Below are 56,159 nucleotides of genomic sequence, written 5' to 3'. Positions count from 1 at the left end.
GCACGTCGGCAAGAGCGGCGCCTATGATGCGGCGGAAATGTCGTTCAGCCGCTATACGCAGCTTCGCATCGATGGCGACGAAAGCGTCGTGGGCATCCCGAATTTCATCATGCGCGGCTTTCGCCACCGCTGCATCATCACGACCAAGGACAGCCCCATCACCGAGCTGGGGCATCTGGCGGGCAAGCGCATCGGCGTCACCGGCTGGCGCGATTCCGGCAATACCTGGACCCGGGCTGCGCTCCGCCGCGAGGGCGTCGGCGTCGAGGATGCCATGTGGTATGCGGGACGCCTGACCGAGGTGCATCCGATCGTCGATCGTTTGGATGGCTTCGGCCGCCCCGGCCGCATCGAGGCCGCTCCTGGCGAGCGACCCATGGTCGACCTTCTGAGGGATGGCGGACTAGACGCGATCTTTACGCCGTTCATGCCGGACGGCTATTTCGCGGAGGGTTCGCCCTTCCGGCAGGTTCTTTCCGATTTTCGTGGTGCCGAGCGCCGATATTTCGATGAGGTCGGCTATGTCCCTGGCATGCATCTGATCGGCCTGAAGGCCGATTTCGTTGCCGAGCATCCCTGGGTGATCGCCGAACTCAGTGCGCTGATCGACGAATCCCAGCGTATGTGGCTGAGCAAACGGCGTAAATATGCCGAGACCACGCCCTGGATGTTCGATGAACTTCTAAAGTCATCGATCGAGCTGCCGCAGGGCTGGGATGCGAGTGGCTTTGCGGTCAATCGCACCATGATCCATGATTTCGCCAATGAGCTGCATGTGCAGGGTATCCTGCCTCGGCTGTTGACGCCGGAGGAGCTCTTTCAGTTCGACACCGATGGCAGCCGCATCGACGCCAAGGTTGCCGGCTGACGCTTAAGGAATACAAACCAAAAAGGGGAACGAGCATGTCGTTGAAGAAAGTAACCTACCTTGCCCTGGCAAGCCTGATGATCTCGGGTTCCGCATTCGCGCAGGACGCCGGCCTTCCAAAGCTGTCGGTGAACGAGGAGCTGCGGGCCAAGCTGCCCGAGAATATCCGCACGGCCGGCAAGATGATTTCCGTCAACAATGGTTCGTTTCCTCCCTATGAGATCGTCACCGGCACCGAACTGACCGGCGCAAGCGCCGATCTGACCGATGCTATCGGCGAAGTGCTCGGCGTGAAGATCGCGCATGAGACGGTCGGCGGCCTTCCCGCGCTGCTCGCCGGTGTCAATTCCGGCCGCTATCAGTTCGCCTTCGGCCCGGTGGGCGATTTCAAGAGCCGCGAAGAGGCGAATGATTTCGTCGACTGGGTTCAGGAATTCGTCGTCTTCTCCGTCCAGAAGGGCAATCCGAAAGGTATCACATCGCTTGACACGGCCTGCGGCAAGCGCATCGCCGTCATGGCCGGCGGTTCCGCCGAGAAGGTGATCCAGGTCCAGGCCGAGAAGTGTAAGACCGACGGCAAGGGCGCAATCGAGGTTCAGTCCTTTACCGATCAGCCGAGCTCCATCCTTGCCGTGCGTTCCAAGCGATCGGATGCCTTCTTCTCCTCCCAGGCGCCGCTCACCTATTTCGTTACGCAGGCAAACGGTCAGCTTGAACTGACGGGCGTCGGCCAGAAGAATGGTTTCGAGGATCTCTATCAGGGTGCCGTGGTGCCGAAGGGATCGCCGCTCGGTCCGGTGCTGCGGGATGCCGTAAAGATCCTGATGGATAACGGCGCCTATGCCGCGATCATGAAGAAGTGGGGCCTTGAGAACAACATGGTCAAGGAGCCAGGCATCAACCTCGGCGGGACGTTGCCGAAATGAGTACCGCGACCGACAAGATCGCATCGCCGGACGGCGATGCGAATACCCGGGATGTGGCCAACGCCCACAGTCCTTTTCCTGCGGGCCGCCTGGCGGCCTGGGTCGTCACGCTGGCGATTGCGGCCTATTTCGCCTGGTCAGTTGCCGGCAACGAGAATTTCGGCTGGCCGGTCGTGGCGCATTATTTCTTCGACCCGACCGTCATCAGCGGCCTCTATGTGTCGCTCGGCCTGACGGTCGTTGCCATGGCGTTCGGCATCGTGCTCGGCCTGCTGCTGGCAGTCGCCAGACTGTCGAAGGATCGGCTGGCGAATTCGCTGGCGTCCCTGTTCATCTGGTTCTTTCGGGGTACGCCGCTGCTAGTGCAGCTGATCTTCTGGTACAATCTTTCGACCCTGTTTCCGACGCTTTCGATCGGCATTCCCTTCGGCCCGACCTTCGTGAGCTGGGATACGAATTCGGTCATCAGCCCGATGACAGCGGCAATCGCCGGCCTGGCGCTGAACGAGGCCGCCTATATGGCGGAAATCATCCGCGGCGGCCTGCTATCCGTCGACAAGGGCCAATTCGAGACGGCCGAGGCCTTCGGCATGACGCGCGCCCGGGCGCTCAGCCGCATCATCATTCCGCAGGCCATGCGCTCGATCGTGCCGCCGACCGGCAATCAGTTGATCAGCATGATCAAGGCGACCTCGCTCGTGAGCGTCATCGCCATGGCGGACCTGCTCTATTCGGTCCAGTCGATCTATAATCGCACCTTCGAAGTCGTACCGATGCTGCTGGTGGCAGTCATCTGGTACCTGTTGATCACCTCGGTGCTGAATGTCGGCCAGAGCTATATCGAGCGTTATTACGGTCGCGGCGACCGCCGCTCCGGCGGGGCCAAGCCTGTAAAGGAAATCGCAATGGCTGCGGCGACTCCGTCCCAGATCGTAGCGCAGGAGGCAGGCCAATGAACGCGATCGCGACCGTGGCGCCGCTTGTTCGCGCCCGCAACGTCCACAAGTCCTTCGACCATCTCGAAGTCCTGAAAGGCATCGATCTCGATGTCGCGCCGGGGGAAGTGGTCGTTATTCTCGGACCATCCGGATCCGGAAAATCGACCTTTCTGCGTTGCATCAATCACCTGGAAGCCATCGACCGTGGATCGATCGAGGTGGATGGGGAGCAGATCGGCTATCGTTTTCGCAAGGGCCGGCTGGAGCGCCTGTCCAACCATGCGATTACCCTGCAGCGGCGCAAGATCGGCATGGTGTTCCAGCAGTTCAATCTCTATCCGCACATGACGGCACTGCAGAACATCATCGAAGCGCCGGTCGGTATCCACGGCGAAAGCCGCGCCAAGGCGATCGAGAATGCGCGCATCCTTCTGGACCGTGTCGGGCTTTCGGCAAAGGCCGACAATTATCCGCAGCAGCTCTCCGGCGGCCAACAGCAGCGCGTGGCGATTGCCCGGGCACTGGCGATTAAGCCGACGCTGATGCTCTTCGACGAGCCGACATCCGCGCTCGATCCGGAACTCGTCGGCGAAGTGCTCGCCACCATGAAGGATCTGGCCAAGCAGGGCCTGACGATGATCGTCGTCACCCATGAGATCGGCTTTGCCCGCGAAGCGGCCGATCGCGTCGTCTTCATGGATGGCGGCAAGGTGGTCGAGCAGGGCAAGCCGGAAGATGTGCTCGGCAATCCTCAGCATCCCCGAACCAGAAGCTTCCTGTCGCGCTTCATCTAGCGCGACGGCCCCCGTCAGATGCGGGACCGCCGGCCTCATGCGGGCCTGGCGTCGCTCATGCCAACCACTGGAACAGCCATGACCCTCGACAACGACTTCGCCCGCCTCTCGGATTTCGAACCGATGAAAGCCGAGCTCACCGGCATCCGGCAGCACCTTCACGCCAATCCGGAGCTATCCTTCGAGGAGGCCGGGACCGCGCGTTTCGTTGCCGAAAAGCTGGAAGCCTGGGGCTATGATGTTCACCGCAATGTTGGCGGACATGGTGTCGTCGCTCGCCTGAAGGCCGGTGCCGGGACGAAGAGCATCGCCATTCGCGCCGACATGGATGCGCTGCCGATCAACGAGCAGACCGGCAAGCCTTATGCGAGCCGGGTTCCGGGAAAGATGCATGCCTGTGGTCATGATGGCCACACGACGATGTTGCTTGGTGCCGCCGAATATCTGGCTCGCACCCGTCGCTTCAACGGCACCGTGAACCTGATCTTCCAGCCGGCCGAAGAGGCTGGTGCGAAGAGCGGCGCCCAGGCGATGATCGATGACGGCCTTTTCGAACGTTTTCCGTTTGACGCGATCTTCGGTCTGCACAATCATCCCGGCGCGCCCGAGGGTACCTGGCTGATGCGCTCCGGCCCGCTGATGGCCGCGGCCGACACGGCGGAAATTATCATCACCGGCAAGGGCGGCCATGCCTCGCGTCCGCATCTGACCATCGATCCGGTCGTCGTCGCCTGCAATCTTGTCGTTGCCTTGCAGTCGGTCGTCTCCCGCAGCATCGACCCGACGCAGACCGCCGTGATTACAGTTGGCTCGATCCATGCGGGCGAAGCGGCAAACGTCATTCCAGAAAGCGCGAAGATGCTGCTCAGCATCCGCTCCTTCGATCCGAAGGTGCGTGAGCTCCTTGAGGTGCGGATCAGGAAGTTGTCGGAAGCAGTCGCCGAAGGATATGGAGCGCAGGTTGTTATCGACTACGCGCACGGCCATCCCGTCGTCGTGAACTCCGAAAAGGAAACGGAATTTGCCCGTACTGTTGCTGAGGAGCTGGTCGGCATCGACAAGGTTGGCACCTGCGCGCTCATTCCCGGCAGCGAGGATTTCTCCCACTATCTCGAACACAGACCGGGCAGCTTTCTCCGCCTCGGCAATGGCGTCAATTCGGAAATCCTGCACAGCGCCAAATATGATTTTGCCGATGAAAGCCTGACGGTTGGAGCCGCCATGTGGGCTCGTCTGACGGAGCGGTATCTCGACCAATGAGACCCGCCGACAGACGAGCCTCAGTCGGTGGCTGGCGTTAGCGCCAGCCGAGGGCCGGGGCGACGTGGGTGAGGATCGCCTCGATCACATGCGCGTTGTACTCCACGCCGAGCTGGTTCGGGACGGTGAGAAGCAGGGTATCGGCTTCCGCTATGGCTTCGTCCTGGGCCAGCTCCTTGATCAGAGCGTTGGGCTCGGCAGCATAACTACGGCCGAAGATCGCCCGGGTCTTGTCGTCGATGAAGCCGATCTTGTCTTCACCCTGATTGCCGTTTCCGAAGTAGGCGCGGTCTCGATCAGTCATCAGCGCGAAGATGCTGCGGCTGACCGATACGCGCGGCTCGCGTTTGTGGCCAGCCGCCTTCCACGCCTCGCGGTAGACCCTGATCTGATCGGCCTGCTGGACGTGGAACGGAAGCCCGCTCTCGTCGTCCTTGAGCGTGGAGCTTTGCAGGTTCATCCCAAGCTTGGCCGCCCAGAGCGCCGTGGCATTCGAGCTTGCGCCCCACCAGATTCTTTCGCGCAGGCCTTCTGAATGCGGCTCGAGACGCAGCAGACCCGGAGGATTGGGGAACATCGGCCTTGGATTCGGTTGGGCAAAGCCTTCGCCTTGCAGCACATCAAGCAGGACTTCCGCATGGCGCCGCGCCATGTCGGCTTCGCTCTCGCCTTCGGGCGGTGCATAGCCGAAGTGACGCCATCCATCGATGACCTGTTCGGGTGAACCACGGCTGATGCCGAGCTGCAGACGCCCGCCGGCGATGAGATCGGCCGCGCCTGCATCTTCTACCATGTAGAGCGGGTTTTCATAGCGCATGTCGATGACGGCCGTGCCGATCTCGATACGACTGGTCTTGGCGCCGACAGCCGCCAGCAGCGGGAAAGGCGAGGCGAGCTGCCGCGCGAAATGATGGACGCGAAAATAGGCCCCATCCGCACCCAGCTCCTCAGCCGCGACGGCAAGGTCGATGGATTGCAGAAGCGCGTCGGAGGCCGAGCGGGTCTGTGATTGCGGCGAGGGCGTCCAGTGCCCGAACGACAGGAAACCGATTTTCTTCATGACCGTACCACTCAGAGATGTTGCATGTATGGTTTGCGTTTCATGGCATAGTTCCGGCGCGGGATACAGCCGGCACCGTGTCGCTGCCAAAGAAGTGATACATTCCCGCCAAGTGATTACCTGCGCGGCAAGGTCGACACGAGATCGCTGAAGCGCTCGCCCTGGATGCTGACATGCTGGCGCAGAAGCGTGCGCGCACGCTCCGCATCACCGGCAAAGAGCGCTTCCACAACGGCGTCGTGCTCGGAAAAGGACGTGGCGACACGATTGCGGACCCGCAGTTGAAGACGCCGATAGGGTTGCAGGCGGCGGTGCAGCGCCACGCATTGCTCCGAGAGGAAATCGTTGTGGCTGGCGGCATAGATCGCCCTGTGAAAACGCTCATTGTCGTAATAGTAGGCGTCGCTGTCGCCGGCGGAGGACGAGCGCTTGCAGTCGGCGTGAGCGGCCAGGATTGCCGTGCGATCGTCGTCCGTCAGCCGCCGCGCTGCCAGCGAACCGGCCATGCCTTCGATTTCGGCCATCACCTCGAACATCTCGAAAATGCGATGCGGTCCCGGATCGATGACGATTGCGCCGCGGCGCGGACGAATCTCCACCAGTCCGATCGCATTCAGCTGCATCAGAGCCTCGCGTATCGGCGTTCTCGACACACCGAAGCGCGTGGCCAATTGCACTTCGTCCAACCGTTCGCCTGGGGCGAAATCGTTTGAAATGATGCCGTTTTCGATCTCGTCGCGCAGGCGTTGAACGACATTCTCGGACATGTTTGCCACGTTCCCCAATGCAAAAATCAAATTCTTGTATGCAAGATTATTTACTTTGCGCACAAGATAACTTAAGAACGATACCACAATAGATATGTCGCACACAAATGAGCGTGCTCGTCGGAGCCGCTATGACGTACCGGAAACGCTTGGGAGGGCTGTTTCCAACCAATCCCGCTTCGCCAGGAGGATACTGACATGGCAGGCATCTCCTTCTTCAGCGACATGATGCAAAGCATCACGGATCGCGGCCGCAGACTGCTCGCGGTGGGCACGCGCGCCGAGCCGGTTCAAGCCGAGACGACGCTCGAAACCCTGTGCAACATGCTTCTGTCGAGCCGGGGTGAAGCCTCGGGCATGGCCTTGGCCGCCGAGATCCTTCAGCGCTGGGCTGAACTCGATCCAGCCGGTCAGCGAGATTTCATGCTGATGCTGCACGATCAATTCGGCCCCGATGTCGGCAAACTGGACAAGGCGATCGACCGCTACCGCAGCGACAGGAATTCGAGCACGCTCATTGAGCTACATCAGGCGGCCGAGCCGCGCCGGCAGGAGTTGGTGCGCAGGCTCAATCTCGCGCCCAAGGGCACGGCGAAACTGGTGGAGATGCGCGAGCGCCTGCTGGGCATGAAGGACGCAATGGAGCAGTTCCGCGCTGTCGACGCCGATTTCGCCCATCTCTTCGGCTCCTGGTTCAATCGCGGCTTCCTGACGCTGCGCCCGATCGATTGGTCGACGCCGGCCGATCTTCTGGAGAAGATCATCAGATACGAGGCCGTGCACGAGATTGCCGGCTGGGATGAATTGCGGCGAAGGCTGGTTCCGCCAGACCGTCGCTGCTTCGCCTTCTTCCATCCCCGTCTCGCCGATGATCCGTTGATTTTTGTCGAGGTAGCGCTGACCACGGCGATCCCAGCCGCCATCACGGATGTTCTGGATGAAAGCCGGTCTCCGATCGCCGCCCAGAACGCGACGACGGCGGTCTTTTATTCCATTTCCAATTGCCAAGAGGGGCTGCGCGGCATCTCGTTCGGCAATTTCCTGATCAAGCAGGTCGTGGAAGATCTGCGTCGAGATCTGCCCGGCCTGAAGACCTTCGTGACTTTATCGCCTGTTCCGGGCTTTGCCGGCTGGCTGGCGAGATTGCGCAAGGCAGCCGATGCGGGCCTTAGCGAGCAGACGCTGAAAACCCTTGCCCTGCTTGATGAGCCGGACTGGGCGGATGACCCCGAGCGGTCGCAGGCGGTCGAGGCTGTGCTGTTGCCGCTTGCCGCACGCTATTTTGTCAAGGAACAGGGCAACGGCCGACGGCCGATCGATCCGGTCGCCCGTTTTCATCTCGGCAACGGCGCGCGTTTGGAGCGGCTGAATTTCCTCGCCGACCGGTCCCAGAAGGCGATGCGCCAGTCTCATGGACTGATGGTCAACTATCTTTACAAGCTGGATGATATCGAGAAAAACCACGAAGCTCTTGCGCAACACGGTGAAGTCGCGGCCTCGCCGGAGGTCAAGAAGCTGGCGGAGGCCGGTGGACGGATGCTGGTCTCGGCAGTCCGATCCGTCGACGCCATGGCGAAATGCAAAAGACCTGAGCAGCAGATTTAGGAGGGGAGTTATGGGCAATCATCTGTTCGACGCCATCAGGGCGTCCGCAACGTCTGACGATGCCATTTTCATCGAAACCGTCAGCGGCGAGCGTTGGACCTATGGGGATGCGCTGCGCATTTCGGGGCAGCTTGCCAGCGCCATTGACGCACTCGGCGTCCGGCCCGGTGACCGTGTCGCGGTGCAGGTGGAAAAGAGCCCGACAGCTTTGATGCTTTATCTCGCCTGCGTGCGCTGCGGGGCAGTGTATCTGCCGCTAAACACGGCCTATACGCTTGCCGAACTCGACTATTTCATCGGCGATGCAGAGCCAAGGCTCGTCGTCGTCTCCCCGAAGGCTCGGGCCGAGGTCCAGAAGCTGGCGCAGCGTTATGGCGCGATCGTCGAGACGCTGGATGCGGATGGCGTGGGATCGCTGACGGATCTCGCTCGGGAGGAGCCTGCCGACTTCATCGATGCCGCCCGTGCTCCCGATGATCTCGCCGCGATCCTCTACACATCCGGCACCACCGGCCGCTCCAAGGGCGCCATGCTCACGCATGACAATCTGCTCTCCAATGCACTTGCTTTGCGGGAATACTGGCGCGTCACCGCAGCCGACCGGCTGATCCACGCACTGCCGATCTTTCACACGCACGGCCTCTTCGTCGCCACCAATGTGACGCTGGTTGCCGGCGCATCGATGTTTCTGCTGCCGAAGTTTGAGCCGAGTGAAATCCTGTCGCTGATGCCGAAGGCTACGCTGATGATGGGCGTGCCGACATTCTATGTGAGATTGCTTCAGCATGAAGGATTGAACCGGGACACTGTCGCCAACATGCGGCTGTTTATCTCCGGCTCGGCGCCGCTTTTGACGGAAACGCATATCTCATTCCAGCAGCGCACCGGTCACGCCATTCTCGAACGCTACGGCATGACCGAGACCAATATGAACACCTCCAATCCCTATGATGGCGAGCGTAGGGCCGGGACGGTTGGCTTTCCGCTGCCGGGTGTCACCGTGCGGATCACTGATCCGGCCACAGGCGCGACGCTGTCGCCTAGCAAGACCGGCATGATCGAGATCAAGGGTCCGAATGTTTTCAAGGGCTATTGGCGCATGCCGGAAAAGACGGCGGCTGAATTCACAGAGGACGGCTATTTCATCAGCGGCGACCTCGGCAAGATCGACGAGGACGGCTATGTCCATATCGTCGGTCGTGGCAAGGATCTGGTGATTTCCGGCGGCTATAACATCTATCCGAAAGAGGTCGAGAACGAGATCGACCAGCTCGACGGCGTCGTCGAAAGCGCGGTGATCGGTGTCGCCCATCCGGATTTCGGCGAGGGTGTGACGGCGGTCGTGGTGCTTCAGCGCGGCGTGATACTGGACGAAAAGGCGGTGCTTGCGGCGCTACAGGATCGCCTTGCGCGCTACAAGCAGCCGAAGCGGGTCATCTTTACCGAGGAATTGCCGCGCAACACCATGGGCAAGGTCCAGAAGAACCTGCTGCGCGACCAATTCAAGGATCTTTACGAGAAGGCCTCCTGAGAGGCGCTTGCGCCTGCCTTGGTGCTTGGGAGTAGCACCGGCGCGGAGTTGATCATGCATTCATCAAAATGGGGACCGGCACCTGAGGAGGTTGCCGGAGGGAGGAAGTTATGAATATCCAGATCCTGTCGATCGTGCTGCTAGCCGGCATGTTCGTCATTGCCACGATCCAGCCGATCAATATGGGTGCGCTCGCCTTTGCTTGCGCCTTTCTGATCGGTTCTCTCGTCATGAGCATGAAGGCCGCCGATATCTTCGCGGGCTTTCCGAGCGACTTGTTCCTGACGCTGGTCGGGGTCACCTATCTCTTCGCGATCGCGCAGATCAATGGCACCATCGATTGGCTGATCGAGGGCGCGGTCAAGCTGGTGCGCGGACATGTTGCCTGGATTCCATGGGTCATGTTCCTCGTTGCCGCGATCATCACCGGCTTTGGCGCGCTTGGCCCGGCGGCCGTCGCGATCCTTGCGCCGGTGGCGCTTGGGTTCGCATTCCAATATCGCATCAGTCCTGTGATGATGGGGCTGATGGTGATCCACGGCGCGCAGGCGGGCGGCTTCTCGCCCATCAGCGTCTATGGCGGCATCACCAACCAGATCGTTCAGAAGGCGGGGCTGCCTTTCGCGCCGACATCGCTGTTCCTGTCGAGCTTCTTCTTCAACCTCGCGATTGCGGTTCTGGTCTTCTTTATCTTCGGTGGCCCGAAGATTTTGCGCAAGCAGCCGGCGGCGTCCGGTCCGCTGCCGGACCTCCACCCTCAAGGCGTCACGCGAGCCATTGTCGGCCATGGCGGCACGCGCGCAGCACCCATCAGTCATCATGTCTTTGAGGTGGAAACGAAAGAAGAGGCGGCGCTTGCCGGTCTGACGGCGGAGCGGCTGACGACGCTGGTCGGCCTGACGGCACTGGCGCTCGGTGCGCTGGTCTTCAAATTCAATGTCGGTCTGGTGGCGATCACCGTCGCCGTTGTGCTCGCTCTCTTGTCGCCGAAGACCCAGAAGGCGGCAATCGACAAGGTCAGCTGGTCGACTGTGCTCCTCATCGCCGGCATCATCACCTATGTCGGCGTCATGGAGAAGATCGGTACGATCGACTATGTGGCGCATGGCATTTCCAGCCTGGGGATGCCGTTGCTGGTGGCGTTGCTTCTGTGCTTCACGGGAGCCATCGTCTCCGCTTTCGCCTCCTCGACCGCTCTCCTTGGCGCGATCATCCCGCTTGCCGTGCCTTTCCTGCTGCAAGGGCATATCAGCGCCGTGGGTGTGGTTGCGGCCATTGCGATCTCGACCACCATCGTCGATACCAGCCCGTTCTCGACGAATGGCGCACTGGTCGTCGCCAATGCGCAGGAGAGCGAGCGGGAGAGCGTGCTGAAAACCTTGCTGATCTACAGCGCCCTGATCGCCATTATCGGCCCGATCGTCGCCTGGCTTGTCCTGATTGTGCCGGGCCTCGTGTAAGGCGAGGGTCTTTCTGAGGTGTCTGCTGGTCGCGTGCGATGCGCGGCCAGCTAGAATTCCAGCAAAGCATTGTCGACGACTTCCTTCATGACGAAGAAGGTGCGGGTCTGGCGCACGCCGGGCAGGGCGATCAACTGCGTGCCGTGAATGCGGTTGAAATCCGCCATGTCGCCGACGCGGATCTTCAGGAAATAATCGAAATCGCCGGCGACGAGATTGCAGTCGAGAACGAAGCTCAGCTTGGCGACGGCCTTTTCGAATGCGCCGAAGCTCTCGGGCGTCGACCGGTCAAGAACGACGCCGACCATCACCAGGGCGCCGCGGCCGACCTTCTGCGGTTCGATCATCGCCCGCACGGTCTTGATGTAGCCTTCTTCGAACAGACGCTGGGTGCGGCGATGGCAGGTCGCCGGACTGACATCGACCAATTGCGCCAGTTCGGCATTGCTGAGCCGCCCGTTCTTCTGCAGCAGACGGAGTATCTTCAGGTCGATGCGGTCCAGTTCAGAGGTCATGAAAGAATCTTCCGAAAACTATGGATATTTTGGATGATTTAAGATCACCTAGAAAGCTCTGCATCTCATAGAAGAAATATTAAGCCTATCTTCGAGAGCACCTTTCATTGAAGTGATGCTAGCGTCTTCCCCGTATCACGACAAGCTGAAGGGGAATTCATGCTGGAGAAATTCGAGCGCTATCCGCTCACATTCGGTCCGACCCATATCGAGAAGCTGGAACGGCTCTCTGAACATCTCGGCGGCAAGGTGCAGCTCTACGCCAAGCGGGAAGACTGCAATTCCGGGCTGGCATTCGGGGGCAACAAGCTGCGCAAGCTGGAATATATCATTCCCGATGCGATTGCCTCGAACGCGGATACGCTGGTGTCGATCGGCGGGGTTCAGTCCAACCACACGCGCATGATCGCCGCCGTCGCCGCCAAGATCGGCTTCAAGTGCCGGCTCGTGCAGGAAAGCTGGGTCCCGCATGAAGATGCCGTCTATGACCGCGTCGGCAATATTCTCTTGAGCCGCATCATGGGCGCAGATGTGCAGATGGTCGATGAAGGCTTCGATATCGGCATTCGGCAGAGCTGGGAAGAGGCGATCGAGGACGTCAAGGCCAAGGGCGGCAAGCCCTATCCGATCCCGGCCGGTGCCTCCGTGCACAAATATGGTGGGCTTGGCTATGTCGGCTTTGCCGAGGAGGTTCGAGTCCAGGAAGAGGAACTCGGCTTCAAGTTCGACTACATCGTCGTCTGCACGGTGACGGGCTCCACCCATGCCGGCATGACCGTCGGCTTTGCCAAGGATGGTCGCGAGCGCCAGGTCATCGGCATCGACGCCTCCTTCACGCCTGCGCAGACCAAGACACAGGTGCTGGAAATTGCACGGCGCACCGCCGAACTCGTTGAGCTCGGCCGCGAACTCTCGTCGGACGATATCGTTTTGATCGAGGACTATGCCTATCCGGTCTACGGCGTGCCGTCGGACGAGACCAAGGAGGCCATTCGGCTCTGCGCGCGGCTGGAGGGCATGATCACCGACCCGGTCTACGAAGGCAAATCCATGCAGGGCATGATCGACCTCGTGAAGAAGGGTTATTTCCCGGAGGGCTCGAAGGTTCTCTACGCCCATCTCGGTGGAGCCCCGGCGATCAACGGCTACGCCTATACGTTCCGTAACGGCTGATTGTTGAGACAGGCGATCTGGCCGGGAAGATACCGGCCGGATCACGCAACCGGGCAAGGATGGTTCAGGACCCGTATGGGCATCATGGGATCAACAGAACGAGCATCGTCAGAACGGCTCTTGGCCTCGCGAGAGGGCGGTGATGTCCGAGCTACTGCTTTCTTCGCGTTGGTTCTCGTTTATCTAGGAGGCGGAACGCTCGGTCATCGACAGGCGGTATTCCTCGTAGGTGCTGCTTTGCACCCGAATATGCTCGCGCATCACTGTTTCGGCGCGCGCGACATCACCGGCCTCGAGGGCGATCAGGATCTCACGGTGTTCGCTCATCGATTGAGAAAGCCGATCGCCAAAAGAAAGCTGGGCTCTGCGAAATGGCTTCAGACGCCTTTGCAGATTGCGCGCCTCCTCGGCGAGAAAGCCGTTGCCGGAGGCCTCGTAGATCATGTTGTGAAACGCGGCATTTTCGGCGTAGTAGCGATGATAGTCCTGTACCTGCAAGGCTGCTTCGCAGGCGGATGCCGTCTGGCGCAGCAGCAGCACCTGCGCCTTGGTGATGCGGCCGGCCGCAAGCCGCGCGCACCAGGCCTCGACTTCCGCCATCACCTCGAACATCTCCACGAGACGCGTGAAGCTCGGCTGCCGCACGAAGGCGCCGCGGTTGGGAATGAGTTCAACCAGTCCGGTCGAGGAGAGCAGACGCAAGGCCTCGCGAAGCGGCGTGCGCGACACGCCGAAATCGCCGGCGAGGCGCACCTCGTCCAGGCGTTCTCCATCCTTGAAAACCCCTTCGGCAATCAGGGTCTCGATGCGCTCGTAGAGCGCGTCCGACGCTGGCGGTCTGTTTTGAGCCACGATGATCTCTCCTGCCGAAGTTGTGCTGCCTAAAGCCTACGATAACAAGACGTTGTACGCAAAATAGAAATTATGCGTTCAATCTTTAATTTTTGTATACAGAAAATGGGAATTGGGTATAGTATAGGCATCAAATAAAAATGCTCATATAATGGGCATTAAAGGGGACTTCAATGAGACTAGCTGTTATTGCCGCCGCCCTGCTTTTGCCGCTCCTGCTGGCGCCGGTTGCCAATGCAGGGAAAGCGAACGACACCATTTCGATCGCCTTTGCGAAGGAACTCGAGCATATCGATCCCTATTTCAATACGGCGCGCGAGGGCGTTCTGCTCGGAAATGCGGTCTGGGACGGCCTTCTCTATCGCGATCCGAAGTCGGGCCAGTATGTCGGCAATCTTGCCACCAGCTGGTCGTGGGTGGATCCGACAACGCTGGAACTGACGCTGCGCCAAGGGGTCAAGTTTCACAATGGCGCGTCCTTCGATGCGGATGATGTCGTTTTTACGCTAAACTATATGGTCGATCCCAAGAATGGCGCCAAGAACACAGTGGCGACCAGCTGGATCAAGCGGGCCGAGAAGATCGATCAGTTCAAGGTCCGCATCATCACCAACGGGCCTTTTCCGGCGGCGCTCGAATATCTCGCCGGGCCGGTGATCATCCATCCGCATGAATATTACGCCGCCGTCGGGCCGGCCGGGGTGGCAACCAAGCCGATCGGAACCGGCCCGTACAAGGTCGTGAGCGTCGAGCCCGGCAAGCATTATGTGCTGAAGCGCAATGATGTTTATTTCGCTGCCGCCAAGCCGAAGGCCAAGGTCGAAACGATCGATATCCGCACCATCCCCGACATCAACACGCAGATGGCGGAGCTTTTCAACGGGACGATCGATCTCGTCTGGCAGGTGCCTTCCGACCAGGCCGACAAGATGGCCGGTCGCGGCAATTTCCAAGTCCTCAACGCGCCGACGATGCGAGTCGGTTATCTCTCCCTCGATGCGGCCGGCCGAAGCGGCGCGAAGAATCCGATGACGGACGTGCGGGTCCGCGAGGCGGTCTACCACGCGATCAACCGCGACGGCATCGTCAAGGCGCTGATGAAGGGCACGACGGAGGTGATCAACAGTGCTTGCTCGCCCAGCCAGTTCGGTTGCGCCACCGATGTCGCGTCCTATTCCTACGATCCGGACAAGGCCAAGGCGCTGCTGGCGGAGGCCGGCTATCCCAATGGCTTCGAGATCGATTTCTACGCCTATCGCGACCGTCCGCTGGCGGAAGCCATGATCGGCATGCTGGCCGAAGTCGGGATCAAGGCAAATCTGAAATATCTGCAATATGCGGCGCTACGCGAAAAGCGGATCAAGGAAGGCGTACCCATGTCCTTTCTGACATGGGGCTCCAACTCGATCGCCGATGCCTCGGCCATCACCAGCGAGTTCTTCACCATGGGCGGCGAAGACGATGCGCGCGACAAGAGCCTGTCGGATCTTCTGGAAAAAGCCGATTCCTCCGTCGATCCGGCCGAGCGCAAGACACTCTACAAACAGGCGCTCTCGACGATTGCCGACAAGGCCTATTGGGTGCCGCTGTGGAACTATTCGACCAACTACATCATGAGCAAGGACGTCTCTTTCACGCCGACGCCCGATGAACTGGTCCGTTTCAATGAGATCGGCTGGAAATGACATTTGCATCCGTCGTTCGGCGCGTCCATGGGGGCGCCGAACGACGTGTTTCAGAGTGACAGGAGCGACGAGCCCAGTCGCGCCTCCCGTTTAAGGGTACACGATGCTGAAATTTGTCCTGACCAAACTCGGTATGGCGGCGCTGGTGGCGCTGACTGTGTCCTTCATCAGCTTTATTCTTCTGTTTATGGCGGGCGATCCGGCCATCGCCATTGCCGGCGAGGGTGCTCCAGCGGAGGTGATCACCGCAATCCGCAGCCAGTACGGCTTCGATCAGCCTTTGATGCTCCAATATGTCGAGTGGCTGATGCGGGCGCTCTCCGGCGATTTCGGCATGAGCTACTATTTCAAGCAGCCGGTTTCCGGAATGATTGCCGATCGGCTGCCGGTGACCATGATGATCGGTTTTCTCGGCATGAGTTTCGCGCTGCTCTTGGCGATCCCGATGGGTGTTCTCGCGGCCGCCTTTCCGAACACCATCATAGACCGGTTGGCACTTGGCATCGCCGTCGTTGGACAGGCAATCCCGAGCTTCTGGTTCGGCCTGATCCTGATCGTGATCTTCTCGGTCAATCTCGGTCTGGTGCCGGCGTCCGGAACCGGGAGCTGGACGGGCTATATTCTGCCCACGATCGTTCTTGGCTATTACGCGACGCCAGCCATCATGCGGCTCACTCGCGCCGGCATGCTGGAAGTCCTGTCGTCCGATTATATTCGTACCGCCCGAGCCAAGGGCCTGAAGCCACGCCAGGTGCTGTTCAAGCACGCTTTGCGCAACGCGATTATCCCGGTCGTCAGCCTGAGCGCCGTGCAGCTGGGTTTCATGTTCAGCGGCTCGGTCGTGGTGGAAACGATTTTCGCGCTACACGGCGCCGGCTTCCTCGCCTGGGAATCGATCTCGCGCAACGACCTGCCGACCATGCAGGCGCTGATTCTCATCTTTGCGATGTTCTACATCGTCTTCACCTTTCTGGCCGACGTCTTGAACGCCTGGCTCGATCCCCGTTTGAGGGCCGCATGAGATGAACGACATGTCCCAAACCGCAACCGTGATCCAGACCACAACCATGCGGGCACCGTCTCGGCCGCTGACGCGCAGGGCGCTGAAGCATCGCGGTTTCATGGCGGGATTTGTCATCCTGCTGGTGATCGCTCTGATCGCGCTTTTCGCACCGCTGATCGCGCCGCATAATCCATACAAGCAGGATCTGCTGGCACGGCTCGCCCCACCTGTCTTCCTCGGCGGCGACTGGAAACATGTGCTCGGAACGGATGCGCTTGGTCGAGATTACCTCTCGCGACTGATCTACGGCGCCCGCGTCTCCCTGATGATCGGTTTTACCGCGGCGATGATCTCCGCCGTGATCGGCACCACGCTCGGTATTCTCGGCGGCTATTTCGGCGGCAAGGTGGATGCGGTCGTGATGTTCATCGTTTCGGTGCGGCTTGCCTTGCCAGCGACGCTGGTCTCGCTCGCCGTCGTTGCGCTTTTCGGCGGCTCGCTGACGGTTGTGGTGTCGATATTGGGCCTGCTGCTCTGGGATCGGTTCGCGGTGGTGCTGCGAAGCGCCACCATGCAGGTGCGCCAGACGGATTATATCGCGGCTGCGGAAGTGCTCGGGGCAAGCCTGCCGCGCATCCTCTTCAAGGATGTGTTGCCAAACGTCATGAACGCGCTGATCGTTATCGTCACGCTGGAAATGGCGCATGCGATCATTCTGGAGGCCGCACTCTCCTTCCTCGGCCTTGGCGTGCAGCCGCCGACCCCGTCCTGGGGCCTGATGATTTCCGAGGGCAAGGAAATGCTGCTGTTCGAGAGCTGGCTGATCACCATTCCAGGCATCGCGCTGTTCGTACTGGTCTTTGCGATCAACATGCTGGGCGACGGCATTCGCGACATCACCGCGCCGGAGGGCAGAAACTGATGACGAACGTTGCCGAACCCGTCCTTTCGATCCGCAACCTTACCATCGATCTCCCACGCGGCGGCGATCGTCCGCACGCCGTCAGCAATCTGTCGCTCGAGATCCGCGAGAAGGAAATCCTTTGCATCGTAGGGGAGTCCGGCTCCGGCAAGTCGATCACCTCCTTTGCCGCGATGGGTCTCCTGCCGAAAGTGCTGAAGCCTTCCGCCGGCGAGATCCTGTTCGAGGGGCGTGATGTGCTCAAGCTCTCCGAGGCCGAACATTCAGGCCTGCGCGGCAACCGCATGGGCATGATCTTCCAGGAGCCGATGAGCGCGCTCAACCCGTGCTACACGGTCGGCGATCAGATCGAAGAGGTTTTCAAGGCTCACACTACGCTCTCGAAGACCGAGCGGCGCGAGCGGACGATGGCGCTCCTCAAGGAGGTGCGGCTTCCGGAACCGGAGCGGCTCTACCACGCCTATCCGCACCAACTGTCCGGCGGCCAGCGCCAGCGGATCGTCATCGCCATCGCGCTTGCCATGGAGCCACGTCTGCTGATCGCCGATGAACCGACCACGGCGCTCGACGTGACGACACAGGCGCAGATCCTCGACATGTTCAAGGCGCTGAAGGAAAGCCGCAAGGCCGGCATCCTGTTCGTCACCCACGACTTCGACGTGGTGGCGGAGATCGCCGACCGCGTCGTGGTCATGCAGAAGGGCGTGGTGGTCGAGCAGGGATCTGTGGAACAGGTGCTCAACAATCCCCGCCATCCCTATACGCGCATGCTGATCGATGCTGTCCCCAAGCGGCATGCCGGCAAGGGGGATCCGAAGATGTCCGCGCCGATCGCGCTGCGTGTCGCCGGCATCGAGAAGACCTTCTCGACCGCCCGCACCTTCTTCAAGCCGGCCCGCAAGGTTCAAGCCGTCAAGCCGACGGATTTCACCGTACTTGAAGGTCAGACGCTCGGCATCGTCGGGGAATCGGGGTCCGGCAAGACGACGCTCGTGCGCTGTCTCATGGGTCTGGTCGAGCCGGATGAGGGCTCCATCTGGATCGGCAATGACCGGCTGGACACGAGAACGGCGGCCGGACGGCGCAATTTCCGCAAGCATATCCAGATCGTCTTCCAGGACCCCTACGGCTCGCTCAATCCGCGCCGGACCATCGGCGATCTTCTTGTCGAGGGGCCTGTCAATTTCGGCGTGCCGCGCAAGCAGGCTATGGAAAAGGCACGCGAACTGATGCGGATCGTCCGCCTTGAGGAGGATGTGCTTGATCGTTATCCGGTGCAGTTTTCCGGAGGGCAGCGCCAGCGCATCTCGATTGCCCGTGCGCTCATGGTCGAGCCGAAGATCCTGATCGCCGACGAGGCGGTCTCGGCCCTCGATGTTTCAGTGCAGAAAGATGTGTTGAAACTCCTCGACGACATAAGGAAGAGTGTCGGCCTGACGGTGATTTTCATCACCCATGATCTTAGGGTTGCCGCCGAGATTTCGGACCATATTCTTGTCATGTCGAAAGGGGAGGTGGTCGAGTACGGCGCCGTTGACGACATCTTCGGTAATCCCCAACATTCCTATACGCGCCAACTGCTTGCCGCCATGCCCGGCCGCGGCTGGGAAGCGCCCAATATGGCAGCGTTGTCGGCTGCCGACGCAACGAGGTAGGCAGTTCCATGGACAGAGTGCAAGTGATCGAGGCCGCCCGCGATTATGTCGACAGCGGCGGGCTCGAAGTGGACCTCGCAAGGCTTGTGGCGCGACGCTCCGTCAGCCAGTCCGAGGGCCGGTGGGAGGAGCTTCAGGCCTATCTGGAGAAGGAGATGCAGCCGCTTCTGCTCTCCATGGGTTTTTCCGTCGAGATCTTCGATAATCCACGAGAGGGAGGAGCGCCGCTCCTGATTGCTGACCGCATCGAAGGGGATGAGTTGCCGACCGTGCTGGTCTATGGCCATGGCGATGTCTGCAACGGCGAAGCGCATCGCTGGCGCGAGGGTCTTGAGCCCTTCAGGCTCATTCGCGAGGATGACAGGCTGTACGGCCGCGGCACGGCCGACAACAAGATTCAGCACCTCATCAACATCAAGGCGCTCGAACTGCTGATCCGCAAGAACGGTCGCCTCGGCTTCAATGCGAAGATCATTCTGGAGATGGCCGAGGAAACCGGCTCCTTCGGCCTGCGGGAATTCTTCACCGCCAACCGCGACCGGCTTTCGGCGGATGTGCTGATCGCCTCTGACGGCCCACGTCTGGCCATCGATACGCCGACCATGTTCATGGGGTCGCGTGGCGGCATGTCCTTCAATCTCATCGTCAACCTGCGCGACGGGGATCATCATTCCGGCAATTTCGGCGGCCTGCTTGCCGATCCGGCCATTATTCTCGCCCAAGCAATCGCCACGATCACCGATGCGCGCGGCCAGATCAAGATCGCCGAATGGCGCCCGACGAGCCTCACGCCCGATATCCGCGCCGTTCTGCGTGACCTGCCGCCACGACAGCATGATGCCGATTGGGGCGAGAGTGATCTGACGCCGAGCGAACGGGTCTTCGGCTGGAATTCCTTCGCCGTTCTCGCCCTGTCCTCCGGCAATATCGATGCGCCGCAGAACGCCATATCGGGTTCGGCCCGGGCCGCCTGTCAGCTGCGCTTCGTGGTCGGCACGGACATCGACAATATCATCCCGGCCCTGCGCCGCCATCTCGACGCCAATGGTTTTCCAATGGTCGACGTCCGCGCCTCGCGCGGCGAAGCCTTTCAGGCGACGCGCTTTTCATCGGACCACCCATGGGTGCGGTTCGTTGAGCAGTCGCTGACGCGCAGCGCCGGTCGCCGTCCGCATGTCCTGCCCAATCTCGCTGGGTCGCTGCCGAACGATGCCTTCACCGAGATTCTCGGGCTGCCGACGATCTGGATTCCGCATTCCTATGCCGAATGTGGCCAGCACGGACCGAATGAGCACGTTCTGATCCCGATCGCGCGCGAAGGCATGCAGGTGATGACGGCTCTGTTCCTCGATATCGCCGAGAACGCAGCCCGCCTGAAGGCAAACGCCTAACGGCTTGCTGACATTCCATCCTATCCTTCAGAAAGGTGTCGCCATGAGCAAATCCAATCCCGCGGATCTCGGTGCGCTGGAGGCGCGCCAGCTGATCGGACGCAAGAGCCTTTCGCCGGTTGAACTGGCAGAGGCTTGTATCAAGCGGGTCGAGATGCTCAACCCGGCGGTGAACGCCCTGGTGGCCTATAATTTCGACAGGGTTCTGGACGAGGCGCGGTTGGCCGAAGAGAAGGTGTCGCGCAACGAAGCGCTCGGTCCGCTGCATGGCCTGCCTTTCGGCGTCAAGGATATGATCGACGTTGCCGGCCTGCCGACCACCTTCGGTTCGGAAATCTATCGCGACAATATCGCCGTCAAGGACGATGCAATCGTTGCTGCCATGCGCGGGGCAGGGGCGATCCCGTTCGGCAAGACCAATAATCCGGAATGGAGCGCCGGCGGCAATACCCGCAATGCCGTCTATGGCGCCACCGCCAATCCGCATGACACGACGAAGAGTGCTGCCGGCTCTTCCGGCGGTTCGGCTGTGCTCCTCGCGTCCCAAATGGCGCCGCTGGCCACGGGGTCGGATACGGGGGGCAGCCTTCGCAATCCGGCCGCTTTTTGTGGCGTTGTCGGCTTTCGCCCCTCGCCGGGCGTCGTGCCCGGCGATACGCGCGCCATGGCGCTGATGCCTCTGCCGACGAGCGGGCCGATGGGCCGCGATGTCGCCGACGTGGCGCTGATGCTGTCCGTGATGGCGCGGCCGGACAGGCTCGATCCCTATACGGTCGTCGTCGAAGGCAAGACCCCTTGGGGGATGGACGGGTTTGGAGCCGGTCGCCGCCCCGCCCTCGCCTCCCTGCGCATTGCCGTTACCGAGGATTTCGGCTTTGCGCCGACTGAACGGGTCATTCGCGATAGTTTCCGACGGGTGACGAAGCGGCTGTCGAGCCATCTTGGCGTGGTCGCGGAAACGCACCCGGATTGCGCCGATGCCGATCGCATCTTTTCGGTCCTGCGCGGCGTGATGTTCTTGGGCACGCATCACAAGCTGATGCTGTCCCATCCGGATAAGGTCGGCGCTCTCGTCCGCGCCAATGTCGAAGAGGGTTTGAGCTATGGTCCGCTCGACATCGCCGATGCGCTCGTCAAGCAGGGTCGCTATTACCGCGACTGGCAGACATTCTTCGAAACGCATGACTACGTGCTTTGCCCAGCGGTAACGATCAGCCCGCGCGACTGGCACGAACTCTATCCGGAAGAGATCGACGGCAAGCCGACCAAAAGCTACTACCACTGGCTGGCCATGGCCTATGCCTCGACCCTTGCCGGCCATCCCTCGATCACCATTCCGGTCGGCCGCGACACGCTCGGCATGCCCTTCGGTCTGCAGATCGTCGGCCGGCGCCATGATGACGCCGGCGTCTTGCAGGTGGCAGCGGAAATCGAGGAAATTCTCGCCGGGGACGCCGAGTTCGGTGTCCCGAAGGTTGATTTGACCGCGTTGGAAAAGGCCCCGGCGCTCGCCAAGCAACCGGGCTTCATGGGCTTCTAGATCGGCAACTTCCCCGGCAGCGTCAGGAAAGAATGATCGGGGAGCGGGCCAACGATAGTCAACCCCACTTCATCTCGCCCTTGGCGACCTTGGCGCCGAGCTGGAGTGAGCTGACGTCCTTGAGGTCGGGATAGCGCTTGGTCATTGCAGCGATCAGTTCGGCGCTGTCCTTCGTTCGTCCCATTTCTTCCTCGAAGGCGAGAAGATAGTCGCGCGTGAAGGTGATTGCCGCGATCCCCTGTTCGGCTCCCTCTGCCTGATGGCCTGGAATGACGATCTTCGGTTTACGCGCAATGATCGTATCGAGCGCCTTAACCCATGTGGCACGCAGCTCCGGTGTTGCCGTGTCGGCGACCCAGACGTGGATGCCGGAACTGATGAGAACGCCGCCGAAGACGGCTTTGAGCGATGGGACCCAGATGTAGCGCCGGTCGTGCATTCCGGGCACTTCGATAATCTCGATGCGAGCCCCTTCGAGATCGAGAGAGGTCACGTCGGACGGTTCGGGAATAACGACGTCGGCCAGTTTCTGCGGGCCGTTTTCCTTGAGTTGAGGCCCCCAGGCCTCCAGCTTGGCTTGAACATTGGCCTTGATCGCCTCGACGGTGACCGGCTTGGCGATAACCTTCGCGTTCGGGAAGGTCTCTACAATGGGTCTAAGGCCGAAGTAGTAGTCGGGATCGTTGCAGCTCACGAAAATGGTCGTCAGCCGCTTGCCCGTAGCCTTGATGGCATCCGCAACGGCGCGTCCGTCGGAGAGCGTAAAGCCGCCGTCGAGCAGGATGGCGTTCCTTTTGCCCGTCAGGAGGACCGGCGTGCGGCGAAAGCCCGTTTCACCCGCCTGAAAATATGTCCATTCGAGCTTGCTGTTCGCGGCACGCGCCAGGGTGAGCGGAGAAACGACTAGGCCGGCAGCGATTGCAAGCTTGAAGGTGTCGCGTCGTGTGATCATGTCAATTTTCCCGATCTGGTGGAGTGCGAGGTAGCCAAAGATTGAGCAAATTCTATCACAGGCATTGATTAGGAGATAAATATCGCTCAATCATACAGACTGTATGATTTAATTTGACAAAGTACCGTGAGCGATCTTCTCAATCTGAATCGGCTGATCTTCTACACAACGGTCGTCGACACCGGTTCCTTTACGCTGGCGGCCGAACGGCTTGGTGTGGCAAAGGCTGTCGTCAGCCATCAGGTCGCGCGGCTGGAGCAGGAATTGGGCGTCACGCTGCTGACTCGCACTACGCGGCGACTTCACGCGACGGATGAAGGCCGTCTTTTCTATAGCCGCTGTGTCATCATTCTGCGCGAGGCGGAGGCGGCTTATGCCGAGATGTCGCAAAAGGCGAGCGAGCCTTCGGGCATGCTGACGCTGACCGCATCGCTCGATTATGGCGCAGCCGTCGTGGCGCCGACAATCGCGGCCTATCGCCAGCGTTTTCCCCAGATGCAGGTCAACGTCATCTTCGATGACGATGTCATGGACTTGGCTGCCGGTCAGGTAGACCTCGCCATTCGCGTTGGCTGGCTTGCGGATTCCAGCAATCAGGCGCGGCGTCTTGGCACCTTTGATCAATATCTCGTCGCCGCGCCCTCCCTGATCGGCGCGATGCCTTCCATGTCATCGCCGGCCGATGCGATCAATCTGCCATGGGTCGCCAACGCTGCACTGCGAAACCCGCTTCGCTGGATTTTTTCGCATGCCGAGCGGGAGACAGTCACAATTGACGTCAATTGCCCGGTGACCGCCGACAAGACACCTGCGGCCTATGCCTGCGTTCTTGCCGGGGTAGGGGTCTCGGTGTTCCCGGACTACATGGCGGCGAAGGACATCGAGGCGGGAAGGCTGGTTCGCATCCTGCCCGACTGGAGCCTGCCTGCCGGCGGCATCCATGCCGTCTTTCCGTCGGCGCGGTTTCGGCCTGCCAGGGTTCGTGCCTTCGTGGATATGCTAAAGGCGGCCGAACGCCAGAGAGTGGCCCAAACGAGGGCCGGTTCCGATTTGGCTGCAGACGCTGTTTGAGTATCCCAAGTGAGTGAGCAGAAATCGCTGGCAGGATACAAGCTCCGTGCCGTCAGGTACTCCAACGTTCCTGGCCTGCCACAACCAGCCAGTCTCGAAACGTTCTGGCCTCATGAGAAAGGCTCTTTGCCTCGATCAGCCAATAGGCCTTGTCCATATCCGAAGCTGTGTCGAACAGCGTCACCAACGACCCTTGCGCCAATTCATCGGCAATCAGCGCCGTGGGACAAAGGCCGACACCCTGGCCGCCGATGACCGAGCCGATCATCAGGTTGAAATCGGCAAAGATCGGGCCGGCCCTGGGTGTGTCGCGAAGGCCGGCGATAGCGAACCAGCGTGCCCACGCATCGATGGTCTCGTCATGAAGGAGTTCGGCGCTGGCCATATCGTGGAGTGCTTCAAGCTTGCCGTAACGGGCGCGAAATTCCGCCGAACAGGTCGGGCGCGTTTCGGCGCTTAGAAGCTCGATCGCGCTTGGGCCAGGCCGTAGCCCGTGACGTATCAACAGATCGACACCAGCCGCTTCCGGCGTCTTCGCGTCCAGCGCATAGACGATGTTGATCCGAAGATCCGGATAAGCCGCCCTAAATCTCGGCAATTGCGGAATGAGCCATCGCGTTGCCATCGATGCGATGCAGGCAATGCTGATCGGGCGGCTGTGAATTTCGAGCCGCAATTGCTGGGCGGCGATTTCGATATGTCCGAGCCCGTGTGTCACCGCTGCCCCGAACTCGCGGCCGGCAGCGGTGAGCGTGACACCACGCGTCTGCCGCACGAAAAGCGGGACGTTCAACCAGTTTTCCACCGTTCGCACATGTTGGCTGACGCCGGCCGCCGTCAGATTGAGCTCGGCGGCTGCCTTGACGAAACTCTCGTGACGCGCAGCTGCCTCGAAGGCGCGCAGGGAGGCGAGGGGAAGGTTGCTCATGGATAATGACTAAGTCAGGCTTGGTCAAAGGGCAAGAACAAACTGTGTTGTTTGGCGGTGCTATTTCGCTAGAGTGCCGCCGAATCTGGTGCTTCTGACAGGCGTTCGGCAAGCGCTAGGCTATCATCACGCAAGCATATAAGGGATAGTGATCGTAATGCAGAATTTATCCATGCCGCTGATCCCTTCCGATGCAAACGACCGTCGCAGCAAACCGCCGGTCGTCGTCTATCCGGTCGAGACGCTTCCATCTGCCGATCTTGGCCTTCTGAATACAGCGCGGCAGAAGCTGACGAAGGTGAGCGAGACCATCGTCCCGCCGAGGGAGGCGCGCAGCTTTCACGTTCCCAAAGGACATTTTTTCCGTATCGTCAGCGTAGAGGGCTCGCAGGTCGGCGATCTCAATCTCTGGAATGCGAATGACCTCTCCGAACGATTCTTCAGCGGCAAGACCCGCGCCCTGCATGCCACGCATGTCGGCGTCGGCGATCGATTGTGGAGCAGCTTGCCGTCTCTGCGGCCAATGGCGACGATCACCCACGATACGCTCGGCTGGTATGGCTGGGACGATGACGGCGCCGGCGTCCATGACGTCATTGGCACCCGCTGCGACCCCTATACCAACCGGCTGCTGAAGGGGAACGACTATCATCACTGCTGCCATTCGAACCTGACGCGGGCGCTTGCTGCTGAGCGGAACATATCGCTCGAGGAGGCCGAAACTCATGTGCATGACGTCTTGAACGTCTTCATGTGCACCGGCTTCACGCGCGACACCCACCAGTATTTCATGAAGGCCAGCCCCGTGCGGCCAGGCGATTTCATCGAGTTCTTCGCCGAGATCGATCTTCTGGGCGCTCTCTCCGCATGCCCCGGCGGTGATTGCGGCACCGGCCATTCGAGCGACGAGGCTGCATGCTATCCGCTGAAGGTGGAAGTGTGGCAGGCCGATCCCGAGATCATCGTCGGCTGGAGCTTCCCGGAGCGCAACCCTTATCCGCGAACGCACCGGTAGGCCTCCGCAAATCTGGGCGCAGAAGGCAACTCTCGCGTGTCTGCGCTTGATGCCGGCCGAGATTCAGCTTAGCTGTTTGACAGATCCGAGGTGTCTATCAAACGGGAGTATGAGCGAATTGGCTGACTGGTTATCCGAGACAAGGCCGATCAGTCGGAAGAACGCCGCCGAGGCGGTCTTTGACGATCTGCGCTCAGCCATCGGCTCGGGACAGCTGACCATCGGCACTCGGCTGCCATCGGAGGCTCAACTGGCGGAGAGGTATGGCGTAAGCCGGCCCATCATTCGTGAGGCTTTGCGTTCCCTTCAAACGCTCGGGCTGACGCAAACCCGCACCGGCAGCGGCACCTATGTCTTGATCGCGACGCCTAGCCCGGAACTTAATTATGGCGCCTACTCGGCGCGCGATTTGATCGAGGCGCGTCCCTTCATCGAGGTTCCCGCTGCCGGCTGGGCGGCGTTGCGCCGCACGGAGCATCAGATGGCCGCTTTGCTGGAGCTGTGTGACAAGATGGAAAGGGAAGAGGAGCCGCATCCATGGGTGCTCCTCGACTCGCAGTTTCATGGCCTGATCGCGGAGGCGTCGGGCAACGCGCTGTTTGCGAAGATCGTGGCCGATGCCCGCGAAGCACTGTCGTTACAATCGGAGATGGTAAATATGATGGCCGGCCGGCGTGCGGCATCTAACCTTGAGCACCGCCGGATCGTCGACGCGATCAAGGTGGGCTCAGGGCAGGAGGCACGAGAGGCAATGGAGCTTCACCTCGGTCAGGTGAAGCAGGTGGTGACCACCATCATTGGAGAAGATCAGGCTCAGCGTTGACGATAGCGGGCAGGTTGGCGAGGTGCTCGGGGCTGAGCGCCTTTTGCAGTTGTTCGACGGTCAGGTGTCCGCGTGCGAGGACGACCTCTGGCACCGTGCGGCCGCTGGCGAGCGCTTCCTGCGCGACTTCTGTGGCGGCGTAGTAGCCGATCAGCGGATTGAGTGCGGTGGCAAGCCCGATCGACTCCTCCACCCGTGCGGCCATGATAGCAGGATTGGCCTGGATGCCATCGACGCAGCGTTCCGCCAGGATGCGGCAGGCGGCGCTCAGCTGGCTGATGCTCTGGGAAAGCGCGCGCACCATGATGGGCTCGAAGGCGTTGAGCTGAAGCTGGCCGGCTTCGGCGGCCATGGTGATGGTAATGTCGTTGCCGATCACCGCATAGGCGACCTGATTGACCATCTCCGGAATAACCGGATTGATCTTCCCCGGCATGATGCTCGATCCCGCCTGAACGGCGGGCAGCGTGATTTCACCGATCCCCGCGCGCGGACCGGAAGACAGCAGGCGAAGGTCATTGCACGTCTTCGACAATTTCACAGCAACACGCTTGAGCACACCTGAAAGATGCACGAATGCACCTGGATCCTGGGTCGCTTCGATCAGGTCGTCCGCCGTGACCAGCGGACGTCCCGTCAGCCGCGACAGATGTTCACAAGCCAGCGCTGCATATCCACGAGGGGCATTCAGCCCGGTGCCGATGGCGGTGGCGCCGAGATTGATCTCGTGCAGCAGCGCGGCGGACTCGATAAGGCGAGCCTTGTCCTCGCCGAGCATCACGACGAAGGTCCGGAATTCCTGTCCGAGCGTCATCGGAACGGCATCCTGCAGCTGCGTTCGCCCAAGCTTGATGAACCGGGCGAATTCCTGCGCCTTGCGGTCGAAGGCGCTCTTCAGCACGGTCATCGAGGCCGCGAGGTCATCGATCGCCTCGATCAGCGCGATGTTGATCGCCGTGGGGTAAGCGTCGTTGGTCGATTGGCTGAGGTTGACGTGGTCGTTCGGGTGAAGATGGGCATAGTCGCCCTTGCTATGGCCGAGCAGTTCGAGGGCACGATTGGCGATGACCTCGTTCGCGTTCATGTTCGTTGAGGTGCCGGCCCCGCCCTGGATTTCGTCCACCACGAACTGGTCGTGAAGCGCGCCGGCGCGAATCTCGCGGCAGGCCCGCACGATCGCATCCATCCGCACTTGATCGAGCAGCCCGAGCTCGTGGTTTGCGATTGCCGCGGCCTCTTTCACGAAGGTCAGACCCCGGACGAGATAGGGATTGCGCCCGATCGTCATGCCTGTGACCTGGAAGTTTTCCACCGCCCTTGCGGTATGCACGCCCCAATAAACATCCGCCGGAATCTCTTTCGTTCCCAGCAGATCGTGCTCCCTGCGAGTCATGACCACATTATCCTCCAATGGCTCGAGACGACGCTAATATCTGTCAAGCTGTCTGACAGATATTCAGACCGTAATCAATCGAGGAACTGCGGTCAATAAGGGCAGATGCCACTTGACGTCAGACTTTCTATAAGACTATGAGGAAATAAAATCTGTCATGCAGCTTTACAGGGCTGTCCTGAAATTGTTGGTCTGTCCCCGCACCCATTGGGCGGCGAACGGTTAAGCCGGATGCGCTTGAGTTCCTGACGCAGCGCGAGGCAGCCAACTGAAAACGAATTCATTGGGAGGAGAGATATCAATGGAATCAGTGAAAACCACATCGGCTGACCGCGAGGTATTCGTCGAGGAAGAGCTCGGATACCATAAGGCGCTCAAGCCGAGGCAGATCCAGATGATCGCCATCGGCGGCGCGATCGGCACCGGATTGTTCCTCGGCGCAGGCGGGCGGCTTGCCCAAGCTGGCCCCGCGCTGGTCTTCGTCTACGCGCTCTGCGGCTTCTTCGCGTTCCTGGTGCTGCGTGCGCTTGGCGAGTTGATCATGCATCGCCCGAGCTCCGGCTCCTTCGTCTCCTATGCCCGCGAGTTCTACGGCGAGAAGATGGCGTTTGCGGCCGGCTGGATGTACTGGCTGAACTGGGCAATGACGTCGGTTGCCGACGTGACCGCCGTCGCGCTCTACATGAATTTCTTCAAGCATTATGTTCCATGGCTGGCGGGAATCGACCAGTGGGTGTTCGCCCTGACGGCGCTCCTGGTCGTCCTGGTGATGAACATGCTGTCCGTGAAGGTATTCGGCGAGCTTGAATTCTGGTTCAGCCTGATCAAGGTTATGGCGCTCGCGACCTTCCTGGTCGTCGGCATCTACTTCGTCGTGTTCGGCACCCCCTTGGAGGGGCATACCGTCGGTCTCAGCATCATCACTGACAATGGCGGCTTCTTCCCCAACGGCATCCTGCCTGCCTTCGTCATCATTCAGGGCGTCGTGTTTGCATACGCCTCGGTCGAACTGATCGGCACCACGGCGGGTGAAACCGCCGATCCCCGCAAGGTCATTCCCGGCGCGATCCGGACCGTTGTCGCTCGTCTCTTGATCTTCTATGTCGGCTCGGTGTTCCTGCTCTCGCTCCTCCTCCCTTACACGGCCTACAAGGCTGGCGAGAGCCCCTTCGTGACCTTCTTCGGCTCCATCGGCGTCGAGGGTGCCGATGTCATCATGAACCTGGTGGTCTTGACCGCTGTGCTCTCCTCGCTCAATGCAGGTCTCTATTCGACCGGCCGTATCCTTCACTCGATGGCTGTATCGGGCTCTGCCCCCGCGGCACTTGCGAAGATGAACAAGGCCGGCGTGCCCTATGGCGGCATTGCGGTGACTGCCGCCGTGACGGTTCTCGGCGTGGCGCTGAATGCGGTCGTTCCTGCCGCGGCCTTTGAGATCGCGCTTAGCCTGTCCGCTCTCGGTATCATCTGCGCATGGGGCGTCATCGTGCTTTGCCAGCTCAAGCTGTGGCACCTGTCGCGCCGCGGCGAGCTAGTCCGGCCTGATTTCCGCATGTTCGGCGCGCCCTATACCGGTATCCTCACGCTTGTCTTCCTCTTCGGCGTATTGGTGCTCATGGCCTTCGACTATCCAATCGGCACTTGGACCATCGCTTCGCTGGTGATTATCATTCCGGCGTTGGTCGCCGGATGGTATCTGCTGCGGGAGCGTATTCATCGTCTGGCCGATGAACGTATCGTCAGTGCGGAAGCGCCGCATTGAACGCGCAAAAAATCAATCCACTGGTGGCAATCATCGCCACCGGTGGGACCATCGCGAGCAAGCGTGGCGCCGATGGCGCCAGCACGCCAAGCCTGACGGGCGAGGATCTTCTTGCGCTTGTTCCGCAGGTCAACGCGCGGCTACAACCCATTGATCTGATGTCGAAAGATTCCGCGAGCCTGACGCTGGCCGACATGCAACGGATCAGCGATGCCGTAAGACAGCAGCTCGATGATCCGGCGATTTCCGGCGTCGTCGTCCTGCATGGCACCGATGCGATGGAGGAGACCGCGCTGCTCGTTCACCTGCAGCAGGCAACTTCCAAACCTGTGGTTTTCACCGGTGCGCAATTTACCGCCGATCATCCGCATGCCGATGGGCCGGCCAACCTTGCCCTGGCGATCGAAACCGCGATGAATCAGGATAACGTCGGTCGAGGCGTTCTCGTATCCTTCGGCGGCAGGCTTCTGCCCGCATGGGGCGTCTACAAGCGTAGCGCGGATAAGCCCGACGCATTCCGCTCGGCGCGGCCGATCGGGCATGTCGAGAGCCCGCGTCTGCCCACACCAGTCGCAGACGTCCGTGTCGATATAGTTGCGATTTATCCTGGCTGCGGCGCCACTCATATCCAGGCGAGCCTCGATGCAGGTGCGAACGGAATCGTGCTTGCCGCCCTCGGCTCCGGCAATGCCAATCCCGATATCATCGACACGGTAAGACGCTGCACGGACAGCGGCATCCCCGTGATCGTCTCCAGCAGGGTGCCCGACGGACTTCTCGTCGCGAGCTACGGCGGCGGCGGCGGCGGGCATGATCTTGCTGTCGCCGGGGCAGTCCACTCACACACGCTCCGGCCGAGCCAGGCGCGCATCCTGCTTGCGGCGCTGATCGCCGCACGAAGCCCGGCTGGACAAATCTCCCGGGCCTTCGGCGACTGCCGCTAGCATTCTCGGTTAGCTTTATTTGCCGTCGCGATACCAGCGCAGCGACATGCAGGAAAGACCCGCGTCGATCATTTCGATCTGCGTCGTCGGCACCGGCACGATCTTGTAGCCATGCTTGTCGAGAAGCTCGAGGCTGCGTGGGTATGCGGAAGGCACCATCAGGATGTCGTTGATCCGCAGCGCGTTTGCCGCCGGCTCTTCGCCGTCCGGGATGATGATCTGCTTGTAATCCTCGAAGACGCCGGAACGTGCGAGGCGGGCAGTCGAAAGCACCGTTTCCTCGTCGAGCAGCGAGCAGGCGGTCTTGAAATGAAGCACGCCTTCCGGCGTCGCGACCAGTCCGGCCTTGTGGCCAAACCTGTCGAGGCAGCCGATAAGTGCTTCGGCGCCGGCCCTGTCGGTTCGCGCCGAAAGGCCGATCATGATGCCCTTCGGCGTCGCCAGAATATCACCGCCATCCGCGATACCCGCCGGCAAATCGAGCACGGTTTCGAACATGCCGCGCAAGGCGGGCGCGATTTCAGCCGCTTCGCCGGATCGGCTTGCAGCACCTGGGCGAAGCAGGATCGCACCTTCGGTAAAGACGAGTGCGGGGTCTTCGACGAAGATCGAATCGGGGAAGGCTTCGAGCGCCGGCAGGACGGTCACCTCGACGCCGGCATCGCGCAGGCCGGCGACATAGGCATCATGCTCGGCCTTCACGGCTGCATAGGTCGGGCTGCCACGCTCCTCGGCGCGCAGGCCGTCAACCACCGAGCGTGATGGCTCGCGGACGATGGCGGAGTTGAAGCGATAGACTGATCTGGCTGGCGACATTTTCCCGTCCCTTTCCCTGCATTCCGGCTGCCTCTTCCGACTCAGCCAAGTCCAAGCATCTAAGCGAAATTTTCCTGTTGTGACAGGTGGAAGCCCGCGCGTTTACTTGATGACGATTCCCTTATCCGCAAGCGCGATTCTCATCCGGTCGACCAGATCGTGACGGGTCTCCGTCCAGTCGCTGGTCTTCACCCAGTATTCGATCTTCAACGTCGTCTTTTCGGCGGTCAGCTCGTCGGAATAAACACGAACAGCAGGGCTGCTCCTCACGCGGCGATCATCGGTGACGACGTCGAGAAGCGTTTTCGAGGCGAGCTTCAGATCGGCATCGTCGCCGACGGCCACCGACAGCTCCTGGCGGCGATTGGGTTCGCGGCTGTGATTGATGATTGGCGTGTTCCACAGCGTCGAGTTTGGTGCGAGCAGATAAAGACCGTCAGCGGTGCGCAGTTGGGTAGCAAACAACCCGACCTCGACGATTTTGCCGGCAACGGTGGAGGCTTCTATGTACTCACCAACGCGAAACGGACGCAGGGCGAGCAGCATGATTCCGGCCGCAATGTTTTGTAGCGTACCTTGAAGGGCTAGCCCGATGGCGAGGCCGGCAGCACCCAACGTCGCAACGATCGAGGTCGTCTGGACGCCGAATTGCCCGAGGACGGTGACGAAGACGAGAATCAGCAGCCCGTAGTGCAGTGCCTTCTCGAAGAATCGGGCCAGCGTTTCGTCTATGCCGTGAATTTTCGAGATGCCTTTATAGGCCCATCGACTGATGACGCTGGCAAGAACCCAGCCGCCGGCCAGTAGGACGATCGCTCCTATAGTCGAAAAGCCGTAGTGAACGATCAGGGCGCTTGCCTGACTGAGTGCTGTCTGCGTGGCGACGATTGCGTTGGTGGCTTGATTTTCCATTCTGCACATACCTTCCAGGCCATTGACGGTTACGGCCAAGGAACCCTCCGAAGCCGAACTGGTTCCGCTTTGGTGCCCTTCCACGATGGTAAATGCAATGGCGGAGGTCGCCAGATCACCCGAAATAAGGACTGTAGGCGAGACGCCATTTTGGGGTTTTGAGGCGGCGGCGATTTACGGTTTATGGGGTGAAATTAACCATTTGTTAACCATGGCGTTGGTACACAATATCAACGATTTATTTACATAGATGACCAAAGTGATAACAGACCCTCGCTCCATTCGCATCAAGGGCCGCTCCTTTCTGGCGGTCATGCTTTCTCCGGATCTTCCGTTCGATAACTGGTTGATAAGACTGGATGATCTTGCTGCACGCTCGGCTGGATTCTTCCTTGGACGACCGGTTGTGCTCGACGTGACGGATCTGCCGATCGACCGTTCGCAGCTGAAGGAGCTCATCGCGGAGCTTGGCCAGCGCAATGTGAGCATCATGGGAATCGAGGGTGCGCGCCCGTCGATCCTTGGGCCGGGCATGCCTGCCGCTCTCAAGGGTGGCCGCGCGGTTTCCGACTTCGAGGTTCCCGAGAAGGAGCCGACCATCGAGCTGCGAAGCCAGCCAGCCACGGTGCCTGAAGCCCGTCCATCGGTTCAGTCCATCACCATCAGGGAGCCGGTGCGTTCAGGGCAGTCGGTGATCTTTCCGGAAGGTGATGTGACGGTCGTCGGGTCTGTTGCCTCGGGAGCGGAGATCGTCGCGGGCGGTTCGATCCATATCTATGGAACCTTGCGCGGCCGGGCCATGGCGGGGTCGTTGGGCAAGGCGTCAGCGCACATCTTCTGCCGCAAGCTCGAGGCAGAACTCGTTGCCATCGACGGTATCTACAAGATGGCGGAAGACATGCCCGCCAACCTTCGCGGGCAGGCCGTCCAGCTCTGGCTGGAAGGCGATGCCATCAAAGCAGAGAAACTTATCTGAGCCGGAAACCGGCCAGGAAACAGGAGAGCAAGATGGGGAAAGTCATCGTAGTGACGTCAGGCAAGGGCGGGGTTGGCAAGACGACCTCGACTGCCGCGCTCGGAGCGGCTCTGGCGCAAAGGAACGAGAAGGTGGTCGTTGTCGATTTCGACGTCGGGCTGCGCAATCTCGATCTGGTGATGGGCGCTGAGCGCAGGGTCGTCTACGATCTGGTCAACGTCATCCAGGGCGATGCCAAGCTGCCGCAGGCGCTGATCCGCGACAAGCGGCTGGAAACGCTGTTTCTGCTGCCGGCATCGCAGACCCGCGACAAGGACAATCTGACGCCCGAAGGTGTCGAGCGCGTTATCAACGAGCTGAGGCAGCATTTCGACTGGATCATCTGCGACAGCCCGGCCGGGATCGAGCGCGGAGCGACCCTGGCAATGCGCCATGCGGATACGGCGGTGGTCGTGACCAATCCGGAAGTCTCCTCGGTGCGCGATTCGGATCGCATCATCGGCCTGCTCGACTCGAAGACCCTCAAGGCTGAGCGCGGCGAGCGCATGGAGAAGCATCTGCTGCTCACCCGCTACGACGCCAATCGCGCCGAGCGTGGCGATATGCTCAAGGTCGACGACGTCCTGGAAATCCTTTCCATTCCGCTCCTCGGCATTATCCCGGAAAGCAGCGATGTTCTGCGCGCCTCCAATATCGGCGCTCCCGTCACGCTGGCTGACAGCCGCAGTGCGCCTGCGATGGCGTATTTCGACGCTGCTCGCCGACTGGCTGGCGAGGTTCTGCCGATCACGATCCCCGGTGAAAAGCGGAACATTTTCGGCAAGATCTTCGGACGGAGGGCCGCATGAACATTTTTCGTCTTTTTGGAAAGCAAAGGACCGCGCCGGCCGCGCGCGAACGCTTGCAGCTGCTTCTGGCCCACGAACGTTCGTCAGTGGGATCGGACCTGGTGTTTCTGCTGCGCGAGGAAATCCTTGCCGTGATCGAAAAGCATGTGCAGCTCGACAGGGACAAGGTTCAGGTGAAGATGGATTGTAACGAGCACGTCTCGACGCTGGAAATCGACGTCGAAATTCCGTTGAACGCAACCGTGCGGGCCGCTTGAGGCCTCTCGACTAAAGATAGCATATTCTATTGTGCAATCCTCCGGCCATTGGCCGGGGGATTTTTTGCATGGCGCCTCCGATAGAGCGGAAGCAACCCGGCCGCGGTGATTTCCACCATGACATGATCGCCGGATTACGTGTCGCAACCAGACAATGTGTCACGATGGAACATCGCTCGAAATCCTAAGATCGGGTTCACTGAAATTGGAAGCTACGTAAATTTCGACTTCATAAAATGCAAAGAATATTCGATACTTGTGCACGGAGCAGCCGGCTTTCAGGCTGCCGATCAGGTAAGGGGCCGTCAGCAGCTTTCATCGCCGCCATCGCAATGTGGTTGGCTCTTTGCGTCATTTCGGTTTCCTCATTTGAGGGGGACGATGCGGGGCAATGCTGTGGATACTCTGCTGCCGTCCAAGGGCTAAGTTAAGGATTGAAGCAACGTGCTTGCTGTTCCGAAAGAACCACCACAGACGTTCATTTTCCTGATGCTGTCGTCGCTTCGAAAGGCGTTCTTCAGCATCGCCATCGCTAGCGCGGCGATCAATGTGCTGGCGCTCACCGGTTCGTTCTTCATGCTGCAGGTTTACGATCGGGTCATTCCGGGCCGCAGTCTTCCGACGCTGGCGGGTCTCGCGATTATTGCCGCCACCCTTTTCATATTCCAGGGCGCGTTGGAGCTGTTGCGCTCGATGCTGCTTGCGCGTGTCGGGGCGTCTCTCGATGAACGGATGAACCGGAAGGTTTTCAGCTCGCTCGTTCATCTGCCGACCAGAATGCAAACGTCCGACGATGGGCTCCAGTCTGTTCGCGATCTGGAGCAGGTCCGCTCGTTCCTGTCCGGAGCCGGATGCGCGGCGCTGTTCGATCTGCCCTGGATGCCGTTTTACTTGGTCCTGTGCTTTTTGTTTCATTTCTGGATCGGCGTCACCGCACTCTGCGGCGCGATTCTACTTGTCATTCTGACCGTGCTTGCCGAGGTGCTGTCTCATCGCCCAGCGCTGGAAGCTGCCAAATCCTCGGCGGCACGCCTCAGCTTCGCGCAGGCCGCGCGGAGGAACTGGGAAGCGGTGGTCGCCATGGGTTTCAGCGGTCGCCTCACCGAAAAATGGGCGGCGATGAATGAGGATTATCTCGCAAATCAGCTGGCTGCGAGCAAGATTGCCGGCACGCTGACCACGATAGCCAAGATATCGCGGATGATGCTTCAGTCTGGCGTTCTGGCTGTCGGCGCCATTCTTGTGATCGACCAGCAGGCAACGGGCGGGATCATCATAGCAAGCTCGATCATGGTCACCCGTGCTCTGGCCCCCGTCGAGCTTGCCATCGGGCAATGGAAGGGCTTCGTTGCTGCCCGACAAAGCTGGGCGCGTCTCAACAAGCTTCTGAATCTGATCCCGAGTGAACAGTGGGCCGTTGCTCTGCCGGCACCGCAGAAGGATCTCAGTGTCGAAAATATTGGCCTGACCTCTCCGGGAAGCCGCGATTTCATCCTGCGCAATATCTCGTTCAAGATAACGGCGGGAACGGTGCTTGGCGTCGTTGGTCCAAGTGCCTCGGGAAAATCGTCGCTCGCCAGGGCGATCACCGGGCTGTGGCCGGTCACCATCGGCGCGATCAGGCTCGATCAGGCGGCGCTGTCGCAATGGGAACCAAGCGAACTCGGGCAACATGTCGGATATCTTCCGCAGGATGTCGGCCTGTTCGACGGATCGATAGCTGAAAACATTTCGCGCTTCGCGAAGGACATGCAGCCTGAACCGATCATCGCGGCTGCGAAGGCGGCCGGCGTATACGACATGATCGTCAAGCTGCCGGATGGATTCGACACGGTCATCGGCGAGGGCGGTTCGCGGCTGTCGGCCGGTCAAAGGCAGCGCATCGCCTTGGCGCGGGCGCTTTATGGCGACCCCTTCCTTGTGGTTCTGGACGAGCCGAACTCGAATCTGGATGCCGAAGGGGAGGCGTCTCTGACCAAAGCCTTGATTGGCGTACGGGCGCGGGGCGGCATTGCCATCGTCGTGGCGCATAGGCCGAGCGCGCTTGCGGCCGCCGATAAGGTCATGATCATTGCCAACGGACAAATGCAGGCATTCGGACCCAAGGACGAGATATTGGGGACGTCCCCGAAACCTTCAGGGACCGGACCTGTCCGATTGATGATCGCCGGCGAGGATGTGAGCGGATGAAGAACACGAAGCTCTCCCCCACTGACCGCGCCATCCGCCGCCTGTCCATTTTCGTGCTGGCGACGATCCTCCTGCTGTTCGGCATCATGGGCGGCCTTGCGGCGGCGACGAAGATCTCGGGAGCGGTCATCTCATCCGGTTCGCTCGTCGTCGACAGCCATGTAAAGCCTGTTCAGCACCTCAAGGGCGGCATTGTCAGCGCGATCAACGTGAAGAACGGCGACCGCGTCGATGCCGGTCAGGTCTTGATTCGTCTGGATGATACGCAGACCCGAGCCAGTCTCGCCATTTTCAGGAAGCGCCTGAATGAACTTGCCGCCCGAACGGCACGGCTGGCTGCGGAGCGTGACGGCAAGGATGCGATCGCCTTCCCGGCGGATCTGCTGGCCAATGCCGGCAATGATGACGTGAAGAATATACTGGCCGGCGAGCAGCGCCTCTTCAACGACCGCTTGGCATCGCGACAGGGTCAGAAGTCCCAGTTGCGCGAGAGAGTTCAGCAGCTGAAACAGGAAGTCGAGGGCCTGGTCGCGCAGGAGAAGGGCAAGCGGGTCGAGATCCAACTTGTCGGCAAGGAGCTCGGCAGCCTCCAGCAATTGTTGAATCAGGGCATCATTTCGGCGACGAAGGTCTATTCGTTGCAGAGGGACAGCGCCCGGCTGACCGGTGAGCTCGGCAATCTCGTATCGTCGATTGCGCAGACCAACGGCAAGATCACCGAGACCGAGCTTCAGATCATTCAGATCGACAATGATCGCAGTTCCGAGGTTTCCGATCAGCTGCGACAGGCCGAGAGCGATACCGGCCAGTTCTCGGAGCGATTAATCGCCGTCGAGGACGATCTGAAGCGGATAGACATCAGGGCACCGCAAGCCGGGATCGTCGATCAGTTGAACGTGCATGCGGCGGGTGCGGTAATCGGGCCGGCGGAGACGATCATGCAGATCGTGCCGGACAAGGACGCGCTTGTCGCCGAGCTGAAGCTCGCGCCGCAGGACATCGCCCAGGTCGCCGTCGAGCAGGTCGTCGCTTTGCGATTTTCTGCTTTCAACCAGCGTATCACGCCCGAGCTGAACGCTCGCGTCGAGACCATCTCGGCGGATCTGACGACAGATCAGCATTCTGGCCAGAGTTATTATGTGGTTCGCGCCAAAGCGTCGAAGGAGGAATGGGACCGGCTGGGCGAGCTTACGCCGCTTGCCGGCATGCCGGTGGAAGCCTTCATGCAGACCGGCTCGAGAAGCGTTCTTGCCTATTTGACGAAACCGATGACCGATCAGATCAAGCGGGCGTTCAAAGGAAACTAAAGCGCGGCCGTGATTTAAACGGTCGCGCCGGGCGCCCAAGACACCCTGGACATCAGATCATATATGCCAATCGGTGGTATGGGTGGACTGAACCGCCGAGGCCGTCTGCGTTGTGTGATCATCCAGCGAATAGGCCTTGATATAGTCGATCTTCATTTCCGACCCGTCGTTCTTCAACGTGTCTCCCGGCGTGCCCGCAATACCGCCGACGGCCAGATTGACCAGCATATACATGGGGCCGTGCATATCGGCGGGCGTGTCGGCATGAGCCACGGCAACATCGTCGAAATACCAGACGATCTGGTCCTGATCCCATAGAACGCCGTAGGTGTGGAAGCCGTCGGTGCTGGGAACCGACACGGGGATGGATTCCATCGTGTGTTCGCCCGTTGCGTTCGAATGTGCCGTCACATGGACCGTGTTCGGGTCCTGGCCGCGCATTTCCACCACGTCGAGTTCCGGCGGCCAGGATCCGTCTTCCGGCAGCAACCAGAAGGCCGGCCATGCGCCCTGATCATGCGGCATCTCTGCCCGCATTTCGAAATATCCGTAGGTCTGGGAGAACGAAGAGTAGCTGGTCAGGATGCCGGAGGTATAGTCATGGTCTTCCACGACCGATTTCAGCGCATCAGGTGTCGTTTTGGCGCTGATCGTCAAAACACCGTCGGAAACGGAAAACGGATTGACTGATGAGGTCGGCGCATAGGACGGGTTGATGTACCACTGCAACTCATCGTTCAGGCTGCTGCCCTTGTCCGGCGCCCAATGAAACTTCGCTTCCCAGGTGCCCTGCGTCCCGTCGCTGAGGGAAAGCGAGTTGAACTCGTCCGAAAAGGTTTGCGTCAGCGAGGAACGGTCGAGGCCAAGCTGAAACTGATCTTCATGAAGATCGGCCACGGTCTTGTTGGCGAACACCAGGCTCTCGCCATTTCCCAGATCCAGCCGCAGATTGGCGCCTTCCTGGGTGCTGTGGCTGACGACCTGATTGAAGGAGGTCAGCCCGTATTGGTTCAACCGCACCTTGTCGTCGTCGCTGAAATCGGTGATCAGGTCGCTACCATTGCCCTTGGAGATGATAAAGGTATCAGCGCCGCCGCCGCCGGTCAGAACGTCGTTGCCGGCGCCGCCGTCGATGGTCTGGCTTCCCGAGCCGCCGGTAATGATATTGTCGGCGCTGTTGCCGTAGGCATGCCGGTTATTGCCGGTTACCGTCAGGTTTTCGAAATTGTCCGGAAGGGTATAGTCCATCCAGGTACTGATGGTATCGATCCCGCCATCGGGCGCTTCGTAGGCGTGGTTGATGCTCGAATAGAGATAGTAGATATCGTCGCCGGTGCCGCCATGCATCGTCACGTTGACGGAGGCGTCACCCCACATGGAATCGTTTCCATCGGTGCCGTAAAGCGTCGGGCCGGAGCCCGTGGCGGAGAAAAAACCTGTTGACGTTCCGCTGTAATAGAGCGGCTGGCCCAGGGCATTGAGAACACTCGTGGTCATCGGCAACCTCTTCCGTTGCGTTAGGTTGTCTCCTCCACAAAGCCAACATTTTTTCGCGCCTTATTTCGCAAGATAGGGCCATGAAATCTGTCGCCCAGTCCCTCGGAAAAATTTTTTACATTCAAAAGTAGAGATAGTGGCCATATGCGCGGGCTGCGGGCGACGTCGGCCCACGCCGACCTCTTTTGAACGGAACAGATTTCCCGTTTTCCGGGCAAGGAGAGATTGTCGTTCCTTTTAATCTATCATTTTCATAGACAATATTTGCTCATTGGAAAGCTCGTTTGAAGCTCGGAAAGGAATGAGAATGGTTGCCCGCAAACTCGTCGGCATCGCCGGTAGTTTCAACCGCCCGTCGAAGACATATGCACTTGTGCAGAACGTGGCTGATCTGGCGACCAATCAATATGGTTTCGCGAGCAGCATCTACGATCTGCAGGACGTCGGCCCATCGCTCGGTGCGGCTCAATGGCGCAAGGATCTGGACGACCAGGCGAAGCGGGTGATCGACGATATCGTCGCCTCGGATGTGCTCGTCATCGGCTCGCCCACCTACAAGGGATCCTATCCCGGCCTCTTCAAGCACCTCATCGATCTCATCGACCCGCACGAGTTGCGCGCCAAGCCGATCATCATCACGGCAACGGGCGGCGGCGATCGCCATGCGCTGATGGTCGAACATCAGCTGCGACCGCTCTTCGGCTTCTTCATGGCCCATACACTGCCGACGGCGGTCTATGCCTCGGATCGTGATTTCACGGATTACAAGATTTCATCCGAACCGCTCTCCAAGCGCATCGATGAGGTGGTCGGCGAACTCGCCGCCTTCTTTCCCGGCGCGACGGCACTGCTTGCCGCAGCCGAGTGACCGATCGTCCCACGGCAACATCTTTTACTTAAGCAAATTGGATCAACGAGATGGAGGATAGCATGAAATTCGATGTCATCACCCGCTTGAAGACTGCCTTTGGCCAGCTATGGATTCACTGGAAGGATGAGCCTCTTCATCTGATCGATAGAACGGCTGCCGCCGACGATGATCGAGAGCCGTCAGCGCGCGATTACGAGCTCTATTTCTGGTGCTCCACGCCCGTTGCCTGGTATTGAGAGGAACGCGCGATGGCTCTGGCTTTCGATCTCCGGCGACCGGTTGCAAGGCGCATCCCGAGTGACATTCGATCCCGTCTCGTTCGCGGTGCTGAAGTTTGCACCATTGCCTCCTCCTTCATCTTTCTGTTCGCACTCGTGGCGGGGGCATTCTGATGACCGCTCCTGAGCATCAATTGCCCTTGATCGAAAGAGCGGAGGTGCGATGAGCAGGGTGCTGATATTGCCGGGCCTATTCGGATCGGGGGAAGGGCATTGGCAGCGCTATTGGCTGCAGGATCAGCCGGACGGCCATGTGGTGGATCAGGACGACTGGGATCATCCGAACCTTCGTGATTGGATGGAGAAACTTGAAGCGGCGCTGGAGGAGGCGGGCGACGCCTATATTGTTGCCCATAGTCTCGGCTGCCTGCTGGCTGCCCAACTGGCTAGCCGGCCGGCTGCGCGCCGCGTCAAGGGTGCACTGCTTGTCGCGCCATGTGATCTCCCCGCGACGGAAACGCTGCATGCGGGGCAGGTTTCCTTCGGCACCATGCCCACCGAAACACTGCCATTTCCCAGCATGACGATCGGCAGCCTGAACGACGTCTATATGACGCTCGACCGCCTTACGATGTTCGGGCGTCTGTGGAATTCCGAGATCAGGAATATCGGCCTTGCGGGCCATATCAATGTCGCAAGCGGTTTCGGGCGGTGGCCCAGCGGGTATGCTCTGCTGGAGACGCTGAAGGCGCGTTGCAGGCACCGAAGGCCGTATGTTTCTGCGTCGGCAGCGACCGCGCCCGCTTGAGGAGGCTTTTATTCATCGTCATTCTGCGGCGGATTTCTTTTGCCCAACATGTGTCGTCGGTCATCTGACAGCGACAGCCCTATATTTGGAGGATCGATCATGAGCCTGCGTATCAACGATATCGCACCCGATTTTACCGCAGACACGTCACAGGGACCGATCCAGTTCCATGACTGGATAGGTAGTGGCTGGGCGGTGCTGTTCTCGCACCCCAAGAATTTCACGCCGGTCTGCACGACCGAACTCGGAGCTATGGCGGGACTGGAGCAGGAATTCGCAAGGCGCGGCGTCAAGGTCATCGGCATCTCCGTTGACCCGGTCGAAAGTCATGCCAAATGGAAGGGCGACATCAAGACCGCCACCGGTTTCGATGTCGAATATCCGTTGATCGGTGACAAGGATCTCAAGGTCGCCAAGCTCTACGACATGCTGCCGGCTGGCGCCGGCGAAAGTTCCGAAGGCCGCACGCCCGCTGACAATGCCACGGTGCGTTCGGTCTTTGTCATCGGGGCTGACAAGAAAATCAAGCTGATCCTCACCTATCCGATGACGACGGGCCGAAACTTCAATGAAATCCTCCGCGCTATCGACTCCATCCAGCTGACCGCCAAGCACCAGGTTGCCACGCCGGCCAACTGGCAGCAGGGCGAGGATGTCATCATCACCGCCGCGGTGTCCAACGAGGACGCCATCAGCCGCTTCGGCTCGTTCGATACCGTGCTGCCCTATCTGCGTAAGACCAGGCAGCCGGCGCTCTGAACGCGCCGTTAGCCAAGCAGGCTCTTCACAGCCTGACATTATCGTGCAGGAAATCCAGCAGCGCCCGGACGCGCGCTGGAAGCGGTCCGCCCTGGCCGATATGGACGGCATAGAACTCCTCGCCGTCGCCCGGATTTATGTCTTCGAGCACGGGTGCCAGGCGGCCGGCCTCGATATCCGCCTTGACTGTGAAAGCGGGAAGCCGCGCCAGACCGGCCCCTGCGAGCGCCAGATGGCGCATGGCTTCGCCATCGCTGACCTGCAGGCCTGGCGTAACGGGAACTTCCATCGTCTTGCCAGCGCTTAGCAGCAGCCATCCCTCCACGGCGCGTGCGTAGGCAAAGCCGATGCGGCCGTGCTTCTGGAGTTCATCGATTGATCTCGGTGTACCGCGCCGTCTGAGATAGTCCGGTGAGGCGACGATGATCTTGCTGGTCGTGCCGAGCTTGCGGGCGGTCAGGCTGGAATTCTTGAGTGGACCGGTGCGGATCGCGACGTCGGCGCGCTCCTCCATCAAGTCCACGACCTTGTCGGTATGAACGATCTCAAGCGAGACGGCAGGGTATAGCGCCATGAAGGATGGAATGAGCGGCGCCAGCACATGGTTGCCGAAGGAACCGCTGGTATTGATGCGGATGGGTCCGGCGGCCTGCTCGCCAGCTGAGGCATAGCGCTCGGCCTCGGCGATGTCGGCAAGAATTGCTATGCTGCGCTCATAGAAGGCACATCCTTCCGGCGTCAGTTGCAGCCGTCGTGTCGAGCGGTTGATAAGCCGCGCGCCCAGTCGTGCTTCAAGGCGGGAAACCAGCTTGCTGATGGCCGACGGCGTCATGCGGCAGGCCGTTGCCGCGGCGGTGAAGCCACCAAGCTCGACAGCACGCACGAAGACTTCCATCTCGCCGGAGCGATTTATGTCCTGACGGCTCATGATGAATTCAAATCACAAATGAGTTTCTTCCAGGCAATCTATATCATGTTGGGTGGAGCGTCTATCTCAGTTGAAACGACAGGAGACATATCGATGGAATACAGAAATCTCGGTGCATCGGGCCTGAGGGTGCCGGTCTTGAGCTTTGGAGCCGGCACCTTCGGCGGCAGTGGGCCGCTATTCGGCGCTTGGGGGACGACGGACGCGGTGGAGGCACGTCGTCTCGTCGACATTTGCCTGGAGGCAGGTGTCAATCTTTTCGACACCGCGGATGTCTACTCCGCCGGAGCATCGGAGGATGTGCTCGGCCAGGCGATCCAGGGACGTCGTGATGCCGTTCTGATCTCGACCAAGATAGCGCTTCCGACCGGAGACGGGCCTGCCGATTGGGGCACATCGCGCTCCCGGCTGATCCGATCCGTTGACGATGCCCTGCGCCGTCTCGGCACGGATTATATCGACCTGCTGCAATTGCACGCGTTCGATGCCTCGACCCCGATCGAGGAGGTGCTTTCCACACTCGATGGTCTCGTGACCGCGGGAAAGCTCCGCTATGTCGGTGCCTCGAATTTTGCGGGGTGGGAACTGATGAAGTCGTTGGCCGTATCGGAGAAACATGCCTATCTCCGTTATGTCGCCCACCAGGTCTACTACTCGCTTGCGGGTCGTGATTATGAATGGGAGTTGATGCCGCTTGCCGCCGATCAAAATGTCGGCGCGCTCGTCTGGAGCCCGCTTGCTTGGGGCCGGCTGACCGGCAAGATCCGCCGTGGCCAGCCTCTTCCCGAGAAGAGCCGCCTGCACGAGACGGCTGCCTATGGCCCGCCGGTAGATGACGAAAAGCTCTTCGATATCGTTGACGTGCTTGACGAAATCGCGGCCGAGACGGGTAAAACGGTGCCGCAAATCGCCATCAACTGGCTCATAGGTCGACCGACTGTTTCAAGCGTCATCATCGGCGCGCGGAACGAGGAGCAGCTTCGCCAAAACCTCGGAGCCGTCGGCTGGTCATTGTCCAAGGAGCAGATTGGCAAGCTCGATAAAGTGAGCGCGGTGATGTCGCCCTATCCATATTTCCCCTACAGGAACCAGGAAGGATTTGCCAAACTAAATCCGCCGCTTACCTGATTTATATGATCCGATTTCGCAACGCTGGCTAACGGCCGGTCTTGTGCCGTCTTACCGCGTCCCCGAACGCCTGGAACAGGGCGCGGTTCACCGGATTGGTTTGCGGATCATGCTCGGCGTGCCATTGCACGCCGAGTGCAAATTCCCGAGCGTCCTTGAAGCGGATCGCCTCGATCGTACCGTCCTCGGCAATGCCCTCCGCGACCACCTGTTCGCCAAGCTCAAGCACGCCCTGACCATGTAGGGAGTTCACCCGGATCACATCCCGGCCGAAAATGCGGGCGAAGGTTCCGCCCGGCACGAGCCGGACATCGTGGCGATCGGCAAAAACCACCTCCAGATCGGGGTGAATTTCTCCGTTCTCCAGACGCGGCATCCGGTGGTTCATGCGTCCGGGCAATTCGCGGATTTCCGGATGCAGCGAGCCGCCGCCGGCCACATTCATCTCCTGAAAGCCGCGGCATATGCCGAAGATGGGCAAGCCGCGTTCGACACAGGCCCGGATCAGTGGCAGCGCGACTGCGTCGCGATCTTCATCATACGGCTCATGCTTGGGATTGGGCTCGGTGTTGAAGTGGCTCGGATGCACATTGGCCCTGGCGCCTGTCAGCAGCACGCCATCGAGTGTGGCCAATAAATCCGGAATGTCGGTGAGGCTGGGGTTGCCGGCGAACATCAGCGGCAGAGCGCCGGCGACTTCGGTTATGGCCCGCAGATTATTGTCTCCGACAAGTTGAGCGGCGAACCGGCTCTCCACCATGCGGGCGTTCCCGATGACGCCGATTACGGGTCTCGTCATTCTCTGATCTCACCTTCAAATGGCAATGCCGGCGGCGCGTCTCAACGGCTTCTTTCACCTTAATGGATAACTCCTGCGCGAATGAGGGTGCAAGAGTTATCGTGCCATTTGTCGATGTGGCCAGGTGAACGGCCACCACGAAGGCGACCGTTCTTAGGAGAAAAACCTCAACGCGGCGTCACGTCGAAGCCGAACCATTTCTGCGAGAGTTTTGCGATCGTTCCGTCAGCCTTGGCGGCGGCAATGGCGTCGTTGAACAGCGCCTTCAGTTCCGGATCGGTCTTGCGCAGGCCGACGGAGCTACCGCGTCCGAGCAGGCCGCCCTGGAAGCGTGGGCCGGTCAGCGCGAAGTCCTCATTGCCGGGCTTGGAAGCTGCCGTCGACAGATAGGCGGTGGAGGCCATAATCAGATCGACGCGGCCGGCCTTGAGGTCAAGGTCGTGCTGCTCGGTCGTCTTGTATTCCTGGATGGTGACGACGTCCTTCAGGTATTTCTGGAGGAAATTTTCGGCGATCGAGGCCGTCTGAACGCCGATGGTCTTGCCCTTCAGCAAGGGTTCGAGCTGCTTGAGCGCGTCGATCGCACCCTGCTCGTTCGAACCGAGCGAGAAGACCTGGTCTTTCAGCGGCATTTGCGCCAGCGGATCGGATTTCAGCGTGGCAAAGGTCTGGCCGGTCGTGCCGTAGGAGTCGCTGAAGGCGATAACTTCCTCACGCTTCGGCGTCGCTGACATGCCGGAGATGATGGCGTCGAACTTGCCGGCCTGCAAGGCCGGGATCATGCCGTCGAAGGACTGGACCACGGTCGTGCATTCCACCTTCATGTGGGCGCAGAGATATTTAATCAGGTCGATCTCGTAGCCGTCCAACGTGCCGTCCGACTTGGTGAAGTTCCAGGGACGGAATTCACCTTCGGTAGCGATCGTCACATGCGTCCATTTCTTTTCCTCCGCATGCGCGACGGTGGACGCGAAGATAAGTGCCAGAAGGCTGAATGCCTTCATGAGAGAAATTAGATATTTCATTGTAGTCGTTCCCCTTTTTGTGGTCGTATAGGTGGTTTATTTGGAAATGAACTGGCGGAAGCGGTCCGATTTCGAATTGGCGAAAACCTCGTGCGGCTTCCCGTCCTCCTCGATCAGTCCCTGATGGACGAAGATCACGCGGCTGGAGACGTCGCGGGCAAACCCCATCTCGTGGGTGACGACCAGCATGGTGCGGCCTTCTTCGGCAAGACCGCGCATGACGCGCAGCACTTCGCCGACCAGTTCCGGATCGAGTGCCGATGTCGGTTCGTCGAACAGCATCACTTTCGGCTGCATGGCAAGCGCGCGGGCAATGGCCGCGCGCTGCTGCTGTCCGCCGGAAAGATGGGAGGGATAATGGTTGCGCTTGTCTGCGATGCCGACCTTGGCAAGCAGTGCTTCGGCCTCCTCGATGCATTCCGCCTTCGGGCGGCGCTGCACATGAATGGGTGCTTCGATGATGTTTTCCAGAACCGTCTTATGGCTCCAGAGGTTGAAGCTCTGGAAAACCATGCCGAGCCTGGAACGGATGCGATCCACCTGCCGGCGATCGGTCGGGCGGTTGCCTTTGCGGCCGGACTGCATGTGGATGGTTTCGCCGGCCACCGTGATATCTCCGGAATCCGGTGTCTCCAGCATGTTGATGCAGCGAAGGAAGGTCGATTTTCCCGAGCCGGAGGAGCCGAGAATGGAGATGACATCGCCCTGCTGGGCGTCGAGGGATATGCCCTTCAGGACTTCGACCGGACCGAAGCTCTTGTGCAGGTTCCGGACGCTGAGCGCGGGAGCCGTGTCGGTCATGGCGCATCTCCTTCGGTGGTCGGTATGAGTATGGGTCGCGGCTGACGCAGATGCGGGCTCAGCCAATATTCGAGCAGCTGGATGAGGCGGGTCAGCAGGAAGTTGATGGCGAGATAGATCGCGCCGGCGACGATGAAGACCTCGATGGCGCGGTAAGTCTCCGCGATGAGCTTGGCGGCAACGCCGGTCACTTCCATCAAAGTGATGATGGCGGCAAGCGACGTTGCCTTGACCATAGAGATCATCTCGTTGCCGTAGCCTGGCAGCGCCTGGCGGATGGCGAGTGGCCAGATGATGCGGCGAAACTGCATGAAGCGTCCCATGCCGCAGGCGCGCGCCGCTTCGATCTGACCATGCGGCACCGACAGCAGGCCACCGCGAATGATCTCGCTAGCGTAAGCAGCGGTGTTCAGCGTGAGCGCCAGGACGGCGCACCAATAGGGCTGGCGTAGGATCGGCCATAGAATGCTATGGCGAACCGCCGGGAATTGGCCGAGGCCATAGTAGATCAGGAAGATCTGCACGAGCAGCGGCGTGCCTCGGAAGACGAAGACATAGAAGCGGGCGAACCCGTCGAGCGCCGTAATGCCCGATAGACGCGCCATGGCGAGGCCTAGCGCGAGCACCGCGCCGAAGAGGATCGACAGGCCGGCGAGCGAGAGCGTCAACGGAATCGCGGAGATCAGGCTGACGAAGGTTTCGCTGAGGAAGTTCCAATCCATCAGAGCCTCCTGACGCCGCGGTTGAAGTAGCGTTCCGCCTGCCGCATCAACACGCCCGACACCGTCGAGATGGCCAGATAAAGCAGCCCGGCAATCAGATAGAAATCGAAGGGCAGGCCAGTGGAGCCGGCGCCGACCTGGGCCTGACGCAGCAGCTCGGCAACGCCGGTGATCGAGACCAAGGCGGATTCCTTCAGCACCACCTGCCAGACATTGCCAAGGCCGGGTAGCGCATGGCGCAGGGTGAGTGGCGCGACAATGCGCCGGAAGCGCAGCCAGCGCGACATGCCGCAGGCGATAGCGGCCTCGATCTCGCCGCGGTGCACGGCCTTGAAGGCACCGCGAAAGACTTCCGTCTGCTGCGCACCCGACGTAATGCCGACGGCCAGCGAGCCAGCCAGAAAGCCAGGAAAGCCGACAAAGCCTTCTGCTCCGAACAAGCGTCCGACAGCCGTGACTGCGGCGCTCCCGCCGAAATAGAGGAGGTAGATCACCAGCAGATCCGGAATGCCGCGCAACACGGTCGTATAGGTATCGGCGGCGATGCGGGTGGTGCGGCCGCCCGAGACCTTGGCCCAAGAACCAAATCCGCCGATGACAATGCCGATGGCATAGCCGGAGAGTGCAATGAGAACGGTCATCCAGGCGCCCGCCAGCAATGCTTTCGCCCAGCCTTCAGGTCCAAAGCTCAAAATGTCGAAGAAGCCCGGCTGGTTCATTGTCGGGCCAGCCGATCGCTTTGGGTCGGCATGGAAATGGGAAACGACATGTTCGGGATCTCGTTTGTCGACGGGGCCACGGCATCAACCATGGCTGTTCTCCGGCAAAGGCGGCTCGACATCGTCGGGGATCGGGTTGACGAAGCGCGTATCCTCGAGGCGCGCCTTGTGATCGGCCTTGGCCGCCTCGATGCGGGCGGGGTCGAGGATGAGATCGAGAGCCGTGCTCGCCATGATCTTGGCTGCATGCTCCATGCCCTTGTGGGCGGCGGGAAGTTTTCCTTGCGCGACCAGTTGCCAGGAATGACCGGGCGTGCCGATGGCATAGGTGGCGCCGCGCATCTGTACGGTGGGCACGACCCAGCTGACCGTACCGACATCCGTGGAGCCGACCAGCGTCCCGTCGCCGGCGCCGAGAGGGAAGACGGTATCGCAAAGGCCCTGGTCTTTCTTCGGTTTCAGGCCGAAGCGACCATAGGAAGCGGCGATATCCTCGGTGCTGAAGGTCTCCTGGAATTTGCGGGCGGTTTTCTCGTCCGCGTCGTCGTAGGCTGGTGGTCCGAGCCTTTCGAGATTGGCAAACATCAGCTCTTCCAGCGGCGTATTGCCGACCAGATTGGCGTCGCCGCTGATAACCTCGCTGCGCACGGTGGTTTCCGTCATCAGCGCCGCGCCCTCGGCGACCTTCTTGACCCGTGCGACAAGGGTCAGCAATTCCGGAAGCGTGCGCGCCCGCACGAGATAGCGAACGGTTGCGCGTGCCTGCACGACATTCGGTGCGTTGCCGCCGGTGTCGGTGACGGCGTAATGGATGCGCGCCGTCGAGGGCATGTGCTCGCGCATGTAATTGACGCCGACATTCATCAACTCGACCGCGTCGAGCGCGCTGCGGCCAAGGTGTGGTGTTGCCGAGGCATGCGACGCGCGACCGGAAAAATGAAAATTGATCTCGTTGCAGGCAAGCGAAATCGGATTGTTGACGCCGGCAAAGGCGGCCGGATGCCAGGAAATGGCGATGTCGACATCATCAAAGACGCCGGCGCGCACCATGAAGCCCTTGGACGAACCGCCTTCCTCTGCTGGGCAGCCATAGTAGCGCACCCGTCCTTTCAGGCCGTTGGCGGCCAGATAGTCCTTGACCGCGGCGGCGGCCAGCATCGATCCCGAGCCAAGCAGATTGTGGCCGCAGCCGTGGCCGTTGCCGCCGGCGACAATCGGGCGCTCTTCAGCAACTCCGGCTTCCTGGCTGAGGCCGGGCAGCGCGTCGAATTCGCCGAGAATAGCAATCACCGGGCCGTCTTCGCCGGCCTCACCCATGACGGCCGTTGGCAGACCGGCGATATTGCGGTGAACACGAAAGCCTTCCTGCTCGAGAAGCCGTTCGTGCTCGGCCGCGGAACGAAATTCCTCATAATTGGTCTCGGGAATGCCCCAGATGCGATCACTGAGATCGAAGAACGCCTGGCGCTTTGCTTCGACCACATCCCAGATTTCTGATGAATTTTTCATGGCGTTTCGACCGAGCCCGGATTATAGAGTTACCAAAATTGGCGCCAATTTAGGATACAAAAAAATTCTGCGCAATATATCGGCATGGATAAATTTTCATCAAAAGGTCCCTGCTGCATTAGACGCAGCCGGCTACAGAAATCCGTGGCAACGTGATATCGATCACGCAATGGCAGGGGAGTTGCGATGAGCGATGTCGAGTTGAAAAGTGACGTGGCGGATACCGAAAGCGAGGCGTCCCGCGATGTCACCGATCAGATTCTCCAGGATATTCTCGGCGGATTGCTTCCTCCTGGCACCTGGCTCAAGCAGATCGATCTCGAACGGCGCTATGGATGCACCAGGCCGGAAGTGCGTCGCGCACTGGACCGGCTGGCACAGAAGCGGCTTGTCGAACATGTGCCCAACCGGGGCTATCATGTCTATGAGCAGGACGGACGGCGTGCGGTCGAAGTCAGCGATATCCGAGTGATCCTGGAGACGGCGATCGCCGACCAGATCGTTGCGAATGCATCACTCGATAGTATCCTGAAATTGCGTACACTTGCTAAGCGCTTCGACGAGATGATCCTTCTCGGCACCATGCTGGAACTCTATGAAGCCAATCTCGCATTTCATCGCGAGTTGCTGACACTCGGCGGCAACAATGAATTGGTCGATCTCGTCGCGGAAATCCGGCAGCGAACCTCTTCAGCCCCGGTCTCGCAATGGCGCACCCGCGCGCGCGTCGACCAATCCGGCCGGGAGCATCATCTGATGATCGATGCTATCGAGAAGGGTGATGTTGAAGAACTGAAGCGACTGACGGTGTTTCATATCCGTCAGTCCTGGGGTCCGACCTCTTCGAACTGAAAAATATCACCGCAAAGCAAGCTTGCTTCGCTACGCCCACGAGTGGCTAGCGGCGGAAGGACGATCCCTGCCGCCGCCAGATCCTGTCTTACCGGCCGCCTTCGATCTTGCGGTGACGCTGGTTGATGCCGCCCGTGCCGTAGGGATATTCTGCCGGATGTGGCGCGCTGATCTCGTTCAGCCTGTCCATTTCGGCTTCCGACAGCGCCAATTTCGCCGCGCCGAGATTGTCGGCGAGCTGTTCCGGCGTGCGGGCGCCGAGGATGACGGAGGTCACGGCCGGCCGCGCTGCCGTCCAGGCAAGCGCCACCTGTGCCATGCTGACGCCGCGCGCCCTGGCGATCTCCTCGACTGCGGTGATGATTGCCCAGGTCCGCTCTTGCGCATTGCGCGCGGCATAGGATTCGCTGCCCCGATTGGGGTTTTCACCGAGACGGGTCGCGCCGGTCGGGGTGTTGTCGCGCTTGTATTTGCCGGTTAGCCAACCGCCACCAAGCGGCGACCACGGCAGCAGGCCCATGCCCGCATCCTGGCAGGCCCCAACGATCTCAAGTTCGATATCGCGGACCAGCAGATTGTATTGCGGCTGTAGCGTGACCGGCCGGGTATAGCCACGCGCCTTGGCGACTTCGACGGCCTTGGCGATGTGCCAGCCGACATAGTTGGAGAAGCCGTAATAGCCGATCTTGCCGGCGGAAACGGCGTCGTCGAGAAATCGGAGCGTCTCCTCGATCGGGGTCAGCGCATCCCAGGCATGCATCTGGTAGAGGTCGATATGCTCGACGTCGAGGCGACGCAGCGAGTCGTTCAATGCCTGATTGAGATGCCGGCGCGACAGGCCGATATCGTTCGGGCCGTTGCCCATCGGAAAGCGCCCCTTGGTGGCGATGACGGCCTGTCGAGCCTCGTTTGGCCGGGCCTTCAGCCAACGTCCGATGATCTCCTCCGACTTTCCGGCGCTGTAGACGTCGGCGGTGTCGATGAAATTGCCGCCCCAGGCGAAATAGTCGTCCAGCAATCTGTGGGATGCCGCTTCGTCCGCCTCCGCGCCGAAGGTCATGGTGCCAAGGCAATAGGCCGTGACGACAGCCCCGCTGGGGCCGAGCTTGCGATAATCCATTCCTGCCTCCTCTGATGGAGCGCCCGCATCCGATCCGCAAAGCGGTCGGCAGAGCCGGAGCTCCGTGATCTATAGCGCTGTCGTGCTTGAGACGGCCTCCGCCGTCGAATGATGTACGGCGCTCAACGCCTCCGCGTGAGGGCCGTACGGCAACCATAGCCAATCATGCGGCCGCGACCAAGCGGATTTCGCGCTTGGGCGGTGTCGTTTTGTCGCGCCATCGATCAATCGAAGAAGATCTCGGGCCTCTGTGCCAGCAGCTTATCAATGGTGCGGAAAACCTGTTGAAGATGCTTGGTCATATGCTTTTTAGCTGCTGTCGAGTTGCCGGATTCGATGGCGACGACGATCGCCAGGTGCTGATCGTAGAGTTCGGCCAGGTGGCCGGGCTCCGGCAGGCTCAGTACGCGCACGCGGTCGAGCTGGCCTTTGACATTCTGGATGACCTTCCACGCCCGCGTCAGATTGACGGAAGCCGACAGGATGAAATGGAAGTTCTCGTCTTCCGCCAGGAACCCGTCGAGATCGCCATTGTCGACCGCCCGCTTCTGCCGCGCCAGGCTCTCGTGCAGGCGAGCGATGATGGTGGGATCGGATATCTCGGCAACACGCGCTACGACGGAGACCTCCAGCGCCTCGCGGATGAATTGCGCTTCCAGAACTTCCGCAACGCGGATCGGCGCGACGAACGTGCCGCGTTGGGGAAAGATATCGACCAGACCGTCCTCGGAGAGCTTGATCAGCGCTTCGCGAACCGGCGTGCGGCTGACGCCGAGCATGAGGGCCAGCTCTTTTTCGCTCAGGGCCTGCTTGGGCGTGAGGCGGAGATCGAGGATCGACTGGCGAATGCTGCCATAGATCTGCGGTGCCATCGGCAGCTTCGGATCGATCGCAAGCAGGGTTGTCGATTGTTTTTCGGTCTGGGCCAAGACTGTTCTCCGGTACGGGCAGAGCGCTTCTATCACATGTGCACGGATACGCTCACTCCCTGCTTAATTGACATATTACCATGGTAGTGTATTTGAATCGAGAGCGAATATCGCCGGATCTGGTGGCGTTGGTTTTCAAAGGAAGTCGGGATGAGACATACGTGGAGATGGTTTGGGCCGATCGACAAGGTCAGCGTCAAGGACGCGGTTCAGGCCGGTGCTGACGGTATCGTCAGCTCTCTCCATCATATCCCAACCGGTGTCGCATGGCCGCTGGAGGAAATCCGCAAGCGGCAGGAAGAGGTCCGCCAGGGTGGATTGGAATGGGAGCTGGTCGAGAGCATCCCCATCTCCGAAAGCATCAAGACCATGTCCGGCGATTGGAAGGCGCATGTGACGGCGTGGGCAGAGACGCTGCACCGTTTGGCAGAGGCCGGGATCTCGACGGTCTGCTATAATTTCATGCCTGTGCTCGACTGGACCCGCACGGATCTGCACTGGACGACGCCGAGCGGCGCCAAAGCGATGCGCTTCGATCTCGTCGATTTCATCGCCTTCGATCTGCATCTCCTGCAGCGGCCGGATGCAGCCGGCGATTACTCTCCGGAATTGGTCGAGGCAGCCGCGCGGCGCTTTGCCGAGATGCCGGAGGAACGGCGTCTTGTTCTTTCCCGCAGCATCGGCGCAGGCCTTCCGGGACAGGCGGAAGCCTACACGTTGTCGGAGCTGCGCACGGAACTTGCGCGTTACGGTGCTATCGATGCCAAACGCCTTCGTGGTCATCTGGTCGATTTCCTGTCCGAGGTCGTGCCGGTTGCCGAAAAGCTGGGCATGCGGCTTTGCGCCCATGGAGACGATCCGCCGTGGCCGCTTCTCGGCCTGCCGCGTATTCTCTCGACCGAGGCGGATTACACCCACATATTGAAGGCGGTCGACAGTCCCGCGAACGGCGTCACATTCTGCACCGGCTCGCTTGGCGCTCGTGGGGACAATGATTTGCCGGTAATGATCTCGCGGCTGGCCTCGCGCATTCACTTCGTCCATCTGCGCAATGTTCGCCGCGAGACGGCATCGCAGCCCGGTTCCTTCTTCGAGGACGAACATCTCGAGGGCAATGCCGATATGGTCGTGGTGATTGCCGCGATCCTTTCGGAGGAGCGGCGGCGCAAGACCGAAGGACGCGCAGATCATACGATATTCATGCGGCCCGACCACGGACAGGAAATTATGGATGACGTGGCACGCGGCGCGCAGCCGGGCTATCCTGCCATCGGTCGATTGAAGGGCCTTGCCGAGTTGCGCGGCATCGAGCGCGCCCTGTCTCATCCCCAATACGGGTTGGCACGCTGATGGAACGCTTGAACACCCGGACACAACTGCATGATCTAATTGAATCTCCTGTCTACGACAGGCAGGCACTGAAGCCGGGGATCGTTCACATTGGCCTCGGTGCTTTTCACCGCGCGCACCAGGCTATCTATACCGATGCGGCGCTGGCGCATGCGTTTGGAAACTGGGGCATTGTCGGTGTCAGTCTGCGCTCAACGGAGATTGCGCAGGATATGCGGGCACAGGATTGCCTTTATAGTGTGGTTGCACGCGATCGATCGGGCGACAGCGTCCGGGTGGTCGGCTCGATTGTCGAGGCGCTTGCGGCAAACGACGATGGTGAGGCGGTTCTCGGAAGGCTCGCCGATCCGGCGATCCAGATCGTCACGCTGACCGTTAGCGAAAAAGCCTACGGCATCGATCCCATCAGCGGTGGGCTCGACTATGCCCATCCTGCCATCGCCGAGGATCTGAAATCTCCGACCCGCCCGACAGGTGTCATCGGTTATCTGACGGAAGGGCTCGCTCGCCGGAAGGCTGCCGGCTTATCGCCCTTCACAGTGCTTTGCTGCGATAACCTGCCGAGCAATGGCCGCATCGTCCGGCGTCTCGTGATCGAGATGGCGGCGACGCGCGATCCGGCTCTGGCGGAATGGATATCCGAGACCGTGTCCTTCCCATGCAGCATGGTAGATCGCATCGTACCGGCAGCAACGGCGGAAACGCGCGCTCGAGCCGAAAAACTGCTGGGCGTGGAAGACAGACTGTCGATTGAGGCCGAAACTTTCTCGCAATGGGTGATCGAGGATGATTTCGTTGGAGATCGTCCGACATGGGACGCGGGCGGCGCGCTCTTCGTTGAGAATGTCGAGCCCTACGAGAAGATGAAGCTGCGGCTGCTGAACGGCTCGCACTCGCTGATCGCCTATCTCGGGCAATTGCAGAAGCTTGAATTCGTCCGCGACGTCATGGCTGTACCGGAGAATGTTGTGCTTGTCCGTCGGCACATGCAGGCGGCGGTTCGCACCCTCGATCCGGTGCCGGGTATCGATCTCACCCACTATATGGATCAGCTGGTGGAGCGTTTCGCCAACCCGGCCATCGCCCATCGCACGCAGCAGATCGCCATGGATGGATCCCAGAAACTGCCGCAGCGTCTCTTCCAGCCTGCGGTCGATGCTATTTCCTCGGGGAGCGATGCAGCCGAATTCGCTTTTGTGACAGCGGTTTGGATCGCTTATCTCAAGCAGGCTGAGACCATCGACGATCCGCGCGCCCAGGAACTGCAGAAGGCAGTCGCAGACGCAATGCTTGCGGACGAAACGGCCTCCTTCTTCGCCATAGCGGGACTTTTCCCCAGCGAACTTCAAGCAAACAGAGCTTGGAGAAATCAGGTCAATTCATTGCTGAGGTCTCTTTAGTGACGGCTAATTCGCCGGTCGGCTGTCCCTCGCAAAATTGATCTTGCGCTTTCCTGTATTCTTGGATACAAGTATGCAAGCTTCACTTTGGTCGCCTCTTTTGGAGGGGGAACTGTTGGTTGGGGCAGGGAGGATACATGGTTGCGATAGCAGTGCGCGCGCCTCATCGGCTGGCGCTGGAGGATGGGAGTTCTTCTGCCGAGTTGGCGCCGGGCGACGTGTCGATCCGGGTTGTCCGGGCCGGCATCTGTGGGTCCGACATCCACATCTTGCACGGTTCGAATCCCTTCGTCGTCTATCCCCGCATCATCGGTCATGAGTTTGCCGGCATAGTGGAGGCGATCGGTGCTGGCGTTTCGCGCCTGGCGATTGGCGACCGCGTCGTTGCCGATCCGGTCATCTCCTGCGGAAAGTGCCATCCCTGCCGTATCGGCCGCTCGAACGTATGCGCCAATCTGCAGGTGATCGGTGTGCACCGCGATGGCGGCTTTCGGTCGGTCGCCGTGGTGCCGGAGGAGAATGCGGTAAAGGTTTCGCCGGCTCTCGGATTGGATATCGCCGCTCTCGCCGAGCCGCTGGCGGTTG

54 protein-coding genes (1 of these 54 running past the window's edge) are annotated in these 56,159 nt (G+C 60.3%); 34 read left to right on the top strand and 20 right to left on the bottom strand.

Annotated elements, in window-relative coordinates; all coding sequences use genetic code 11:
* The 5 genes from PMI03_RS06980 to PMI03_RS06960 form a co-directional block, all read left to right on the top strand.
* Positions 1 to 868: the 3' portion of a nitrate ABC transporter substrate-binding protein gene (locus tag PMI03_RS06980; RefSeq protein WP_007691289.1), read on the top strand. 119 nt of this gene lie to the left of the window's left edge; the window shows 868 of its 987 coding nt (coding positions 120-987); its start codon lies beyond the left edge, outside the window; it ends in the stop codon at positions 866 to 868.
* Positions 869 to 903: 35 nt separating this feature from the next.
* Positions 904 to 1,794 carry an ABC transporter substrate-binding protein gene (locus PMI03_RS06975; RefSeq protein WP_007691287.1) on the top strand — a complete coding sequence of 297 codons (891 nt, stop codon included), beginning with the start codon at positions 904 to 906 and terminating at the stop codon, positions 1,792 to 1,794.
* Entirely contained in the window at positions 1,791 to 2,750 is a 960-nt protein-coding gene (locus tag PMI03_RS06970; RefSeq protein ID WP_007691285.1) for an amino acid ABC transporter permease, read from the top strand. The genes PMI03_RS06975 and PMI03_RS06970 overlap by 4 nt, the downstream gene beginning before the upstream one ends.
* On the top strand, positions 2,747 to 3,526 hold the full coding sequence (locus PMI03_RS06965) for an amino acid ABC transporter ATP-binding protein (RefSeq protein WP_007691284.1): 780 nt from the start codon (positions 2,747 to 2,749) through the stop codon (positions 3,524 to 3,526). Before PMI03_RS06970 ends, PMI03_RS06965 begins: the two co-directional genes overlap by 4 nt.
* A 78-nt stretch (positions 3,527 to 3,604) precedes the next feature.
* Entirely contained in the window at positions 3,605 to 4,786 is a 1,182-nt protein-coding gene (locus PMI03_RS06960; protein ID WP_007691283.1) for a M20 aminoacylase family protein, read from the top strand.
* Between the two features lie 37 nt (positions 4,787 to 4,823).
* On the opposite strand, the gene PMI03_RS06955 is transcribed toward PMI03_RS06960, so the two are convergent.
* Both PMI03_RS06955 and PMI03_RS06950 read right to left on the bottom strand, forming a co-directional pair.
* On the bottom strand, positions 4,824 to 5,846 hold the full coding sequence (locus PMI03_RS06955) for an LLM class flavin-dependent oxidoreductase (protein WP_007691282.1): 1,023 nt from the start codon (positions 5,844 to 5,846) through the stop codon (positions 4,824 to 4,826).
* A 116-nt stretch (positions 5,847 to 5,962) separates the two neighbouring features.
* Positions 5,963 to 6,613 (bottom strand): GntR family transcriptional regulator, encoded by a 651-nt coding sequence (locus tag PMI03_RS06950; protein WP_007691281.1) that lies wholly within the window; start codon positions 6,611 to 6,613, stop codon positions 5,963 to 5,965.
* Between the two features lie 198 nt (positions 6,614 to 6,811).
* Between PMI03_RS06950 and PMI03_RS06945 the strand changes: the two genes are divergently transcribed.
* The 3 genes from PMI03_RS06945 to PMI03_RS06935 all read left to right on the top strand — a co-directional run bounded on the left by PMI03_RS06945 (position 6,812) and on the right by PMI03_RS06935 (position 11,209).
* On the top strand, positions 6,812 to 8,218 hold the full coding sequence (locus PMI03_RS06945; protein WP_007691280.1) for a malonyl-CoA decarboxylase: 1,407 nt from the start codon (positions 6,812 to 6,814) through the stop codon (positions 8,216 to 8,218).
* Between the two features lie 10 nt (positions 8,219 to 8,228).
* Positions 8,229 to 9,749, top strand: a complete 1,521-nt coding sequence (locus PMI03_RS06940; protein WP_007691278.1) for a malonyl-CoA synthase — start codon at positions 8,229 to 8,231, stop codon at positions 9,747 to 9,749.
* 110 nt (positions 9,750 to 9,859) lie between these two features.
* Positions 9,860 to 11,209 carry an SLC13 family permease gene (locus PMI03_RS06935; protein ID WP_007691276.1) on the top strand — a complete coding sequence of 450 codons (1,350 nt, stop codon included), beginning with the start codon at positions 9,860 to 9,862 and terminating at the stop codon, positions 11,207 to 11,209.
* Positions 11,210 to 11,259: 50 nt separating this feature from the next.
* On the opposite strand, the gene PMI03_RS06930 is transcribed toward PMI03_RS06935, so the two are convergent.
* A complete protein-coding gene (locus PMI03_RS06930; RefSeq protein ID WP_007691274.1) occupies positions 11,260 to 11,724 on the bottom strand; it encodes an Lrp/AsnC family transcriptional regulator in 465 nt (154 codons plus the stop codon).
* Between the two features lie 159 nt (positions 11,725 to 11,883).
* Between PMI03_RS06930 and PMI03_RS06925 the strand changes: the two genes are divergently transcribed.
* Complete coding sequence (locus tag PMI03_RS06925) at positions 11,884 to 12,897, top strand: 1-aminocyclopropane-1-carboxylate deaminase (protein ID WP_007691272.1); 1,014 nt, start codon at positions 11,884 to 11,886, stop codon at positions 12,895 to 12,897.
* Between the two features lie 183 nt (positions 12,898 to 13,080).
* Here the strand turns inward: PMI03_RS06925 and PMI03_RS06920 are convergent, their stop codons facing one another.
* A complete protein-coding gene (locus PMI03_RS06920; RefSeq protein WP_007691270.1) occupies positions 13,081 to 13,749 on the bottom strand; it encodes a GntR family transcriptional regulator in 669 nt (222 codons plus the stop codon).
* Between the two features lie 173 nt (positions 13,750 to 13,922).
* Here PMI03_RS06920 and PMI03_RS06915 point away from each other — a divergent pair, with 173 nt between their 5' ends.
* The 6 genes from PMI03_RS06915 (at position 13,923) to PMI03_RS06890 (ending at position 21,945) form a co-directional block, all read left to right on the top strand.
* On the top strand, positions 13,923 to 15,434 hold the full coding sequence (locus tag PMI03_RS06915; RefSeq protein WP_007691268.1) for an ABC transporter substrate-binding protein: 1,512 nt from the start codon (positions 13,923 to 13,925) through the stop codon (positions 15,432 to 15,434).
* A 103-nt stretch (positions 15,435 to 15,537) separates the two neighbouring features.
* Positions 15,538 to 16,455 (top strand): ABC transporter permease, encoded by a 918-nt coding sequence (locus PMI03_RS06910; RefSeq protein ID WP_007691260.1) that lies wholly within the window; start codon positions 15,538 to 15,540, stop codon positions 16,453 to 16,455.
* 1 nt (position 16,456) lies between these two features.
* Positions 16,457 to 17,359, top strand: coding sequence for an ABC transporter permease (locus PMI03_RS06905; RefSeq protein ID WP_007691259.1), 903 nt, complete (start codon positions 16,457 to 16,459; stop codon positions 17,357 to 17,359).
* The gene (locus tag PMI03_RS06900) at positions 17,359 to 19,014 is read left to right on the top strand and encodes an ABC transporter ATP-binding protein (RefSeq protein ID WP_007691258.1); all 1,656 of its coding nucleotides are present in this window, start codon (positions 17,359 to 17,361) and stop codon (positions 19,012 to 19,014) included. The genes PMI03_RS06905 and PMI03_RS06900 overlap by 1 nt, the downstream gene beginning before the upstream one ends.
* An 8-nt stretch (positions 19,015 to 19,022) precedes the next feature.
* Positions 19,023 to 20,405, top strand: a complete 1,383-nt coding sequence (locus PMI03_RS06895; RefSeq protein WP_007691257.1) for a M20 family metallopeptidase — start codon at positions 19,023 to 19,025, stop codon at positions 20,403 to 20,405.
* A gap of 43 nt (positions 20,406 to 20,448) precedes the next feature.
* The gene (locus PMI03_RS06890) at positions 20,449 to 21,945 is read left to right on the top strand and encodes an amidase (protein ID WP_007691256.1); all 1,497 of its coding nucleotides are present in this window, start codon (positions 20,449 to 20,451) and stop codon (positions 21,943 to 21,945) included.
* A 58-nt stretch (positions 21,946 to 22,003) separates the two neighbouring features.
* On the opposite strand, the gene PMI03_RS06885 is transcribed toward PMI03_RS06890, so the two are convergent.
* A complete protein-coding gene (locus tag PMI03_RS06885) occupies positions 22,004 to 22,897 on the bottom strand; it encodes an MBL fold metallo-hydrolase (RefSeq protein WP_007691255.1) in 894 nt (297 codons plus the stop codon).
* Positions 22,898 to 23,023: 126 nt separating this feature from the next.
* Here PMI03_RS06885 and PMI03_RS06880 point away from each other — a divergent pair, with 126 nt between their 5' ends.
* Positions 23,024 to 23,968: a LysR family transcriptional regulator gene (locus PMI03_RS06880; RefSeq protein ID WP_007691253.1), complete on the top strand. Its 945-nt coding sequence runs from the start codon at positions 23,024 to 23,026 to the stop codon at positions 23,966 to 23,968.
* Between the two features lie 52 nt (positions 23,969 to 24,020).
* Here the strand turns inward: PMI03_RS06880 and PMI03_RS06875 are convergent, their stop codons facing one another.
* Positions 24,021 to 24,896 (bottom strand): LysR substrate-binding domain-containing protein, encoded by an 876-nt coding sequence (locus PMI03_RS06875; RefSeq protein WP_007691252.1) that lies wholly within the window; start codon positions 24,894 to 24,896, stop codon positions 24,021 to 24,023.
* A gap of 157 nt (positions 24,897 to 25,053) precedes the next feature.
* Here PMI03_RS06875 and PMI03_RS06870 point away from each other — a divergent pair, with 157 nt between their 5' ends.
* Positions 25,054 to 25,911, top strand: coding sequence for a DUF1989 domain-containing protein (locus PMI03_RS06870; RefSeq protein ID WP_007691251.1), 858 nt, complete (start codon positions 25,054 to 25,056; stop codon positions 25,909 to 25,911).
* Positions 25,912 to 26,020: 109 nt separating this feature from the next.
* Positions 26,021 to 26,734 carry a FadR/GntR family transcriptional regulator gene (locus tag PMI03_RS06865; RefSeq protein ID WP_039973679.1) on the top strand — a complete coding sequence of 238 codons (714 nt, stop codon included), beginning with the start codon at positions 26,021 to 26,023 and terminating at the stop codon, positions 26,732 to 26,734.
* Here the strand turns inward: PMI03_RS06865 and PMI03_RS06860 are convergent.
* Positions 26,706 to 28,127 (bottom strand): aspartate ammonia-lyase, encoded by a 1,422-nt coding sequence (locus PMI03_RS06860; RefSeq protein ID WP_039973678.1) that lies wholly within the window; start codon positions 28,125 to 28,127, stop codon positions 26,706 to 26,708. The two genes, PMI03_RS06865 and PMI03_RS06860, sit on opposite strands and share 29 nt — an antisense overlap.
* 301 nt (positions 28,128 to 28,428) lie before the next feature.
* Here PMI03_RS06860 and PMI03_RS06855 point away from each other — a divergent pair, with 301 nt between their 5' ends.
* Positions 28,429 to 29,889 (top strand): amino acid permease, encoded by a 1,461-nt coding sequence (locus tag PMI03_RS06855; protein ID WP_007691244.1) that lies wholly within the window; start codon positions 28,429 to 28,431, stop codon positions 29,887 to 29,889.
* The gene (locus PMI03_RS06850) at positions 29,886 to 30,833 is read left to right on the top strand and encodes an asparaginase (protein ID WP_007691242.1); all 948 of its coding nucleotides are present in this window, start codon (positions 29,886 to 29,888) and stop codon (positions 30,831 to 30,833) included. Before PMI03_RS06855 ends, PMI03_RS06850 begins: the two co-directional genes overlap by 4 nt.
* A gap of 15 nt (positions 30,834 to 30,848) precedes the next feature.
* Here the strand turns inward: PMI03_RS06850 and PMI03_RS06845 are convergent, their stop codons facing one another.
* Positions 30,849 to 31,649 carry an arginine deiminase-related protein gene (locus tag PMI03_RS06845; RefSeq protein ID WP_007691241.1) on the bottom strand — a complete coding sequence of 267 codons (801 nt, stop codon included), beginning with the start codon at positions 31,647 to 31,649 and terminating at the stop codon, positions 30,849 to 30,851.
* A gap of 102 nt (positions 31,650 to 31,751) precedes the next feature.
* Positions 31,752 to 32,561: a mechanosensitive ion channel family protein gene (locus PMI03_RS06840; protein ID WP_039973677.1), complete on the bottom strand. Its 810-nt coding sequence runs from the start codon at positions 32,559 to 32,561 to the stop codon at positions 31,752 to 31,754.
* A 250-nt stretch (positions 32,562 to 32,811) separates the two neighbouring features.
* Between PMI03_RS06840 and minC the strand changes: the two genes are divergently transcribed.
* From minC to minE, 3 genes are read left to right on the top strand one after another with little or no spacing between them, the layout of a single operon-like run.
* Positions 32,812 to 33,537 carry a septum site-determining protein MinC gene (gene minC / locus PMI03_RS06835; RefSeq protein WP_007691238.1) on the top strand — a complete coding sequence of 242 codons (726 nt, stop codon included), beginning with the start codon at positions 32,812 to 32,814 and terminating at the stop codon, positions 33,535 to 33,537.
* A 32-nt stretch (positions 33,538 to 33,569) separates the two neighbouring features.
* Positions 33,570 to 34,385: a septum site-determining protein MinD gene (gene minD, locus PMI03_RS06830; protein WP_007691237.1), complete on the top strand. Its 816-nt coding sequence runs from the start codon at positions 33,570 to 33,572 to the stop codon at positions 34,383 to 34,385.
* On the top strand, positions 34,382 to 34,642 hold the full coding sequence (gene minE / locus PMI03_RS06825) for a cell division topological specificity factor MinE (RefSeq protein ID WP_007691232.1): 261 nt from the start codon (positions 34,382 to 34,384) through the stop codon (positions 34,640 to 34,642). The genes minD and minE overlap by 4 nt, the downstream gene beginning before the upstream one ends.
* 229 nt (positions 34,643 to 34,871) lie before the next feature.
* Here the strand turns inward: minE and PMI03_RS31550 are convergent, their stop codons facing one another.
* The gene (locus tag PMI03_RS31550; RefSeq protein WP_309574332.1) at positions 34,872 to 34,997 is read right to left on the bottom strand and encodes a hypothetical protein; all 126 of its coding nucleotides are present in this window, start codon (positions 34,995 to 34,997) and stop codon (positions 34,872 to 34,874) included.
* Between the two features lie 89 nt (positions 34,998 to 35,086).
* Here PMI03_RS31550 and PMI03_RS06820 point away from each other — a divergent pair, with 89 nt between their 5' ends.
* Positions 35,087 to 36,832, top strand: a complete 1,746-nt coding sequence (locus PMI03_RS06820) for a type I secretion system permease/ATPase (RefSeq protein WP_007691227.1) — start codon at positions 35,087 to 35,089, stop codon at positions 36,830 to 36,832.
* A complete protein-coding gene (locus tag PMI03_RS06815; RefSeq protein ID WP_007691225.1) occupies positions 36,829 to 38,139 on the top strand; it encodes an HlyD family type I secretion periplasmic adaptor subunit in 1,311 nt (436 codons plus the stop codon). Before PMI03_RS06820 ends, PMI03_RS06815 begins: the two co-directional genes overlap by 4 nt.
* A 57-nt stretch (positions 38,140 to 38,196) precedes the next feature.
* On the opposite strand, the gene PMI03_RS06810 is transcribed toward PMI03_RS06815, so the two are convergent.
* Entirely contained in the window at positions 38,197 to 39,636 is a 1,440-nt protein-coding gene (locus PMI03_RS06810; protein ID WP_007691223.1) for a family 16 glycosylhydrolase, read from the bottom strand.
* 307 nt (positions 39,637 to 39,943) lie between these two features.
* Here PMI03_RS06810 and msuE point away from each other — a divergent pair, with 307 nt between their 5' ends.
* The 4 genes from msuE to PMI03_RS06790 all read left to right on the top strand — a co-directional run bounded on the left by msuE (position 39,944) and on the right by PMI03_RS06790 (position 42,292).
* On the top strand, positions 39,944 to 40,504 hold the full coding sequence (msuE, locus tag PMI03_RS06805) for an FMN reductase (RefSeq protein WP_007691222.1): 561 nt from the start codon (positions 39,944 to 39,946) through the stop codon (positions 40,502 to 40,504).
* 62 nt (positions 40,505 to 40,566) lie between these two features.
* On the top strand, positions 40,567 to 40,743 hold the full coding sequence (locus PMI03_RS06800; RefSeq protein ID WP_007691220.1) for a hypothetical protein: 177 nt from the start codon (positions 40,567 to 40,569) through the stop codon (positions 40,741 to 40,743).
* 205 nt (positions 40,744 to 40,948) lie between these two features.
* Complete coding sequence (locus tag PMI03_RS06795) at positions 40,949 to 41,533, top strand: alpha/beta hydrolase (RefSeq protein WP_007691216.1); 585 nt, start codon at positions 40,949 to 40,951, stop codon at positions 41,531 to 41,533.
* 99 nt (positions 41,534 to 41,632) lie between these two features.
* On the top strand, positions 41,633 to 42,292 hold the full coding sequence (locus tag PMI03_RS06790; RefSeq protein WP_007691212.1) for a peroxiredoxin: 660 nt from the start codon (positions 41,633 to 41,635) through the stop codon (positions 42,290 to 42,292).
* Between the two features lie 25 nt (positions 42,293 to 42,317).
* Here PMI03_RS06790 and PMI03_RS06785 read toward each other — a convergent pair whose 3' ends face one another.
* Positions 42,318 to 43,220 carry a LysR family transcriptional regulator gene (locus PMI03_RS06785; protein WP_007691210.1) on the bottom strand — a complete coding sequence of 301 codons (903 nt, stop codon included), beginning with the start codon at positions 43,218 to 43,220 and terminating at the stop codon, positions 42,318 to 42,320.
* Between the two features lie 93 nt (positions 43,221 to 43,313).
* Here PMI03_RS06785 and PMI03_RS06780 point away from each other — a divergent pair, with 93 nt between their 5' ends.
* Positions 43,314 to 44,348: an aldo/keto reductase gene (locus tag PMI03_RS06780; RefSeq protein WP_007691208.1), complete on the top strand. Its 1,035-nt coding sequence runs from the start codon at positions 43,314 to 43,316 to the stop codon at positions 44,346 to 44,348.
* Positions 44,349 to 44,376: 28 nt separating this feature from the next.
* On the opposite strand, the gene PMI03_RS06775 is transcribed toward PMI03_RS06780, so the two are convergent.
* The 6 genes from PMI03_RS06775 to PMI03_RS06750 form a co-directional block, all read right to left on the bottom strand.
* Entirely contained in the window at positions 44,377 to 45,147 is a 771-nt protein-coding gene (locus PMI03_RS06775; protein WP_007691206.1) for a gamma-glutamyl-gamma-aminobutyrate hydrolase family protein, read from the bottom strand.
* Between the two features lie 167 nt (positions 45,148 to 45,314).
* Positions 45,315 to 46,172: a transporter substrate-binding domain-containing protein gene (locus PMI03_RS06770; RefSeq protein WP_007691203.1), complete on the bottom strand. Its 858-nt coding sequence runs from the start codon at positions 46,170 to 46,172 to the stop codon at positions 45,315 to 45,317.
* Between the two features lie 36 nt (positions 46,173 to 46,208).
* Entirely contained in the window at positions 46,209 to 46,973 is a 765-nt protein-coding gene (locus PMI03_RS06765) for an ABC transporter ATP-binding protein (protein WP_007691201.1), read from the bottom strand.
* The gene (locus tag PMI03_RS06760) at positions 46,970 to 47,695 is read right to left on the bottom strand and encodes an ABC transporter permease (protein ID WP_007691199.1); all 726 of its coding nucleotides are present in this window, start codon (positions 47,693 to 47,695) and stop codon (positions 46,970 to 46,972) included. The genes PMI03_RS06765 and PMI03_RS06760 overlap by 4 nt, the downstream gene beginning before the upstream one ends.
* Positions 47,695 to 48,414, bottom strand: coding sequence for an ABC transporter permease (locus PMI03_RS06755; RefSeq protein WP_007691197.1), 720 nt, complete (start codon positions 48,412 to 48,414; stop codon positions 47,695 to 47,697). The genes PMI03_RS06760 and PMI03_RS06755 overlap by 1 nt, the downstream gene beginning before the upstream one ends.
* Positions 48,415 to 48,498: 84 nt before the next feature.
* Complete coding sequence (locus PMI03_RS06750) at positions 48,499 to 49,923, bottom strand: M20 family metallopeptidase (RefSeq protein ID WP_007691195.1); 1,425 nt, start codon at positions 49,921 to 49,923, stop codon at positions 48,499 to 48,501.
* A 186-nt stretch (positions 49,924 to 50,109) separates the two neighbouring features.
* Between PMI03_RS06750 and PMI03_RS06745 the strand changes: the two genes are divergently transcribed.
* A complete protein-coding gene (locus PMI03_RS06745) occupies positions 50,110 to 50,775 on the top strand; it encodes a GntR family transcriptional regulator (protein WP_007691193.1) in 666 nt (221 codons plus the stop codon).
* Between the two features lie 88 nt (positions 50,776 to 50,863).
* On the opposite strand, the gene PMI03_RS06740 is transcribed toward PMI03_RS06745, so the two are convergent.
* Both PMI03_RS06740 and PMI03_RS06735 read right to left on the bottom strand, forming a co-directional pair.
* Positions 50,864 to 51,895 (bottom strand): aldo/keto reductase, encoded by a 1,032-nt coding sequence (locus tag PMI03_RS06740; protein ID WP_007691188.1) that lies wholly within the window; start codon positions 51,893 to 51,895, stop codon positions 50,864 to 50,866.
* Positions 51,896 to 52,119: 224 nt separating this feature from the next.
* Positions 52,120 to 52,824 carry a GntR family transcriptional regulator gene (locus PMI03_RS06735; RefSeq protein WP_007691181.1) on the bottom strand — a complete coding sequence of 235 codons (705 nt, stop codon included), beginning with the start codon at positions 52,822 to 52,824 and terminating at the stop codon, positions 52,120 to 52,122.
* 150 nt (positions 52,825 to 52,974) lie between these two features.
* Between PMI03_RS06735 and uxuA the strand changes: the two genes are divergently transcribed.
* The 3 genes from uxuA to PMI03_RS06720 form a co-directional block, all read left to right on the top strand.
* Positions 52,975 to 54,174 carry a mannonate dehydratase gene (gene uxuA, locus PMI03_RS06730; protein WP_007691180.1) on the top strand — a complete coding sequence of 400 codons (1,200 nt, stop codon included), beginning with the start codon at positions 52,975 to 52,977 and terminating at the stop codon, positions 54,172 to 54,174.
* Positions 54,171 to 55,574: a mannitol dehydrogenase family protein gene (locus PMI03_RS06725; RefSeq protein WP_039973676.1), complete on the top strand. Its 1,404-nt coding sequence runs from the start codon at positions 54,171 to 54,173 to the stop codon at positions 55,572 to 55,574. Before uxuA ends, PMI03_RS06725 begins: the two co-directional genes overlap by 4 nt.
* Positions 55,575 to 55,711: 137 nt before the next feature.
* Positions 55,712 to 56,159, top strand: a 448-nt coding sequence (locus PMI03_RS06720; RefSeq protein WP_007691174.1) for an alcohol dehydrogenase catalytic domain-containing protein, incomplete at its 3' end; no start/stop codon positions are given.

This window comes from Rhizobium sp. AP16, assembly GCF_000281735.1.
GTDB classification, from domain to species: domain Bacteria; phylum Pseudomonadota; class Alphaproteobacteria; order Rhizobiales; family Rhizobiaceae; genus Rhizobium; species Rhizobium rhizogenes.
The sequence above is the reverse complement of the archived record's forward strand: the minus strand, read 5'-3'. Positions and strand labels throughout refer to the sequence as shown.

Excerpts from the sequence above, each read along its gene's own strand:
- PMI03_RS06840 (WP_039973677.1), bottom strand. The coding sequence starts at position 32,561 with ATGGAAAATCAAGCCACCAACGCAATCGTCGCCACGCAGACAGCACTC.
- msuE (WP_007691222.1), top strand. The coding sequence starts at position 39,944 with ATGGTTGCCCGCAAACTCGTCGGCATCGCCGGTAGTTTCAACCGCCCG.
- PMI03_RS06950 (WP_007691281.1), bottom strand. The coding sequence starts at position 6,613 with ATGTCCGAGAATGTCGTTCAACGCCTGCGCGACGAGATCGAAAACGGC.
- PMI03_RS06755 (WP_007691197.1), bottom strand. The coding sequence starts at position 48,414 with ATGAACCAGCCGGGCTTCTTCGACATTTTGAGCTTTGGACCTGAAGGC.
- PMI03_RS06975 (WP_007691287.1), top strand. The coding sequence starts at position 904 with ATGTCGTTGAAGAAAGTAACCTACCTTGCCCTGGCAAGCCTGATGATC.
- minD (WP_007691237.1), top strand. The coding sequence starts at position 33,570 with ATGGGGAAAGTCATCGTAGTGACGTCAGGCAAGGGCGGGGTTGGCAAG.
- PMI03_RS06915 (WP_007691268.1), top strand. The coding sequence starts at position 13,923 with ATGAGACTAGCTGTTATTGCCGCCGCCCTGCTTTTGCCGCTCCTGCTG.
- PMI03_RS31550 (WP_309574332.1), bottom strand. The coding sequence starts at position 34,997 with ATGACGCAAAGAGCCAACCACATTGCGATGGCGGCGATGAAAGCTGCT.
- PMI03_RS06745 (WP_007691193.1), top strand. The coding sequence starts at position 50,110 with ATGAGCGATGTCGAGTTGAAAAGTGACGTGGCGGATACCGAAAGCGAG.
- PMI03_RS06815 (WP_007691225.1), top strand. The coding sequence starts at position 36,829 with ATGAAGAACACGAAGCTCTCCCCCACTGACCGCGCCATCCGCCGCCTG.
- PMI03_RS06960 (WP_007691283.1), top strand. The coding sequence starts at position 3,605 with ATGACCCTCGACAACGACTTCGCCCGCCTCTCGGATTTCGAACCGATG.
- PMI03_RS06885 (WP_007691255.1), bottom strand. The coding sequence starts at position 22,897 with ATGATCACACGACGCGACACCTTCAAGCTTGCAATCGCTGCCGGCCTA.
- PMI03_RS06925 (WP_007691272.1), top strand. The coding sequence starts at position 11,884 with ATGCTGGAGAAATTCGAGCGCTATCCGCTCACATTCGGTCCGACCCAT.
- PMI03_RS06940 (WP_007691278.1), top strand. The coding sequence starts at position 8,229 with ATGGGCAATCATCTGTTCGACGCCATCAGGGCGTCCGCAACGTCTGAC.
- PMI03_RS06765 (WP_007691201.1), bottom strand. The coding sequence starts at position 46,973 with ATGACCGACACGGCTCCCGCGCTCAGCGTCCGGAACCTGCACAAGAGC.
- PMI03_RS06900 (WP_007691258.1), top strand. The coding sequence starts at position 17,359 with ATGACGAACGTTGCCGAACCCGTCCTTTCGATCCGCAACCTTACCATC.
- PMI03_RS06780 (WP_007691208.1), top strand. The coding sequence starts at position 43,314 with ATGGAATACAGAAATCTCGGTGCATCGGGCCTGAGGGTGCCGGTCTTG.
- PMI03_RS06870 (WP_007691251.1), top strand. The coding sequence starts at position 25,054 with ATGCAGAATTTATCCATGCCGCTGATCCCTTCCGATGCAAACGACCGT.
- PMI03_RS06910 (WP_007691260.1), top strand. The coding sequence starts at position 15,538 with ATGCTGAAATTTGTCCTGACCAAACTCGGTATGGCGGCGCTGGTGGCG.
- PMI03_RS06770 (WP_007691203.1), bottom strand. The coding sequence starts at position 46,172 with ATGAAATATCTAATTTCTCTCATGAAGGCATTCAGCCTTCTGGCACTT.
- PMI03_RS06790 (WP_007691212.1), top strand. The coding sequence starts at position 41,633 with ATGAGCCTGCGTATCAACGATATCGCACCCGATTTTACCGCAGACACG.
- PMI03_RS06890 (WP_007691256.1), top strand. The coding sequence starts at position 20,449 with ATGAGCAAATCCAATCCCGCGGATCTCGGTGCGCTGGAGGCGCGCCAG.
- PMI03_RS06875 (WP_007691252.1), bottom strand. The coding sequence starts at position 24,896 with ATGAGCAACCTTCCCCTCGCCTCCCTGCGCGCCTTCGAGGCAGCTGCG.
- PMI03_RS06775 (WP_007691206.1), bottom strand. The coding sequence starts at position 45,147 with ATGACGAGACCCGTAATCGGCGTCATCGGGAACGCCCGCATGGTGGAG.
- PMI03_RS06800 (WP_007691220.1), top strand. The coding sequence starts at position 40,567 with ATGAAATTCGATGTCATCACCCGCTTGAAGACTGCCTTTGGCCAGCTA.
- PMI03_RS06795 (WP_007691216.1), top strand. The coding sequence starts at position 40,949 with ATGAGCAGGGTGCTGATATTGCCGGGCCTATTCGGATCGGGGGAAGGG.
- PMI03_RS06810 (WP_007691223.1), bottom strand. The coding sequence starts at position 39,636 with ATGACCACGAGTGTTCTCAATGCCCTGGGCCAGCCGCTCTATTACAGC.
- PMI03_RS06860 (WP_039973678.1), bottom strand. The coding sequence starts at position 28,127 with ATGACTCGCAGGGAGCACGATCTGCTGGGAACGAAAGAGATTCCGGCG.
- PMI03_RS06865 (WP_039973679.1), top strand. The coding sequence starts at position 26,021 with ATGAGCGAATTGGCTGACTGGTTATCCGAGACAAGGCCGATCAGTCGG.
- PMI03_RS06855 (WP_007691244.1), top strand. The coding sequence starts at position 28,429 with ATGGAATCAGTGAAAACCACATCGGCTGACCGCGAGGTATTCGTCGAG.
- PMI03_RS06945 (WP_007691280.1), top strand. The coding sequence starts at position 6,812 with ATGGCAGGCATCTCCTTCTTCAGCGACATGATGCAAAGCATCACGGAT.
- PMI03_RS06935 (WP_007691276.1), top strand. The coding sequence starts at position 9,860 with ATGAATATCCAGATCCTGTCGATCGTGCTGCTAGCCGGCATGTTCGTC.
- PMI03_RS06955 (WP_007691282.1), bottom strand. The coding sequence starts at position 5,846 with ATGAAGAAAATCGGTTTCCTGTCGTTCGGGCACTGGACGCCCTCGCCG.
- PMI03_RS06740 (WP_007691188.1), bottom strand. The coding sequence starts at position 51,895 with ATGGATTATCGCAAGCTCGGCCCCAGCGGGGCTGTCGTCACGGCCTAT.
- minC (WP_007691238.1), top strand. The coding sequence starts at position 32,812 with ATGACCAAAGTGATAACAGACCCTCGCTCCATTCGCATCAAGGGCCGC.
- PMI03_RS06750 (WP_007691195.1), bottom strand. The coding sequence starts at position 49,923 with ATGAAAAATTCATCAGAAATCTGGGATGTGGTCGAAGCAAAGCGCCAG.
- minE (WP_007691232.1), top strand. The coding sequence starts at position 34,382 with ATGAACATTTTTCGTCTTTTTGGAAAGCAAAGGACCGCGCCGGCCGCG.
- PMI03_RS06905 (WP_007691259.1), top strand. The coding sequence starts at position 16,457 with ATGAACGACATGTCCCAAACCGCAACCGTGATCCAGACCACAACCATG.
- PMI03_RS06970 (WP_007691285.1), top strand. The coding sequence starts at position 1,791 with ATGAGTACCGCGACCGACAAGATCGCATCGCCGGACGGCGATGCGAAT.
- PMI03_RS06785 (WP_007691210.1), bottom strand. The coding sequence starts at position 43,220 with ATGAGCCGTCAGGACATAAATCGCTCCGGCGAGATGGAAGTCTTCGTG.
- PMI03_RS06895 (WP_007691257.1), top strand. The coding sequence starts at position 19,023 with ATGGACAGAGTGCAAGTGATCGAGGCCGCCCGCGATTATGTCGACAGC.
- PMI03_RS06965 (WP_007691284.1), top strand. The coding sequence starts at position 2,747 with ATGAACGCGATCGCGACCGTGGCGCCGCTTGTTCGCGCCCGCAACGTC.
- PMI03_RS06760 (WP_007691199.1), bottom strand. The coding sequence starts at position 47,695 with ATGGATTGGAACTTCCTCAGCGAAACCTTCGTCAGCCTGATCTCCGCG.
- PMI03_RS06845 (WP_007691241.1), bottom strand. The coding sequence starts at position 31,649 with ATGTCGCCAGCCAGATCAGTCTATCGCTTCAACTCCGCCATCGTCCGC.
- PMI03_RS06930 (WP_007691274.1), bottom strand. The coding sequence starts at position 11,724 with ATGACCTCTGAACTGGACCGCATCGACCTGAAGATACTCCGTCTGCTG.
- uxuA (WP_007691180.1), top strand. The coding sequence starts at position 52,975 with ATGAGACATACGTGGAGATGGTTTGGGCCGATCGACAAGGTCAGCGTC.